The organism is Psychrobacter sp. ASPA161_9, from assembly GCF_051970275.1.
In the GTDB taxonomy this organism is placed as follows: Bacteria; Pseudomonadota; Gammaproteobacteria; order Pseudomonadales; family Moraxellaceae; genus Psychrobacter.
Window position 1 is genome coordinate 1 of record NZ_JBEFNI010000011.1, and the last position, 57,671, is coordinate 57,671.

Below are 57,671 nucleotides of genomic sequence, written 5' to 3' on the forward strand. Positions count from 1 at the left end.
AACAGACCCTTTTTTTGACTATCTAAAATCACTTGATTCTAAGGGATTAATTTAAAGAAATGCTGACGATAATGCTTTAGCTCACGAATAGAATCGCGAATATCGTCTAACGCTAAGTGACTGCCACCTTTTTCAAAGTTCTTTAAGATATCAGGGCGCCAGCGGAAGCATAGCTCTTTAATCGACGAGACATCAAGATTGCGATAATGGAAGAACTTTTCCAGTTCGGGCATTTGACGCGCCATAAAACGGCGATCTTGGCAAATTGAGTTGCCACACATTGGTGATTTGCCACTATCGACCCACTTGTTCAAAAACTTAATAGTTTCAGCTTCGGCCTCTGCCAATGTCACTGTGCTACGGCGTACACGATCAACCAATCCTGACTGGCCATGTTGCTTGGTATTCCAGTCATCCATTTTATTTAAGGTTTGATCCGATACTTTAATCGCAAACACTGGCCCTTCGGCAAGGACATTTAAATCTTCATCAGTAACGACAGTAGCAATCTCGATAATCTCATCGTTTAAAGTATCAAGTCCGGTCATTTCTAGATCAATCCATACCAGCCCTTTTTTGCCTTGGTTTCTGATTCTAATCTTATTGGGATGGTCATCGGTACTCATATTTTGTCCTATGGTCAATAAAGTTTGAAACAACTTTGGAGCAATGTTAACTAAATAAATGACATATAAATGGTCATGCTTAAATAATTTTTTTGCGCTTAGTCATTCATAATGTCTAAAAAAACCAAAACATTACAAAACCACTGTCTGGTACAGGCGCTTTAGGCTGTATGTTAGCAAATTTTCACGCTACACTTAGAGATATTTTTTAATAGGTTCAAAACCCATGGCATTAATCCGGCAACGCAAGCTGACTAAACAACAGATTCGTCGCATTGACAAACAACAGCTGGCAAGTCAAGACAGCATAGATGATAGCTTGATGGATGGCGTGGTCATGGCGCATTATGGCAAGCAATTAGAGGTACAGGTGACCAGCTTGCCAGCCGACATACCAGTGCAGCCTGAAGTCGCACCCGATGACCCTGAGCCATTTTGGCAAACGCTTGCTTTAGGGGATATATGGCGTTGTCATGTGCGCACTAACTTGCCAATGCTATCAACTGGTGATCACGTGCGCTGGAGTGCCGATCCCAATACTGGCTTTGGTCGTATTGAGTCCGTACAACCACGCACTTCTCTTGTCTCGCGTCCAGATCGTTACCATAAGCTTAAGCCTGTTGCAGCCAATGTCGATATTTTGGCCATTGTATTTGCGCCGCTACCTGCTGCTGCGCCGACACTCATCGATCGCTATTTGGTCGTTTGCCATCATGCTGGCGTGAAGCCCTTATTAGTATTGAATAAGGCGGATTTGTTGGTACAAGAGAGTTATGCAGACACCAATGACTTGCTCGTACAGTATGCTGCTCTTGGTTATGAAAGCGTACTTACTTCGGTCGACTGTCCTGAGAATATCGCCGATAGTACTGAGCAGCAAGGGCTTGGCGAGTTAAAGCGTTACATAGATAAAAAACTGGTTATCTTTGCGGGTCAGTCTGGTGTCGGTAAAAGTAGCTTAATTAACGCCCTGCTACCAGAATCGGCACAGAGCGTAAATATTATTTCTGAAAACTCAAAACTTGGTCAGCATACCACGACGACCAGCCGCCTATTGCCATTTAATCCAGATGATCTTACCCAAGGCGGTATTGTCGATACCCCTGGTATTCGTGAATATGGTATTTGGCATTTGACCCCTGATGATGTGATTTCAGGCTTCGTTGAACTTGCGCCACTGGCTGGTGATTGCCAATTCCGTGATTGTCGTCATACTCATAACAGTAAAGGCTGTGCGTTATGGAGAGCCGTTGCTGACGGTGAAGTACTGCAGCGCCGTGTTGAAAACCTCATCACGTTACGAATAGAGGCTGATACCAAGCCTTACTAGGTATTGCTTACTATTAAAACTTAGGTTAGCTATCGCACGTTTACTATGGATGTCCTAATCGGTATAATAGCGCCTTGTTCGGTAATACTGGGCTGTATTCGCAGTTTAGTGGAACACTAATTTTTTGGAGGTTTGGTTTGGATCGTGCGCTTGAATTTGTGGGCAACCACCCGTTTTTATTTGGTATCTTAGCAGTACTTGCCGTACTGTTCTTTGCCATTGAAAATAAACGTAGCGGCAAAAAAGTGTCGCCCAATACCCTCGGCATGATGGTCAACTCTCAAAACGCGCAGCTTATCGATATTCGCGCCAAAAAGAAGTTTACCACCGGCTATATCCAAGGCAGTCGTAACATCCCTTTTACAGAGCTCAAAGATCATTTAGATGAAATTCGTGCAATTGAACAGCCTGTGATTATCATTTGTGATATGGGTGTACAAGCAGGCGCGGCTATTCAGATGATTGGTAAAGACAGTGTTTATCGTCTAGAAGGCGGTGTTGGTGGCTGGCAAGGTGCGGGCATGCCATTAGTAGGATTAAAAGATGCTAAGCCTAAGAACAAGGGCAAAGCGAAACCTAGCTTGCACAAATAGTTCTACATCAACACGCCTTAATAAAATGCATTATTAATAAAAAGACATGACTCTCAGTTGTGTCTTTTTTTATGGACAACCCTCAAGTGATAACAAGTCACTTAAGAACTTATATAACCTTTTGCAGCGAGCTGGCTTGAATTTATCACCCTCATCCCCACTTTATAATGAGCATAATCAAATACACACTAGTCATTAACCTATCTAAATCAGGATAATAGACAAACTACACGACATAAAGTCAATTAAGGATATCTTATGACTGCCTCAGTTAAAGTTTATACTACGCCTATCTGCCCTTACTGCTCAAACGCTAAACAATTACTAAAAAATAAAGGCATTGAGTATGAAGAAATTGGTATGCATGATATGAGTAGCGATGAGCGCCGCGCATTGATGCAAAAAACCAATAACTATCGCACTGTGCCACAAATTTTCGTCGGTGATACTTTCGTTGGTGGTTTTGACGAGCTCAATCAAATGAACCAGCAAGGCAAGCTTGACGAGCTATTAGCCGGTTAATCTGCTACATTAAGCAGCTTACAGAATAGTGGCATTGGCTGGCTCTGGTTAATATAAATATGATATTGACCAAGCGATAGCTGGCTATTGTCATTTCCACACTAGCTTGTAATAATGTAGATTGCAACTTAACATTGCTATCAAGACATTAACGACACATTGCATTACTTATTTGAGGAATTATCATGGCTGAAGAACAAGCACAACCACAATTAGCACTAGAACGTATCTACGTAAAAGACATGTCACTTGAAGTGCCGGGCGCTGGCGTATTCACCAAAGAGTGGAACCCTGAGCTTGATATTAACCTATCAAGCAATGCCGAAAAGCTAGATGACGATCATTATCAAGTAATCTTGACTGTGAGCGTTACCGCTAAAAATGCTGAAGAACCTGCTTTTATTGCTGAAGTTCATCAAGCTGGTATTTTCTTACTAAAAAATATTCCTGAAGATCAAATCGGGCAAATTTTAGGTGCTTATTGCCCTAACGTTTTGTTCCCTTACGCTCGTGAAGTCATCAGCGACATCGTGACTCGTGGTAGCTTCCCGCAATTACTGCTTGCTCCAGTCAACTTTGACCAAGCATATGCACAGAGCCAACAGCAAGCGCAAATTGATGCTGAAGGTAATGCTTAAACTTTAAAATAAAGTTTATATTTTAAAAAAGCCATCTCCTAACTTAGGTAGATGGCTTTTTTATGTATTGCTTTTAATAAATTCCTATCATTTTTCTAATGACATTATTTATTGTAGTTGGATTTTTATAGCTACTATTTATATCTACTACAAGACATTAAAAAACCCTGCCAATAAGCAGGGTCTTCGTTAGTATAATTCAGTATACAGAATATCCGTAAAACGAATTAACCTTTTAACGCTGACAATATCTGCTGCTTAACATCATCAATAGCTTGCGTGCCATCGAACTTGTCATATTTAGGCGCATTCTCGCCCTCTTTGGCTTTATCTTGATAAAAACCAACCAAGGTTGACGTCTGCTGATGATAAGTTGCAAGGCGCTCACGAATAGTAGATTCTTTGTCATCTTCACGTTGGATAAGTGCTTCACCGGTCACATCGTCGATACCATTTTGCTTCGGTGGATTATGATCGACATGATATACACGGCCTGAACCTGGATGCTGGCGACGACCAGATAGGCGCTTTACGATCTCATCATCAGGTACACTGATCTCAACTACATGATCGATGGCAACATCAGCGTCTGCAAGCGCTTGAGCTTGGGGAATGGTACGCGGGAAACCATCAAGAATGCAGCCATTAGCACAATCAGGCTTAGAGATACGCTCTTTTACTAGGTTGATGATAAGATCATCAGAGACCAGTCCACCTGCATTCATAATGCCTTCAGCTTGTTTACCAAGCTCGCTACCTTCTTTAATCGCTGCACGTAGCATATCGCCAGTCGAGATTTGCGGGATATCAAATTCTTTAGAGATAAACTGTGCTTGAGTGCCTTTACCGGCGCCAGGTGGACCTAGCAAAATAATACGCATCATAATACGTCTCTCCTTGATGGATGGGATTTGGGGATTGGTTAATTGCGTGAATGCCGGATATACCTTACCTTGTGGCTTTATAAAGCTCAAGTATTTTTAGTACTAGTGTCGCCTGTAGATATGACTTATCTGTTCATGTAACGCAATTGCACGCTGCAGCAATACGCTACAGCGCTTATGTCATGAGGCTTTTCAAAAGTTACGGTATCTGCTGATTTATTTCAACGTTAACTTGTTTTTGATCGGCACTAATCACGACTGGGTTGCCAGATAAGTCCCCTGACTCTGCACTTGCATTACCACTATGGCTAATACGAGCAATAACAGCCAGTTGAGTTTTTGCCGCACGTGCCGATTGTATCGTCCGCTCAGGCATCATAGCATCAAGATCACTTAAGCTAATACTGGCCTCACCTTGCTGAATCACACTAATAGGCAAACGCTTGGCTGCAAATGGTGGGCCGCCATTAACATCACGAATGGCAACAAATAGTACGTCATCGCCTTTGACTAATGGTAATAAGCTAGAATTGACCTTCACCGTTACATTAACACCCTCAGCCGCTTGTTGCTGCTGTGCTTTCACATTGGCACTTAGCTCATCTAGGCTGGTCAACGCTTTTGTATGATCACCCGGCTTGGCAGCAATACTAGCACGTAATCTCTGAATCCAGCCTTCTGCCTGCTCAAAGTTACTAGCACGTGCTTCACCCATTGCCATCAGCATCTGTGCGCCCTCATGCTGTGGGTTGTTGGCTAATACATCTTGTAGTACGCGACGACTAGTAGCATCTAGCTGGCCTTCGTTCGCAAAAAAGCTAATCTGCGCATAAGTGGTCGCAATCTCTTCATTATCAGGAGATAGACGATATGCCCTAGATAAAGCTTCTAATGCAGAGTCAGTCACTTCAAGCGATAAAAACAGCTCTGACAAGCGCATCCAGCGATTAGGGTCATCAGCATGACGATGGACGTTGGTCTGCATAGCCGCAATCAGCTGACGGCCATCTTCAATAGCCCACTCTGGTGGCTGATCAATCTTACCAGTCAATAAGTCGTCAGCTACTTGGCCAACTTTATCTTCTGCTTGCCATAGCTCAAATACTGGTGTGCGATCGCTAATCAATAAATACGCCATCGCTGCCAATACGGGTACCCAGATAGTAATTATTAAACGGCTTTTGATACCAGGGTTCACCATCGGAGCTGCTTCACGCTGGGCATCTAATAGCTGGCGCTCAAGCTCAAGCTTTTGGTTTTGGTAATGGTTATCATCAATGGTGCCGCTGTCTTTGTCGGTTTTAAGCTCCGCTAAACGTTCACGGAATACTGCCACGTTAATATCTAATAGTTGGTTATCTACGGGCTTATTTTTTATGCGCGTAGCGCGTAGCCATGGTGTAATAACGATGACAGCAAGTATCAATGCGATGAGTAAGCTTAGGGCAATAAATAAGCCAGCAGTAGAAAATACGGTCATTTTTTGTCCTCTGTGCTTGTGATGTCATAATCAGTGCTATTAGTACGTGATAATAGACGATCCAGTTCAGCCTTTTCTGCAGGGGTTAAAGCAGCGACAGTACTATCGACTATCGTACCGCTATCACCACTTGCTACCAGCTGTCGACGTTTACTCTGCCAAAACCAGCCAGTAATCAAAACGATCAATAATAGTGGCGGAAAAAACCATAATATCCATGTTGACGGACGTACAGGTGGCTTATAGGTAATAAAATCACCGTAACGCTCTTGCATATAGCTGCGTATTTCAGCATCACTGCGCCCATCTTTAACAGAATCGTAAACTTTTTGCTTTAAGTCCTGCGCAATAGGTGCATCAGACCCTGCAAGGTTCTGGTTTTGACATTTAGGGCAACGCAGCTCCTCGATGAGACCACGATACTGAGCTTCTTGCTGCACTGAGTCAAAGTCATAAACATCGATTGCCGCATAAGCGGTCATGCTGAGTAGACATGCCAGTACAAAGCTTACTAGCCTTAACACTGTAGCGGTTCTTATCTGAGCAGCCTTCATTTGCATGCCTCCCCAACCTGACTTGGATCTGGACGATTACCATTTTTGTTAGCCTCATTGAGTACTGTCAAACAAGGCTTAATGCGTTCTTGCCAATTGGCTTCATTAACTTCACCAATGATATGCTGACGGATGATGCCGTCCCCATCGACTGTAAAAGTTTCAGGTGCGCCTGTCAGACCTAAGTCTAAAGCAAACTGACCTGACAGATCTTGAATAGACATTGAAAAAGGATCGCCACCTCGGTTCAAATAGCTGAATGCATCACCAATATCATCTTTATAATTAATACCTACCAAATTAACACCACGCTCCTCTAGCTGCATAAGAAACGGATGCTCAATGATACAAGTTGGACACCAAGAGCCCCAAATGTTCATCAAAAACGGCTCATCAGGTAAATTATCATTAGTCATGATACGGCTAGTATCTGCTAATAATGGCAGCTCAAAAGTAGGAACAGGACGCTCAAGAGCCATATTCGCTACAATATCGGTAGGCTTACCTAAACGCATATAAAGCATTACCATCAGTCCTAAGAACACGATAAGTGGAATTAGAAACCATACTTTTAATTGCTTTTTTTTGATAGTTTTATGACGGCGTTCATTGTCATTCTGCTTATTGGGATTAGTGGTATTATCTGATTTATCCATCTTACTTCTCCCCAAGCGTTGCTACAGGTATTGCTGTACTAGCTACAATATCATCAGTAACCTGATGCGGCGCTTTGGTTTTTTTGATGCGATAGCGTTTATCAAACATGCTAATCAGCGCACCTAAAGCCATAATAATTGAACCTAACCATATCCAGCGAATCAAAGGTTTCACGTAGATACGCACGGCCCATTGGTTACTATCTTCGGCGATCGGCTCACCAAGCGCTACATATAAATCGCGCATGAGACTGGCATCAATGGCCGCTTCAGTCATCGGCATCATACTAATGATATAGGTACGTTTTTCAGGATATAAAGTCGTGACAGCACGTCCGTCTTTAGTTATCTCAACCTCGGCTTGAATAGCATCAAAGTTGCTACCTTTGACCTCACGGAAGTCTCTCACGGTAAAATCATAACCTTGGACGTTGACGGTATCATTTGGCCCTAATGCCACATCACGCTCGATACTTAAGCTACTGGTAAAGGCAACCCCAATTACTGCGATTAAAACCCCAATATGAGCAGTTTGCTGGCCCCAATAGCTAAGACGTACTTGACGTAGACCATTCATCATATTTGGTGCGTTTTTAGTCTTATCTCTAAAATCAATAATCATCCATAGTAGTACCCAAAAGCTTACAGCTAGGGTTACGCCGATATTAAGCATAGATGATGGATGGACGAAATAAGCAATAATCGCTGCTAATACTAGGCTGCTGACTGCGATGACCATACCGACGCCCAACAATGGACGCTTGTCTTTTTTCCAGCGAATATTAGAGCCCATACCCATTGCGACTAGTAGCAACCAAGTCAGAGGTACAAATAATGCATTAAAGTAAGGAGGGCCGACTGATACCTGACCTAAATTGAAAGCGTCTGCAATGATCGGATAAAGAGTACCAAGCAGCACGACTAATGTGGCAATTAAAATAATGGCGTTATTGATAACCAAAAACGACTCACGTGAAATCAGCTGATATTGACTCTCAACTGTCAAGCGCCAACCACGTATTGCAAACATTAATAGACCACCACCCACGATAATGCCGAGAATGACCAGAATGACTAAACCACGTGTCGGATCGGCGGCGAATGAATGCACCGACGTGATGACCCCTGACCGTACCAAAAACGTTCCTAGTAAACTCAGCGCAAAAGCGAAAATCGCTAGCATGATCGTCCATGCTTTGAATACACCGCGCTTTTCAGTAACCGCTAACGAATGTAGCAGCGCAGTACCAGCGAGCCACGGCATCAATGATGCGTTCTCTACTGGATCCCAAAACCACCAACCGCCCCAGCCAAGCTCATAATAAGCCCACCATGAGCCTAAGGCGATACCGATGGTTAAAAACCCCCAAGCAGCTAGTGCCCACGGACGTGACCAACGTGTCCACACCGCATCCAAGCGCCCTTCCCACAATGCTGCCATACAAAAGGCAAACGGCACGACCATGCCCACATAGCCCATATACAGCATAGGCGGATGAATAATCAGACCAAAATCTTGCAGCACAGGGTTTAGATCTGCACCATCAACAGGTATGTTCGGTAAGGTACGATTAAATGGTGATGAGGTAAAAATCAACATCGCTAGCATCATCATCTGTACCGCTGCCAAGATGACTAATACTCGTGCTCGCATTGATAACGGCAAACCGCGGCTAAAGTAAGATACTAGCGCGCACCATGTCGCCATGATGGTCATCCACAGCAGTAGAGACCCTTCATGCCCGCCCCAAGTTGCCGATAATTTGTAATACCAAGGCAACAAAGTGTTGGAGTGCTGCGCGACATAGACAAGGCTAAAATCATTGTAATAAAAGCCTGCCATCAACGCTGAAAACGATACTATCATCGCGGCAAACTGCGCCCAAGCCAAACTTGGGGCCAGACGCTGCCAAGCGACTTGGTTGCGCATAACGCCAATAGTTGGTAATACTACCTGTAAAATAGCCAACACAAAGGCGGCCAGTAAGGCAAAATAACCCAATTCTGTGATTAACATACAATCTAACCCTGTTTACCCTAATACGGTCATAGTTTACTGTGGCGGATTGGGCTTTTTATTGGTTTAAAAGCACCTATAGCCTGCCCATTAAAAATCGCTACAACGGTAACCTCGCTAACCACAACAATGTATGGCTTGCGCTCAGCTTCCTTGTAACGACATTATCTTGGATTGACTATATAACTTAATATTGTTTTATAACTTAATGCTGTTTTTTTTCATGTTAGTTCATGTCTTATATTATTCTAAGTCTATAATTGTAAAGCATATTTTCTCTTGATATCTTTTTTATTATTTTTCTCTTTCTCTTTTATTATTATCAAGTTATCTGCTATTGCACCGCTGGAAAGAACACCAAAACAAGGTGTAACCAACCTGCCAAAAATCCAGTCAAGCCGCCTAATACAATTAATGTCATCTCATCTTCACGAAACGCTGGACGTAATAAGTTTTGAAACTCATAAGGTGACAAGGCTCTGATACGATCGCGAAACAGACCGAATATTTTACTGGCACGACTCTCATTAAGTTCAGGATCTCGTAGCGGCACCATGGTAGCAGTAATCGACTTATCAATGATCGTATTCTTTAATTGACCATATTCACGGCGACCCAGCCCCATACGCAAGGTCGTTCTGACCACTGGCGACTCTAACACTTGATAAAGATGCGACTTCATCAGCTCACGCGTTAGCGCAGCACGATCACCATACATCATCTCATTCATAATGTTCTCTAGAGTCACTAAATCAGTAACAACAATCTCAGCGAAAACCTCAGACACTTCTTCTTGACGCTTCATAAAGCCGCCTTGGAAACGGAACTGAGCGATATGTGGCAGCCTTGGCTTAATAAACGGAAAACCAGCACAACGTTCAAAAACCTTTATATAAGGGATAAAATGCGGCTCTACTGGATTAAATACCATCCAAATTGCAATCCAGTTAGTCAGTAAGCCCCAAACAGCCGCGAAAAACGGTACCGTCCAATGCTGCGGTACAACTAAGAAAATAAACATCTGAATAATGCCAAAAATCAACCCGATCAAAGCACTGATATGCCAAATAAAGTTGATCTCACGTTGGCCAACCTTTAAAAACATATTGACCATTAAACGTCGATCGCTTTCCATCTTATTGACGATCATCTGACGCATATCGACCAAATCTTCGACATGGTAAGTCAAATCAGTCACCAACGACTGCATAATCTCTGGTAGCTCTTGATGCGCTTGGGCATAAATACGGCGCTTTAGAGCATAAGGCAGGTTGCCCCATAGCGCCCCTGAATGCTCAAGCATAATTTCGTCAATGAGCGGCTCAATATTTTTATCCACTGTATCAGTAATAAAAACAGCCATTTGCTCAGGTTCCATCGCTTGAACAAACTCGTCTAGTGAGCCAAGCTTTGAGAGCGTCTGATCAACGATAACCCCAGATATCTTGCCAGCTTTACGTGGGACAATACCTTGCCAGCCAATTCCAGGTAACCCAAAAAAAGGGAAATTAGGTATGCGAATACCCCAAAACTTAATGGGGTAAAACAGCATTTTCAATGCCATCCATACATGCAACCATGTGACAAATGCGGTCACTGGTGGAATGGTCAGCATGGCAAAAAATTCTGGATGCTCAGCGAGCGTCTGCCATATTGAGGTTGCGACCATGACTCTTTTTACCTCTGACGTAACGATTATCGTTAATCTGTTGTCTTTTGTTAGAGTTATTAAGAAACGCTTAGGGTCTGTTACACATTCAAGTATTAGGACTGCCAGTACCACATTTGAATGTGCAACAGATCCTGATAAAAATAGCGCTTTAATGACAATTAAACACTATAAAATAAATCGCCTGATTTTAGCATACTTGCCATTTATTAGCACATATCCACCCTAGTCAAGTTGTGACTAGAGATGACAATATCATCTGTCCAATTTGTGTCTGATACCAATTATCGAGTGCATACAATGGCCTATGAGCAATGCTGTCACTAGCATGTAAGAAGCACATAAGAAATAAGTTGGCAAATTCAGCGTAACTTATTTCATTCTGTTATAATTTGTCCCATAGTGACAACGTCAATATATACTCAAACTTATGCTTAATTATTGTCAGACTACCTATACTATGTAATTGAAATTGTTGATTTTATCATTTTTATATGACTAGCACTTGACCTAATGACTGGTAACATTATTCTCTCTATTAGGGTAATTCCTTCTTTATCCACTGCGCTCATTGGTACTAACTTTACATGAATAAATCGCTTATCCCAGATGCCGAAAATGTTAACCGCATTTTTACGCGCCGTATTCTCATTTTTGGTTTGTTAATTTTTTTGGGTATGTGTGTGTTATTACTGCGTTATGGATACCTGCAAGTGTATGCGCATGACAAATACAAGACTCAGGCAGACAATAATCGTATCAAGCTCATATCTGCACCGCCAAGCCGTGGCTATATCTATGATCGTAATGGTATTTTGCTCGCTGACAATCAGCCTGTATTCACTGCCATGCTCAGCCCCGATGAAGTAGAAGACCCAGAGCGTACTTTAAACTTGCTTGCCCCTATTTTTGACTTAACGGATACTGATATTACTGATATTTTGGCGCGGTTGAGTAAAAGCAAAAATGATCCGGTGACCGTCAAGATTGATTTAACAGATAAGCAACTGGCACAGTTTAGTGAGCGTAAACCGTTTTTCCGTGGCGTTACCATTCAGAGTAAACTGACCCGCTCCTACCCCTACGATGAGCTATTCGCACACGTTATCGGCTATGTTGGGCGTATCAACGACAAAGAAACTAAGCGTATCGATAAAGATCGTTATGCTGGCACTGACCTTATCGGCAAAATTGGTATTGAAGACTTTTATGAAGATATTTTGCTTGGCCAACCGGGCTACCAATCGGTAGAAACCGATGTCCATGGTAATATTCTGCGTCAATTAGATACCAAGCCGCCAGTTTCTGGTAACGATATTACCTTGAGCTTAGATTATGGCTTGCAAACGATCGCCCAGCAGCAGCTTGACGGTCGCCGCGGTGCCATTGTAGCGATAGATCCAAAAAACGGTGACGTACTCGCATTTGTGAGTAATCCAAGTTACGACCCTAACCCTTTTATTTCTGGCATTTCCTTTAAAGATTATGGGGCGCTACAAGATGATCTTGATCAGCCCCTCTATAATCGCGCCCTACAAGGTATGTACCCGCCTGCCTCTACCATTAAACCATTTGAAGGTTTAGGTGCGCTACACTATGGATTGCGAGATTGGAATACGACTATCTATGATCCCGGTTATTTTAGCTTACCTGGTGACTCGCATCGTTTTCGTGATTGGAAACGTGGCGGTCATGGCTCGGTAGATTTAAAGAAATCTATCGTCATGTCAGTCGATACTTATTATTATAAACTCGCTTATGAGATGGGTATCCAGCGTTTACATGATTGGATGGTGCGCTTTGGTTTTGGTGAAGAGACGGGAATTGATTTGCCCAATGAGAAGTCTGGCATTATGCCCTCACCGAAGTGGAAAAAAGACACCTACGATAAAGGCTGGCTACCAGGTGAGACTATCTCTGTCAGTATTGGGCAAGGCTACTTCCTAGTCACACCGCTACAGATTGCTAATGCGACTGCTATGACGGCTAACAAGGGCTATCATATAACGCCGCATTTGTTAAAAGACAGTGATGGTGCAGCAGAGGTCAACGTCATTACCAAGCCCGATGGTAAAATTGATTATAATGGCAAGCCCTCTGACTGGACGCGTATGCATGATGCGATGGAAGAGACGGTCAAAGCTGGTACTGCTCGCGGTATTTACACGCCGCGCTACCGTATCGCTGGCAAGACTGGTACGGCACAGGTTAAATCTATCGCTCAAGGTAAACGCTACGATAAATCTGCGATAGACAAGCGCCATTGGGATCATGCTTGGTTTAATGGTTTTGCCCCTGTTGAAGACCCACAAATCGCTCTCGCTGTATTGGTTGAAAATGGTGGCGGCGGTAGCGCAGTAGCGGCTCCCATCGGACGTGCTCTATTCGATTATTGGGTATTACAGCGCAAAAGCGACCCCATCTTGCCACCAACTCCTGATGAGTTAAAAGCTATTAAACGCCAAAAGGCATTGGACAAAGCCGCTCGTGATGCCATCCGCGACCAAGAACAAGCACGGGCAGAAAAATTAAAAGAACAGACAGAAGCGGAAGCAGCAACCACTACAGCGACCGAATAAAGAATAACAATTATGAAAAAAACAACGACAAAAGCATCAGCATCGCGTAGCACCAAGCGTAATGCGACTCATAAAAAACCAGTTTCTGCTGGTAATGTGCGTATTATCGGCGGGCAGTTTAAACGTCGTAGCATAAATTTTATCGATGCTGATGGCTTGCGACCGACCCCAGATCGCTTGCGGGAGACGCTGTTCAACTGGCTACTTTCCGACATGCATGGCGCACGTGTACTAGATAGCTGTGCAGGTAGCGGGGTGTTGGGCTTTGAGGCGTTATCTCGCGGCGCGGCGCATTGCACCTTCATTGAAACCAATCAAGCCCAATACCAAATGCTACTGCAAAGCGCGCAGCAGTTGAACATCGATACTGATAGCTATCAAGTTTTTAACGGTAAAGCTGAGCAAGTCTTATCTCAGAATAGTAATTTCAAGCATCCGTTCGATATCGTTTTTATTGACCCACCCTATGCAAAGGATTTATGGCAACCCATTTTAACTGCCTTAATTGAACAGTTATTAATTACGACAGAAACGCTGATTTATTTAGAAGCTGATAAAGATTTAAATAAACAATTAGCTGAATTGATCGAGTCTCTTAGCTTATTACCTGCAATGCAAGGCTTAAAAAGGTTTGAATGTCTCAAGCAGACCAAAGTCGGACAAGTTGTCGCTGGACTTTATCGTCTATCATCGTCATAATTGTCTGGTTAATAAAAACGATTAACAAATTTTACAAATGTTTAAAACCGCTAAAAAACTGGCCAACGCTGCAGTTTAATGTATATAAGGCGAAAATAAACCCCAATGCAGCTTGCAAGCGTAGGCGCTACTGCTTATAATGTGCAGTCTGTTTTTTGAGAGCCCCGTTCCCAGCTAAACTCTCAACGAATTCTAATTTTAAGGTTTTATCATGAAAACACTTAGTGCAAAACCAGCTGAAGTGACCCATGACTGGTATGTCGTAGATGCTGACGGCAAAACCCTTGGTCGCTTAGCCACTCAAATTGCTACTCGCTTACGTGGCAAGCATAAGACTTCTTATACTCCGCACGTAGATACTGGTGACTTTATTGTTGTCATCAACGCAGAAAAAATCGCGGTAACGGGTAAAAAAGCACAAGATAAAAAGTATTATCGTCACAGTGGCTACCCAGGCGGTATTAAAGAAACCAACTTCACAAAGCTGATTGCACATAAGCCTGAAGATGTTCTACACAAAGCAGTTAAGGGTATGCTTCCAAAAGGTCCTCTTGGCTATGCGATGATTAAGAAGCTAAAGCTATATGCAGGTACTGAACATCCACATACTGCACAGCAACCTAAAGAACTAGACATCTAAGGAGTCACTTATGGAACGCAATTACGGAACTGGTCGCCGCAAGACGTCTACTGCTCGTGTCTTTTTAGCGAAAGGTACTGGTAGCATTGTCGTTAACGGCAAGCCACTTGATGAATATTTTAGCCGTGAAACTTCACGTATGGTTGTTCGTCAGCCATTAGAGCTACTTGATTCTTCTAACGCATATGATTTTTTTATTACTGTTAAAGGTGGTGGTATTAGTGGTCAAGCGGGCGCTATTCGCCACGGTATCACTCGTGCACTAATCGAGCTTGACGATACTAACAAGCCTGCGCTAAAAGCAGCTGGCTTTGTTACTCGTGATTCACGTCAAGTTGAACGTAAGAAATTGGGCCTACGTAAAGCACGTAAACGTCCACAATTCTCAAAACGTTAATCAAAGCTATCTCTTATTTTCTTGCTGTTATTGTCTTTATCTCAGAGTTACAGTAACAGCAGCAAGTAAAAGAATAGATTTGCAAAACCTTATAAGCTGGTCACAGCTTATAAGGTTTTTTTATGCGTATTGGAAAAAGCCGTTAAATATTTGCCTTTCTATAAACACGCTTTGATAAAACTAACTTGCAAACAGGCTACCGCTACCCCATCATCATAATAACTTTTCATCATTAGCCCGATGCTATAAACCTGTGCTGCAAAAGGACACTATGAAAGCGCCCGAACAATACGATCCAAGTAAATCATCCTCAAAGAGTAGCACGCCGCCGCAGAGCATGCAGCAGTCTGCTAAATCGCCAGCAATACCTATCGGTACACCAACAATTACGCAAACTCATAAACGTACTGCGCAAGCAGAAAAAAAGCCGTTTCAGTGGCAGTTTTTATTGCCTAAATACTGGGGGATTTGGCTGTTATTGGTTATTTTTCTACCGATGATATATCTACCGCTACGTTGGCAGTTTTGGTTAGGTCGTAAGCTCGGTATTTTGATTTATAAAGTTGCAGGCTCGCGGCGACGTGATACGCTGATTAACTTAAGGCTGGCTTTTTCAGAGAAGCCGGAAGCCGAGCGTGAATTGATGGCCAAGCAAGTCTTCGTCAATCAAGGTATTGGTGTATTTGAAACCTTATGCGCTTGGTTTCGCCCTAATGTCTTTACCCGCACTGTCTCTATTTCGGGCTTACAGCATTTAGTTAATGCTCAAAATGAAAATCGTCCTGTTATTTTATTAGGCGCACATTATACGATGCTCGACTTAGGTGGCTTGTTTTGTGCCCAATTTTTTCCCTTAGACTGTATGTATCGTACACAAAACAATCCTCTACTCGATTGGTTTATTTATAATGGTCGTACCAATATTTTTGGCAAGCAAATCTCCAGTCGTGATATGCGCAGTTTAGTCAGCTCTATCAAAGCTGGACATGTGATTTGGTACTCTCCCGATCAAGACTACGGTCTTAAGCAAGGCGTGATGGCACCATTTTTTGGCGTGCCAGCAGCCACTATCACGGCTTCGCGGCGTATGGCCAAGTTAGGCGACAAGCAGCATCCACCAGCGCTAATGGCACTGCATACCTATCGGCAAACGCCAGATAATCTACCAAGCGGTAAAAGGCCACATTATCATCTAACGATTACACCAGAACTGGATAACTATCCAAGTAATGATGAGGTCGCTGATGCTACACGCGTCAATGAAGTGCTAGAAGGATTGGTTCGTATTGATCCAACTCAGTGGATGTGGTTTCACCGTCGCTTTAAAAATAGCCCTGAAGGTCGTACCGATATCTATAAGTAGGCTTTTATTCCTAAGAAAATAACTGGGAAAATTTGCTATACTTTGCCCCATTAAATCGAGTCGTTTACTCAAGTGATTGATATCACATTAACGATAATCGAATAAACCAAAAATTAAACCAACAACGGATTTTTCATGAGCAATCAAACTGACGCACCTATAGATACACCTACAAAAGAAACCAAACGTATTCTAACGGGCATTAAACCAACGGGCATTCCACACTTGGGTAATTACGTTGGTGCGATTCGTCCAGCGATTGAATCCATTCAAAATAGTGATCATGAAGCATTTTTCTTTTTGGCAGATTATCATGGCATTATCGGCTGTTATGACCCTGCTATCATTCATGAGTCAACCAAAGCGATTGCTGCGACTTGGATTGCATGTGGCCTTGATCCTGAGCGCGTAACTTTTTATCGTCAGTCAGATGTACCTGAGATTTCTGAGTTAGCTTGGATTTTAAATTGCTCATGTGCCAAAGGGTTAATGAACCGGGCGCATGCTTATAAGGCTGCAGTCGATATCAATACAGAAAAGGCAGACGTCGATCCAGATCAAGGGGTTACGATGGGCCTGTTTGGTTATCCCGTCCTTATGGCAGCAGATATCTTGATGTTTAATGCTACCCATGTGCCAGTAGGTCGCGACCAAGTACAGCATATTGAGATGGCACGTGATATTGCCGGTACCTTTAACCATCGTTATAAAACCCTCTTTACGCTACCCTCAGCGGTCGTTGATGAAGACATCCCGCTACTAACAGGGCTTGATGGTCGCAAAATGAGTAAGAGCTATAGCAATACTATTCCTCTATTTGGTGAACCTAATCCGCAAGTCAGTCCTGAAAAGCAGATGCATAAAGCTATTATGAAAATTGTGACCAACTCACAGCTTCCTTCCGAGCCAAAAGATCCTGATGACTCTGCTATCTTTGAGATTTACAAAGCCTTTGCTACTTCTGAAGAGATTGCTGATATGCGTGCGCAGTATGCCGCAGGTATCGGCTGGGGTGATGCCAAGCAAGTGTTGTTTGACAAAATTAATAACGAGATTGCGCCATTCCGTGCTCGTTATGAAGAACTAATGGCCAATCCAAAAGAGTTGGAAGAAATCTTACAAATGGGCGCAGACAAAGCTCGTCGCCATAGCCGTAAACAACTAGACAAAACTCGCCGTGCCATTGGTATCCGTCCGCTTGCCAAACTTAAATAGTGGCTTAATATAAACAATTGTTTTGTATGAATAGTCATATGGCTCAAACAGCCATTTGATTATCATAACTTGTCGTAATCAGGGCGGATATTAAACGTGCAGACTGAGCTAGAAAACAAACAATCGGCTTTGCCAAAAGCTGTCTTGTCTGCAGCCGTGAATCGAGCCTCTGAGTCACTATCTAATGACAACGAACATGATGGCTCAGTTATCCACGACATGTCTCTGCGCATTTATCAGACACCAGTGCAGCAGCTGCCTGAAGATCTCTATGTGCCACCGCAAGCGTTTGCTATTTGGCTAGAACAGTTTGCTGGGCCATTAGATTTTTTATTATATTTGGTCAAAAAAAACAACGTCGACTTGACACAAATGCCAATATTGCCTATCACAGAGCAGTACTTGGCTTATATTAGTGAGTTGGATACAGAGCATTTTGAGTTAGCGGGTGACTATCTACTGATGGCCTCGACATTAATTGCGATCAAAACGGAGCTGCTACTACCTTCGCCTGAAACGCTTAGCGATGAGTGTGATCCAAAAGCAGAGCTGATTGAGCGTCTTGAAGAGTATGCGCAAATAAAAGCAGCAAGCCAGCGCTTGGACAATCTAGTCCGTCTTGAGCGCGATGTGTTTTTAGCGATGGTGAGTATGCCTAGCCAAGACATTATGAATGCTGAATTACCGAACTACTCACCTACCTTATTAATCGATAGCTTGTTTAAAATGCAGCTACAGCCAGACTATCAAATGCATACCATCAAGATCGATGCGGTACCACTTGCTGACCGTATTGCCAGTATTAGTAGGCAATTAAGCACTGATGGCATGCGCTCCTTTTATGAGCTACTAGATAAAGCGCAAGGTAAGATAGGTGTGGTAGTCAGCTTTGTTGCGGTGTTAGAGTTGATGAAGCGTCAGCTGGTTGGTGTGGTAAATGCTGATTCAAATATAGATACTACTGTAGCAAATACTGCTGATGTTAATCATTCTGCAATAGACAATCAAATCGGGCAGTTAACATTACAGTGGCTAGCTTAATCGTTTTTTACTTATTTATTTACACAGCATAATTAAAAAAGAGCCGTTTTCTAATGACAGATATTGACGATACAAAGCACAGTGCTAAAGGACAAAAACCGGTATCGGCAATGTTACCTTCTTCTGTTGAAGAGCATCATCATTATCTTGAAGATTTGAGCAAACATATTGAAGTACTGTTGCATGCGTCAGAAGCACCACTCACTGCGAACGCCATCAAGAAGCATTTATCTTTATCTAATAAAGAGTTAAAGCAAGCTTTAGAGTTATTACAGCTACGCTTGGACGCTGGTGTTTTAAGATTGCATGAGACTGCCAGCGGTTATCGCCTACAAATAGCGGATAGTTATAGTGCGTTGATACAACGCGTTTTTCCTCAACGTCAAGAACGCCTGAGCCAAGCATTGCTTGAGACTCTGAGCGTCATTGCCTACAAACAACCCGTGACACGCAGTGACATCGAATATGTGCGCGGTGTGACCCTATCTAGCAATATATTGCGTCAGTTGTTTGACAAAGGCTGGATAAAGGAAGATGGCTATAAAGAAACGTTGGGTCGTCCAGCCTTGTTGCATACTACAGCGCAATTCTTAGATGCATTCGGACTGACTAATTTAGAAGAGCTGCCACCAATGCCGGATATATCAGCTATTGGTGGCGAATCTTAAGTTCTAATTAATATAATGGCAAATATTATGCTTGAATTGAGCTGTCTATTTTAGCAAATACCGTATTTATTGCCTGAACCGTTTTTTCGATTTCGACTTCGGTAAGTGTTGGGTGTACTAAGAACATTAAGCTAGTCTCTCCAAGTTCCTTTGCAACAGGCAACCTAGTTTCAGGGCGCAATCCTGTGCCATCGAATGCTTTTTCTAAATAAACCTCAGATGCCGATCCAGAAAAACAAGGCACTTCTAGCTGACTGATTTCCTCGATAATACGGTCCCGTGACCAACCTTCAGGCAGGTTATCAGCATTTACATAAACATATAGCTTATAGTATGCATGCTTAGAATCTGCAAACGCTGGGGTTTCTTCTAGCTTTGGCGCATGTAAATAACCTTTATCTTCCCATTGAGTACACGCCTGCAAGATCGCTTGTGCATTGTCAGTACGCTTAGTAGTCCAATCTGACATTCTCTCAAGCTGAATACGTCCTATTACCGCTTGCATCTCAGTCATTCGCCAGTTAGTACCGAAGCTCTCATGTAACCAACGATAGCCAGGTGGATGCTCTTTTTCATACACAGCAGCGTAGCTCTTACCATGATCTTTGTACGCCCACATCTTACGCCATAGATTTTCGTCATTAGTAGTGACCATCCCGCCTTCGCCACCAGTAGTCATAATCTTATCTTGGCAAAAGCTCCATGCGCCAATGTGACCAATACTACCAACACTACGGCCTTTATAGTGAGCGCCATGCGCTTGTGCACAGTCTTCAATGACGTATAGATTATGCTTATCTGCAAGCGCCATCATGCCATCCATGTCGCATGGCCAGCCTGCTAGATGCACGCACACGATGCCTTTGGTTTTGTCTGTTATAACCGCAGCGATCGTTTCTGGAGTAATGTTACCAGTAGACTCATCAACATCAGCAAATATAGGCGTAGCGCCCGCATTGACCACACTAGAGATACTAGCGATAAAAGTACGCGGAGTAACAATAACTTCATCACCTACGCCGATTTCTAGCGCTTGTAAAGCCACATCCAATGCTAAAGTACCATTGCCCAAGGCTATAGCATACTTACTATCTGACCAATCAGCGAATTCTTGCTCAAATTGACGACACTCTTGGCCTGTCCAGTAGTTTACTTTATTAGACAGTAGCACTTTACTGACAGCATCAGCCTCTTCTTGGGTAAAACTTGGCCAAGGTGAAAAAGGTGAATTTAGCATGTGACTTCCTCATTGTAGTATTGGAAATTAATTATTAATAATTTTTAATTTTATTCTATCTTTGTTATTTTATATGCAGTGTGCGAGAAATAGTAATTGTTAAAAACCCTTCAAGAGTATTGCTAATATCGAAACAACAATAACGACCAGTTAATAACACACCCTATTGTATAACATCATCTAAGAAGCTCGATGGATAAACTATACTATGTTTTAATGACACAAAAGAAAAGCGATCTTCAATATCATCAATCTCACTCTCAAGCTTTGAAAACTGTAAAAACCAATCTTCGAGATAAAAAATATAATTAAATATTTTTTTACTCATAGCCATATCTATATTGTTATTGTTCAACAAAAAATTAAGTTCTTCATAAATTTTTTCATTCGCATGAAAAATGTGCAAAGCCTGATGATAGGTCAAGCCCTGTTGGTAGACCTTATAAGCCGCTTCAGAGCGTTTGATATTATTAATAAGCGCATTGTGTATAAGAATCATGATATTTCCAAGTGTTGATATATAAATAATTTAGTGGGATTTTTCTATATATTCTTTAATCCGAATATAATACAAACTTCTAGCCATATCAAACATTAAATTAACTAAGCTAACTAAAATCAGAGCAAATACATATTAAATGCTCTAACAATGACTATTGAATTATAAAGTATTGAGAAAATTTTCAATACTCAGTCTATCCACACAAAAACTAGATAAGTCAGCCATTTTTGTTAAAGTGCTCTTTACAAAGTTCTATCCAATTTTTAATATAGCAAAAACCTGAAGTAACATTTTTTATAGCAAATTTTTATTTCTTCCGAAATGCGTATATAGATAAATAAATTAAATGATAAATCACAGCGTAACCAATACATAGTATTGCAACATCTTGAAGCAAACTTACCAATACTTTTGCAGCGAAAGTATATGGACTACTAGTTAATGACGGATACCATCTCAAAAAAGTATCCATATTCCATAGTATTGACAAAATGGCAATGGAACTAACTATTAATAGGCTATGCTTTCTTGCTAATACTGGCTTTGTTACACTATCTTCTGCTTGTCTATCTAAGACTTGATTACTACTCTTCAATCCATGATTACTACGCTGCCAAGACTTAAAATGTACTACGGCAAACCAAAACAGTGCCAACAACCCTGCCATCGAACTTAAGTACTGCAGCAGCCGAGAAATAGTTGTTCCTTTAAAGGGATAAAAATATAAAGGATACTGTAACCAATCTATACGCTGTGCAATAAATCCATCGGCATGAGTAATACCATCCCAAACTAGATGGGTAGCTGCACCTAAGATCAACCCAAATACTACGGTTGGCCAAAATGAGCTTAACAAATGGTTAGTACGCTTCTTTAGTCCTGCAAAAGACCAATATCTAGGAGTATAACCAGTAATTTGTCGTTCCCTACTAGATAAATTCGTCCCTAGCTCTTCATATCTTTGCTCATAAGGGTTTTCTCTAAACCCTTTTATAAACGGTTCAATAAGTGCAAAAGCAGCAGGTTTCAATAACCAATACCATAGTGCAAATACCAATAAGCCCCATGGTAAACAATACGTAAGTAAACCTGCCCACTCATGGGATTGACGAGAAAACGAGTCAGGAATATTCAAATAATAATGTAAATCTGGCATCATGGTGCCAATGAGTAATGCCTCAAATTGCAACCAACGTCTAATAGGATAAAACGGCAATGCTGCTGCCATATGAGCTGGTGTAAAAGCCATTTGTAATCTACTCTATTATTTGTGTTAAACGAAAAGTCAAAAATCTTTTACTTAATCGATTAACATTCTAGCTGAATCATATACAACTAGAGATTATACAAACCAAAACTATTACTCTACTTATCGTAATTACTGACCAAAACTTCTGCGTCATAACGTAGCATGAGTAAATCACCTTCCCAATCACTAAAGTCTGTGACTTCTTTATTCAGTAGATATTCTTCAATCACCCATTTCGTATAGTTCGCACCTGACAAATAAGTCAAAGGATAACCACCACCAAATCTTGGATTGATTTCAATACCTTTCATAATATCTTTAGTTTTATGTAGAAATACTTGAATGGTTAAGCATCCTTTAGCGCCTTCTAATTTGGCAAGCTTCTTTGTAAACTCATCTACGATAATATTTTTCTTAGTAACGCCTTTGTTTACCTCGCCTGCCCTCACTAAGATACGCTTACGTGGAACCACACATTTCAAAGTAGAATTTTTATCATAATAACAATCTATGGTAAATTCGTCGTAGTCCTCATCCGAGATGTATTCCATATACATTAGTTTTTTATTATCGATATGCTCATCTTTTATATCGCTCGGTTCAAAAGCTGTAAATATGCCTTCACTTCGACTTCCATCGTATGGTTTTACGAATACAGGAAACTCAAGGTTATCTTGATCAAACTGTGTGGGCGTATCTATTCCATACTTTTCAAACAGCTCATTGGTTTTTCTTTTATCACGGCATTTCTTTATAAAGGAAGCATCACTAACCACTACTTGAATATCATTTTTTTCAAACTCTGAGATATTGGTACTAAGAATATTTAATTCAGTATCGATGGTCGGAATGATTAACTTTATGTCATTGTCTAAGCAATTTTTTAGCAATTGACTAATGTATTCTTCATCAGTCACTTTCGGTACAGAAAAAAACCCATCTGAAATATGGCAAGCTGGTGCTAACATTGGATTAAAATCAGCAGTAAAGACCTTTGCTTTCTCATCGATGTCAGTCAACTCCTTTTGGAAGGATTTAACGAGGGAAACTCTCTGTCCAGCAGAAGTTATCAAAATGTTCATTATCACTCTCCAGTATTGCCCTTAAATTTGCCCATGATCTTCTCACCATCAGCATTAATCCCATCTTTTATCAGTACTTTTTTTACTGTTTTGAATAGAATCTTGATATCTAGCCATAGGGATTGATTATCGACGTACCATGTATCAAGATTGAATTTCTCATCCCAAGAAATTGAATTGCGGCCATTGACTTGGGCAAAACCAGTAACGCCAGGGCGAACTAAGTGGCGACGGGCTTGCTCTTCACTATAAAGTGGCAAGTATTCCATTAGTAGAGGACGAGGGCCAACAAGGCTCATATCACCTTTTACTACGTTCCAGAGTTCAGGCAATTCATCCAAACTACTAGCGCGTAATTTTTTACCGAATGGTGTCAGTCTCTCGTTGCTAGGTAAAAGGTTACCGTCAGCGTCTTTAGCATCCTTCATAGAACGGAACTTAACCATCTCAAAAGGCTCACCATTAATACCGGGACGTATCTGTCGAAACAATACCGGCGAGCCGAGATTCTTCTTAACTTTATATGCTATAACCGCGTATACCGGAGATAAAACCACTAGCGCCGTAGTAGCGGCTGTAATATCAAAGATTCGCTTTATCATGTGTTGTTACTCCAGTTCCATTTCCGAAATCATATGGGCATTTACTTTATGCACATCGTACTTTTCTTCAGCTATTATGCGTGCACGTCGGCCCATCTGTGCAATCAATGCTGGCTGCTCAATAAAGCGTAGCATCGCTTGTGCTAAAGCATCTACGTCTTTGACAGGAACTAAGAAACCATTGTCACCATCTACAACTGTTTCACGACAGCCTGGTGCATCAGTAGTGATAATTGCACGTCCCATTGCCATCGCTTCTAGTACTGTACGTGGTGTACCTTCACGATAAGACGGCAACACATAGACTGAAGATGCTTGAATCGCTGGGCGTACATCGTTTAAGCGACCTAAGAAGTTAACCGTATCCGCTTTAATCCATTCATCTAATTCAGCTTGGGTAATGCTAGTTGGATTAGCATCAAGGCCTCCGACTAAATCAAACTGCACTTCAGGGTATAGCTTTTTAACTTGTTGAGCGGCCTGATTGTATTCTCGCACCCCTTTATCGCCTAATAATCGAGCAATCAATAAAAAGCGTAATGGCTTTTGCGTATCAAAAGGTACAACATCAAATTCCTCTACATCTACACCTGAGCCACTGACTACACATGTACGTGTTTTTGAAGACACAATATTCAACTGACGAAACAAAGCCTCGTCATCGTGATTTTGGAAGAATACCACTTGGCAATGACGCAACGCTGAACGGTATAAACCTTGAGCGACAGCACGTACGCGTTTGCGCTTATTATCATCCTCTCCGGTAAAAGCAAAGCCTAAACCTGTAATTAGAGCAAAACGCTTAGGCACACGAGCCAGCCAAGCTGCAAGCGTTCCGTAAATGACAGGCTTGATAGTGTATCCCATCATATAGTCTGGCTTGATTTTTCTCATCAAAGCATAGAGAGAAATCAAAGCTTGTGTATCTGCTACAGGGTTGATGCCTGTTCGTTGCATCGAAATACTATGAGATATGACGCCCAATCGTGTTAGCTCTGTCATTACCACTTGATTATCTAATAGTTCTGGAGCAGCCACATGAACTTCTAACCCTCTCTCTAATAGCGCAACTATAAGGGGTTTGCGAAAACCAATTAAAGAACTGGCAAAACTAGCTACAAGTAAAAATTTCATAAATAACTCTATTAAAATATATTAGTGTTCGACAGAAAGCTCTTTCTCATTTTCATCTTGTGCTCTATAACCTAAATAAACCAAGATAACTGAATAAATAAACAGGTAATTAAGTACAAAGAAAGTTGAACTATTGGTAGATAAAGAAAATATTGCTGCAAGTGACATTACCGTAACAGCTTTGAATCTAGGATTATGTTTGGATGTCATCCATATTAAAGACAAGCAAAACAGAGCGAAAATAACAGTGCCAATAATTCCAAACTTTATCAAAGTTTCTATCAGTCCGTTGTGTGTGCCAAGCTCACGTCCACCACCTCTATCAAATTTAACACCATCAAAACCCAATCCTATTATAGGTTGACTTTGAAACCTTTCGAGCGCTAACTGCATTAATACATCACGCCCGTTATAACCAGTGTCCAATAGACGTGAATCAGACGAACTTGCTAAACCAGAAACATGACCAGCTACCCAATCTGCAATTTCGACCGAATAAATAGATATACCTAGTACTGTTGCTAGTAATAAAAACAACGTGAAAAAATTACTTCTCGGGAATTTTGTGACAAAGATATAAGACAACAAACTCAATATGAATGCTAACGTTGCACTTCTAGACGCAGTAATAACGGTGATTACAGCTACTAACATTACTGCTAGAAATTTGTATTTCTTACGATCCAAACCCAATAAGATAAAAGGTAATAACATCACTGCAAGATGGCTGGTAATGTTTGGGTTCATAAATAACCCAGGTTGGCGAAAGTCAGACCAACGCGTAAAGCTTACAAGGAAAAAAGGGAGCAATATAAGTAAGATTTTAGATAGTGTTTTATATTGTTCCTTATGATAGAAAGACTTACCTTCAGCTAAAGCTATCTGAGATGTAAAAAATAAAAATAGGACCAAAGCTATAGACTGAACTATGATCAACATACTACCTTGGAAGATAATACTTTGTATAACGACAAAAAATACAAGAGAGAATATAGCAATCAAACTTTTATTCATTATTACTATTTGATGCTTATACATTACAAGAAAATAAAATAAAGCAAAATGTATAACTATCAAAGGTGCTCTCAATGGAGCCAGAGCTGAAAAACTTACAATAAAAATTACAAGTATTGAGGTCAATACAAAGGAATTTAAACTAATGAAATTAGGAGATTTTATATTCATATTATTCGCTACAGTATCGTCTATTAATTTTTATTTTTTAATATAAACTGTGGAACTTATCTATGATCACTTCCATAGAGTATTTAGTAATAATATTGTCTTTGTTCTCATTAGCTTTCTTGAGTAACTTGTCTTTTGGATAGGCAAGGTAGTTTTTTATAGCATTACTGATTCCAAGCGCATCATTACTTAATGAAATTGACTCTTTATCTAATAAAACACCGACATCACCGACATTTACTGCTACACATGTAGTGTCTGATAACACGGCTTCTCCAACTACATTCGGAAACCCTTCCGTTCTGGAGTGTAGACAAAAAATATCCATAGCTTTTAGACATTTAGGCACATCATTCCTCTGACCCAATAATCTAAAATTATCTACAAGGTTGTGCTGTTTGACCCAAGACATTAGCTCTTTGTTTTCTGAGTCATTGTCTCTACCTACTAGCATAAACTTCAAATCTGGGAAATCTTTTATTAACGTAGAGGCAACTTCCACAAAAAGCTTTTGGTTCTTCACTGGATTAAACCTTCCTACCGATCCAATTAAAATATCATCGGGTGACAAGTCAAACTGCCTACGAATATCGAGTCCATCTTCTTCTGTGGAAGAAAGCGCCTCCAAATCGAAACCATTAGGGATAACCATCATCTTGGACTCATCGTAGCCGATACCTACATGATAGTCTTTAGATACATGAGCCGCGCAAACGATAGAATCGGGAATGTAATAAGACAATTTTGCACATAACTTACTAAGATGAACCGTTTGTTTAGAAGCACCTTGCGATACGTCTGTAGTACGGATACCCCAAATAATATTATCAATACCCACACTCTTTGCAGCTAAACCACCTAAAAAATCAGCATGATACATCCAAGTCTGTACTACATCAGGTTTAACTTCTTTAAGTAGTTTCTTGAGTCGTAAAAAAACCTTAGGTACTGATGCTATAGACTTCATGCCCAGACTATATACCTCTATTCCTTGATCCTGTAAATCTGGGCCAATAACCCCTAAATCAGTTAGAGATATAACAGAATGTTCAAATTGACCAGTCTTTTGACTATGAAGTACTAGACGCTTAAGCATTAGCTCAGCACCACCTACATTCAATCCAATAATAACGTGCACTACTCTCTTAGGCATTTTTACGTTCCACATAATTCAACAGACCATAAGACAAAGTTTCTTCATGCAATGACTCTTTTTCTAGAAACTCCCAACCCTCATTGGTTTTACAGTAATAGCCAACAGACCGTCTTATAACAGAAGAACCAAAATTTGTCCCCTGAAACTCAATCAGATATGGCTTACCATCTTTAAGAGCTAAGTCCATCGAAATAAAAGGATTATCTAACTCTTCGAAAATCTCTTTTGCATAGTCTAGTAATTCACTAGGTACTTTATTGTGATGGAATTTCTTGCTACCGCTAGCTCTAAAATCACCTTTTCTCACATCTCTACGCATGGCATAAAAACGCTGTTCTATGACTAACACGCGATAATCGCAATTTAACTTCTCAAGGAAAGGTTGTGCAACAAATCTTTTGAAAGGTTTATAAAAGTAAGAATATAATGAATAACTTTCAGTTGATAATTGTTTTGAACGTATGATTTTCTTCATGGCTCGTTTAAGAGGCAATTGATTAGCGTTTTTCTTGACAGTTGCCAAATCTTTTGCAGTCTTAATTAATTGCACGCCAGAACTGCCTGAGCCATCTACCGTCTTTAATACAAAAGGAACAGGTATCTTTATTTGATCTAAGTCAAAAACATATTGACCAGAGAAATCCACATTATTAAATTGACTTCTCATTACCTCCTGAAATCCTTTATTTTCATGAGCCAACAATATCTCATAACTAGGGATTATTAAACATTGATCTTTTACGTAGTAGAGTATATCTTTTAAATATGACCTTACCTCATTATTATATAAAGAGGTATAAATTAAAGTATCATCTGAATTGAACTCAATTTCAGGTATATCAGTGATACTTATAAAGTTGATATCGTAGACATCTGTAGGAAATGAGCTTGCCAAACGCTCGACGCTTAATGTACCCCAGCTATTCTTTGCACTTCCAAAATAACCGTTTGGTAGTGAAGCTAAATAAACTTTCCTTTTCATAATTTCCCCTTTAAGAAGTAGTTAGAATTATTGAATTTGAGATATCTCTTAAAAACCCCAATAATTTTTAAATAAACTTGTGTCTATTCTTCCATCTACGTTCTTATTAAAACAGGAACTGTTAAGTATAGAAGTCATATCTACCGAAGCTTATCGGTAGATAGTAAATCAATTATAGCTTAAGAATGTATTCAAAGCGTAAGCAAAGTTTTCTTCAAGATCTTTATTATTTTCTTCTTCCACCCATTTATTGTTGAAATAAACATATCTACTAGAACATTTTAATAAAGCAAGTGGACTAAAATTGGTACCCTGAAACTCTATCAAATAGCAGCCATCATCTGATTGAGCAATATCCAAAGAAACATAAGGATTATCTATTTTATCAACTACACTTCTTGCAAAATCCAAAACTTCTTTAGGTGGCTTAACACATTCAAATAAACCGCTACCACTAGCTCTAAATTCATTTTTCCCAACCGTCCTTTTCAATCCATAATACCTATCACCAAATACCAGAACTTTAAAATCATTCGATAAATTGGGTACAAACTCTTGCTCAACGAAAAGACTAAATCCTTTGTGCCTATAACTATAGATTGAAAACTCACTGCTTTTTAACTTAATCCTTCTTTGTAATTTTATTATTTTTCTTTTACTCGAAACTTCAAAATACTTATTTTTTATAGTAGAAATATCGCTTTTATTTTTTGCTAGATATTCACCACTACCTCCTGCACCAGATATAGTCTTTAAAACCTTCGGCATTGTGAGTTTAGAGTCATCAATGTCGAAAAAATAGTTACCACGCAAATTACCAAAACCTAACTCGGTTCTAAACAATTCCTGAAAACCCTTGTTCTCATGAGCTAAAAGCATATTATAGTTAGGGAGTATCCTACATTTCTTGTTTATAAAATGCATAACATCTCTTAGATAAAGTCTAATATTTTCTTCATCACTAGAGGTGTAAATAACAGTATCATCTGGATCAAACTCAATATTCATTAAGTCGTTTATTGTTATTATTTCAACATCGTAATCCAAAAGAGCGGATAGCTTATCAACATCTAAACTTTGCCAACTACAACCAGCGCTGCCGAAAAAACCATTTGGCAATGTAGCGATATATACCTTCATATTAAATTCCTAAAATGATATTCAACACTTATTCTAAAGATAGTTTAGTAAAGCACGAGCAATAGTAAATATCATCTTCATCCAATTATTAATTAGTTACATAACTTTAGAGCAATCGTTTTGAGTCATTATACTCAATGGAACTGATGTACAAGGTATTTCACTACTTTTCATAAATAGATTCAAAGCATGAGCATAATTTGCTTCAAGGTCTTTATCGTTATCCTCTCTGACCCACTCTCCATCTATACATAAATATCTGCTAGGAGCCTTCAGTAAAGTACCTGGTGAAAAATTGGTCCCTTGAAACTCTATTAAGTGACAACCATTAGGTGATTGTGCAATATCCAATGAGGCATAAGGGTTATTTATTTGACTAAATATACTTTTTGCATAATCTAAGACCTCTACTGAAGGTTTAACATGTTCAAAAAGATTGCTTCCACTAGCTCTAAAATCACCCTTTCTTATATTTCTTTTCAGACTGTAATATCTATCACCAAATACCAAAACTTTAAAATCGTAGGTCAAATTAGGTATAAAATCCTGTTCAACAAATCTATTAAATCCCTTATGCCTATAGTTATAGATTGAAAATTTGTTACCTTTTGATCTAATTCTTCTTTGTAGTTTTATTACTTTTCTTCTATTACAGTTACTGAAATGTTTCTGTCTTATGTCTAGTAAATCACCTTCTTCTTTTACTAAGAATACTCCACTACTGCCTGCACCATTGACCGTCTTCAAAACTTTTGGAATTGAAAGCGCTGAATCATCAATATCAAAAAAATAATTACCCTGTAGATTACCGAAGCCTAGTTCAGTTCTCATTAATTCTTGAAAACCCTTGTTCTCATGGCTCATAAGGATATCGTAATTAGGTAAAATTCTGCATTTTTTATTAACAAAATACATAATATCCTGTAAATAAAATCTTATATGCTTTTCATCACTTGAGGTATAAACCACTGTATCTGTTTCTTGAAACTTAATACTCATTAGGTCATTTATTGTTACTATTTCGGTGTCATAATTTAACAGAGCAGCCAATTTATTGACATCTAGGCTTCGCCAGCTTTGGCCTGTACTACCAAAAAAACCATTAGGTAAAGTTGCTATATATATCTTCATATCTTGAACCTTCTGTAATTCATATTTCCATTATATAAATATTAAGAATATCATGTTAATCACAAACGTTCATTAACTATTGTTTGTTCATATAATCGTTAATATCGATAGGTACCTATTATAATAACCGATTAATTTTTTATTATCTTAATTCAAGATATAAGGTATTAATACTCGTACGAATGGTTGTTTTAGTAAAATATATGAATAAATATGAATATATACATTAATTATCTGTTACAAAACAATGGAGTTTTTATATTTAAGCTTTTAAGTTGTTTATGATTTCATCTGTGTATTCGCCTAAAAATGGCTCACCTGCATACTGTGCAAACAACATAGTTTGTCCATTTAAGTTTACTTCTATACAACGCCATTTATCAGTAGAGTCTAAAGCCATATCAAGGCTGATTAGGCGAGCACCTACAATATCTTTTGCCACTTTGAGACTCGTATCAACCATGTCATTGTACAGGGGGAATTTTTTACCTTTAAAGACGAAATTTGAATTAGGATGACTAAAGAATTTTTTGGCATATCTATCATTTGCATAATCGTTTAGCATTCCATCCGATTTAATATTACAAACGATTCCACCATCTGATAAGTTGTCCAAGCTTCCGTCTACTCCCATACGTATATTGGTATTAATGATGTGATATTCACCTGTATCATCTTTATATATACATACACGTACAGTATTGATACTGTCTTCATTAAAAATATTAATTAAATCAGATTGATCTAGCTTTTCTTGCACTACTAGATTTACATATTGATTAATAACATCCTTAATTTCATTTTTGTTATTAACAAAATATATGTCTTTACCACCATAAGAATCTTTATTGGGTTTAATAACCATAGGGAAATCAGTTTCAGTTATATTATCTTCAATAAATTTCTCTATATCTTCAATAATTTTGAAATCATATGTATAGTAGCTATTATCCATCTTATGAAAAAAATCTTTAGGGAAAGTTCCCATACCAAACCATTTGTTATAGATACTTTTATTTTCTAAAAAATGAATTTTTTTATCATAGTTCAATCTAGACTCAATATATAAAGATAAAAACTCTTCAGGAACGATTCTTTTTTCAAAGACTCCTGATACCGACTTGGTTATCTCAACTGTCTTAAGGTTAACGATTGGTGATAACACCTTCCAATAGTCACGATACTCCTTCTTCTCGTCGCTTGTTAACTTCGATCTTTTGAAATGTGGAGAACTGTATATAATTTTATTACGTTTAAAGAACGCTGAGTACACTGAAGAAAACTTCCAAGTTCCCGCGGCTTTGTTTCTGATCAATTTTTTAGTGTCCATATCTTACTCACTAGTTTGCTTTTCTTAAAGAAAATTCAAAGCCAATCATGTCGCTAAAGGTTTAAATCTTGTCAACATCATCATTTTTTTAAATAGCCTAATAGAATATATTAAATATAGCTCTAATAAATGCATTCTTCAATTTAATGAAATACTTACTGACATATCTAGTTATTGATAATTATTGAACATCTCATGATTTCGTCTATACGATTGCCTAAAAATACATTATCTGCATACTAAATTACAGTGCTTATAAAAAACGAATTATATTGATAAAAACTTTCAATTTTCGAAATTTGTATTTCTTATAGTTTTTTTAATTTGCATTTTGCACTTGTTTATCTATTTTCCTGTAAAAGTAGTAAGCGCCAATTGCTAATATAAGCTGAGAGATAAATATATTTGTAGCACCACCTATTAATCCAAAATTATGAATAAGAGGGAAAGATAATGCGAACCCTATTATTGATGTAATTATGGTGATTTTCATTACTACTTTGTCATACCCTCTTGAAATTAGATAATTTGTAGAATGTATATTGTAGATAACGATAGATAACATTCCTAACATAAGAATATAATAAACTTCCGAATCATTAGCATACTCTATACCGATAATATCAAAGATAAATTGATGTATTAATAGAAGGAAAGCTATGATAGAAATAATCAACATCAAGTAATACTTTCTATACATTTTAAATTTTTCTTTGTGTCTAATTAGATATGGGAAAGCCACACCTGACACTACAGAGTTGAAAACTCCCAATATCGTGACTACTTGTCTTGTAGCTCCAAAATATCCTGCAAATGACTTACCCAGCATCAAGCCTACTAAAAAGTTGGTAGTATTATTATAAAGATTTGGAAGGAATTGGTTGACAAATAAAGGAAAACCAAGTTTTAAAGTTTTCTTAACTCTTTTAAATTTTATTGGCACTACTCTTAATTTGAAATCCCTTATTAATATATAATGCGAAATACAGGTTACGATAATATAGCTAATACCTAGTAAAAATGGATATAGCCAGTAATCTTCTGGTTTTCTAATGAATGCGAACACACCTATGGTAAACGACATCTTAACTATTAAATTTAAAATGGCTATATAGCCCATTTTTTCTACACCTCGGAAAAACCATTCTGGAAATAGTGTATGACCTATTAGTATTAAACACATTAATAAATATATTACTAAATCTTCTTTGAACTGTGGTACGATAAAAATTACTGGTATTAATATACTTAAAGAAAGAACCAATAAATAGAATTTGGTTACCATAGTTTTACTGTATATGTAACTTAAACTTTTCTGGCTGCTTCTACTCTTTGCAATCTCCCTAGTGGCTGATAAATTAAAACCATAATCCGTTACTGCTTGAAAATAAGCAATTAAAGCTGTTCCTAATACGATCGCACCATACTGTTCTATTCCCAATACTTTAATTAAATAAGGTAAAGTAACGAAAGGTAAAATTGAATTAATAAGCTTTAATAGAGATAAAGAAAAAAAGTTTTTAAACAGTTGACTTGTATCTTTATTACGTAGCATGGTGCGAAATTTATTAATCATAAACTTAATCACTTGCTTGTTAAGGAATCAAAATACTAAAATATAGCTCTATTGACACATTGATTAATATTGAATTGAATTACATGAGTTGACTCATACCTGTCAGCGAATGGCTATTTTATGATTTCGATTAGATATTTTATTCATAACTTCGTCAGTGTACTCACCCAAGAATGCTTCACCTGCGTTCTGTGGAAATTCTATAGTTTGACCATTTACGTTTAACTCTATACAGCGCCATTTCTCATTAGAATCTAAAGCCATATCGAGACTAATTAAGCGCGCTCCTATTACAGCATTAGCGACGCTTTTGCTCACTTCGACTAAATCCTGATAAAGTGGAAACTCGTGATTTTCAAAGACAAAACCTGAATTAGGATGCTCTAAATATTTTTTTGCTCGTATATCGTTTGCGTACTTATTTAGCATTCCTTTTGAGTTTATACTACAAACAATTCCGCCAGCCGTCATGTTATCTAAACTACCATCTTTTCCCATACGTAGGCTGGCATTCAACATATGCATGACACCATTATCGTCTTTATATAAGCAGGCACGAACCGTGTTCACACTATCCTTATTGAACAAATTAATCGACTCAGACTGCTCTATCTTTTCTTGAACAACTAAATTAGGATGTTGTTTAATAATACTTTTAATCTCTTCTTTATTATTCACGAAGTATATATCTTTGCCACCATAACTACCTTTATTGGGTTTAATTACGATAGGAAAATCAGCTTCACTAATTGTCTTATCAACGAACTCTTCAATATTTTCTATGATACCGAATTCATACGTATAGTAGCTATCATCAAACTTGTGAAAGAAATCCTTTGGAAAAACCCCTTTACCAAACCATTTGTTATAAATACTTTTATTAGTTAAAAAGTTAGTACTCCTATCAGTATTTAATGAGTATTCTACATATAGAGGAAAAAACTCCTCAGGAATAACGTGCTTATTAAATATTCCTGACAATGACTTTGATATCTCTACTGTCTTAAAGCTCATGATCGGTGAGATCGTTTTCCAATAATCTCGATACTCTCTTTTCTCCTCTTTAGTCAGACTTATTTTTTTAAAGTCAGGAGAATTGTATATTTTTTTATGACTCTTATAAAATGCAGAATACACTGATAAAAACTTCCAAGTTTCGGAGGTCTTGTTTCTTATTAATTTTTTAATTTGCATAATTCACCTGTTTACTAACTTTCTTAGAATAGAAGTAAGAACCAAAACCTAAAATAAACTGAGCTATAAATATATTTAAAGCACCACCAAGTAGACCAAATTGGTAAATGAGTGGGAAAGACAATATAAAACCTAGTACAGATGTCACTATAGTAAGCCTCATCACCACCTTATCATGTCCTCTAGAAATGAGGTAGTTAGTAGAATACACACTATAGAAAACTATAGATAGAAACCCCAGTAAGAGAATATAAAAAACTTCTGAGTCATACTGATAATCTATTCCAATGATATCAAAAACGTACGGATGTAACAGAGCCACAAAAACTGAAACGCCACCAATGAACAACAAATAGTATTTACTAAAAATACTAAACTTCTCTTTGTACCTAATCAAATATGGAAAAGCCACGTTCGATACCACAGAATCAAAAACTGATAATATTTGCACCACTTTTCTTGTTGCACTAAAATAACCTGCAGAAGACTTACCTAAGATTATCCCTATAAGAAAGTTGGTTGTATTATTAAAAAGATTCGGCACAAATTGATTAACAAACAATGGGTAGCCTATCTTTAACGTCTTTTTAATTCTAGCTGGATTAATGAAAAATAAATGCACTTTAAAATTTTTCACAATAATGTAGTGTGAAACAATCGATACGATAATGTAGCTTACACCTAACAAAAACGGGTAAAGCCAATAGTCTTCTGGCGCTTTAATTAGGGTAAAGACACCGATAGTGAATGACATTTTGACCACAAAATTTAGACCTGCTATATACCCCATTTTTTCGACTCCTCGAAAGAACCACTCAGGGAATAAGGTTTGGCCTATAAATGTCAAACACATCAATAAGTAAACAACTAAATCTTCTTTAAACTGTGGTACAAACAAAATTATCGGTATCAAAATAGCTAAACAGAACAGCAGTAAGCAGACCTTGGTAATTATTGTCTTACTATAAATAAAGCTCAACTGCTTTGCGTTTGTCCGATGTTTTGCAATTTCTCGCGTGGCTGATAGATTGAAACCATAGTCTGTTATTGCCTGAAAGTAGGCGATCAAAGCTAGCCCTAATACAATCGCACCATACTGCTCTATTCCCAATACCTTGATTAAATAAGGTAGCGTAACAAAAGGCAAAATAGAGTTAACTAATTTTAAGAGAGCTAATGAAAAAAAGTTTTTTAAAAGTTGGCTAGTGTCTTTGTTACTTAGCATGGTGCGAACTTTATTAATCATAAAACTCTACTATTTACTGTTTAATGACGTGACATACCAAGGCATTGCTTTATCGATACCTTGACCAATGTCAAACTGAGGCGCATATCCTAATAAGTTGTTTGCTTTGCTTACGTCTGCTTGAGAATGTCTCACATCGCCTTCTCTAAATTCGCGATACACAGGCTGCTTGTTATAAACAACCTCATTGTCTGCTAGTGCTGATTTAATTGAATTAAACAGCTCATTTAGTGTCGTCCTGTCACCTACTGCCACGTTATAGACTTGATTTCTGGCATCGTTATTGGTAGTTGTCGCTGCCAATATATTTGCCTGTACCGTATTGTCGATATAACAAAAATCACGGCTGGTTTCGCCATCACCATTGATATACACATCATCGTTCTCAATCATGGCAGCTGTCCATTTTGGAATAACTGCTGCATAAGCACCGTCTGGATCTTGACGTCTGCCAAACACATTGAAATAACGAAGACCGATAGATTCAAAACCATAGCTGCGTGCAAATACTTCTGCATACAACTCGTTGACATATTTAGTCACGGCGTATGGAGATAGTGGCTTGCCGATAGCGTCTTCGACTTTAGGTAATGCAGGATGGTCACCATATGTTGAACTACTCGCTGCATAAGTAAAGCTTGATACTTCCGCATCACGCGCAGCCACTAACATATTCAGAAACCCTGAAATATTGGTTTCATTGGTAGCAATAGGATCTGCTAAAGAACGAGGTACAGAGCCTAGTGCAGCTTGATGCAAGACATAATCTGCACCTTTGCATGCTTGATGGCAATCATCTACTTTTCTTATATCGCCTTCGATAAATCTGAAACGTTGCCACTGATCTGCAGATACTAACGACTGTACTTCATCTAAGTTCTTTTGATGACCTGTCGCAAAGTTATCTAAACCTACGACGGTTTGATCGAGCTTCAACAAAGTCTCAAGTAAGTTTGAGCCGATAAAGCCTGCTACTCCAGTAATCAGCCATTGCTTTGGATTGTTTGCTAGTGTCTGCGTTGTCTGTTCATATTGCGTCATGGTATGTCCTTATTAGCTATATATCTTATATTTACAGGCGAATATCAGTTTCTTCTTTTGCAAATACATATTTTAGGTCATAAAGCACGTGTTTCTCTTTACCTAATTCTCTGATATTACTGACACCCATATCTGTAAATTCTGAGTGTGCAACTGCTAAAATAATACCGTCGTATTGCTCTGCTTGAGGTTTACTGATTGGTGTGATGCCATACTCACGATGAGCTTCTTTAGCATCTACCCAAGGATCATAGATATCGACTTCGATGTTATATTCTTGCAATTCGTGAACGATATCGATAACTTTAGTATTACGCACATCAGGACAGTTTTCTTTAAAACTTAGCCCTAGTATGAGCACTTTTGCGCCTTCTACTTGAATACGTTTTTTAATCATGTTCTTAATAAGCTGAGTCGTGACATACTCTCCCATACCATCGTTTAAACGACGACCAGCAAGAATAATCTCAGGGTTATAACCAATGGCTTGTGCCTTATGCGTTAAATAGTAAGGATCGACACCGATACAATGTCCACCTACTAGGCCTGGACGGAATGGTAAAAAGTTCCATTTAGTACCTGCGGCTGTTAGCACCGCTTCAGTATCGATATCCATTTTGTTGAAAATAACGGCCAATTCATTAATTAGAGCAATATTCACATCTCTTTGTGTATTCTCAATAACTTTAGCTGCTTCTGCGACCTTGATACTTGGCGCTTTATGCGTGCCAGCGATAATGATTAGATTGTAAACATCATCGATGAAGTCTGCTATTTCAGGTGTAGAGCCTGCAGTAACTTTCAAGATATTAACTACTCTGTGCTCTTTGTCACCTGGGTTAATACGCTCAGGACTATATCCTGCATAAAAGTCTTGGTTGAAAGTTAGACCAGACACTTCTTCAAGCACAGGAATACATACTTCTTCTGTAGCGCCTGGATAAACGGTAGACTCATAAACAACGATATCGTCTTTTTTGAGAATACCGCCTATAGATTGTGACGCCTTGATTAAAGGAGTTAGATCTGGCTGTTTGAAATCATCAATTGGTGTCGGTACAGTAACGATAAAGAAGTTACAATCTTTAAGCGCTTGAATATCTGAGGTATAGCTCAGATGCGTCGCTTGAGATAACTCCTCATCACTAACTTCTAATGTATGATCCGTACCTGCTTGCAAGTCGGCAATACGAGTAGCATTGATATCAAAGCCCATTACAGAGACTTTTTTACCAAACTCAACAGCTAGAGGTAGACCCACATAACCAAGGCCGATAACTGCTATCTTTATATTATTGATATCTCTCATAACATTCCTTTCTAAATAAAGTGTTTTCGATAACCCAAATTAATGAGCACTATAGTGAAAAAGGTCTACGAAGGTGCTGAACCTTCATGGTAGCCCTCTACAAAGTATTTAAATTCTTCTTTTAGCCATTCAACATCATGTGGCTGGGCTCTACGTGTTAGCTGAGACAGCATGTTTTCGATATCCATTAGTGGGAAGCTTTGTTCCATTGCCTGCCTAATTAATGGATGTTGCGTAGGCTCTACATTATCGTCGCCGATGATAAGCTCTTCATAGAGCTTCTCACCTGGTCTTAATCCACTAACGACAATCTCCATGTCGCCATCAGGATTATTTTTGTCCTTGAGCTTACAACCTGTTAGATAAATCATACGTTTGGCCAGATCTACGATTTTGACTGGCTCTCCCATATCTAAGACAAATACTTCGCCACCTGTTGCCATTGCACCTGCTTGTATGACTAAGCTTGCTGCTTCTGGAATGGTCATAAAATAGCGTGTAACATCTTCGTGCGTTACAGTAATAGGACCACCCTGCTCGATTTGTTTGGTGAATAAAGGAATGACCGAACCTGATGAACCAAGTACATTCCCAAAGCGCACCATGCTAAAGCAAGTTTTACTATTTACTTGGCTCAACCCTTGACATACCAGCTCAGCCAAACGTTTAGAAGCGCCCATAATATTGGTCGGTCTTACCGCTTTATCAGTAGAGATAAGTACAAAAGTTTCAACTTTGGCCTGCAGGGCTGCGTAAGCGCAATGGTAAGTACCTTTAGAATTATTGATAACGCCTTCAAAGGGATTATGTTCAACAATAGGTACATGCTTATATGCAGCTGCGTGATATACCGTATGGATACTATATTTTTTGAATACTCTAATGAGCTTATCTTCATTGGTCACATTACCAATCATGGCAATGATTTGAATATCACTATAATCAGGATTATGAACTTGCTGGTTTTTTAGCTCTTGATGAATGCTATATAAGGCATATTCGGACAACTCATACAGTATCAAGCACTGAGGTTTATTTTTGATTATCTGTCGGCACAGCTCACTACCGATAGATCCACCAGCACCAGTGACTAGAATGTTTTTACCTGCGATATTTTTGCTCAATAACATGGCGTCAGGCTCAACCGTCTGCCGATCTAATACATCTAAAATATCAACAGGACGCATAGTGCTGACTGTAACTTGCCCATCAGCAATCTCATGCAAGCTTGGTAGCTGTTTAATTTTGACTGATACTTCTGCAAACTCTTCAATAATCTGTCTACGACGAGCGCGACTAATCGAAGGCATTGCTAAGAACACTTGGGAGACATCTAACTTGTCTACAAGTTCTACCGTTTCAGCAGCATCATGTATTTTTACACCTAGTAAGTACCCGCCTGCCAATTGCAGATTGTCATCCACAAAAGCGACTGTGCTATATTTATGAGATCGTTCTAATGCATCAAACAACTCTCTACCTGCTGCACCTGCCCCATAAATGATGACATTTTCCTGAGTATCTTCATTTTTAACATGATTCTTTTGGATACCGCTGCTACGCTCTAATATTTCTCGTATACTTAAACGACTGCTCCACAACCAAACAAAGAATAAGAATAGGTACAAAATAGGAACTGAACGCGGTATATCAGTTAATATTTCGAAAAAATTCATGACTTCGTAGGCAATAATGAGTACGATAAATAGCTGTAGTACGTTGCGCATAACCCTATCAGAAAATATACGAGCAACACCTCTATAAAAGCCAATGTAATAAAGACCAATGACAGGAGGCAGCGCATAAAGAAACAGTAACAAAGGACTAATATGGTTATCGATATCACCATATCGCAATGCCAAAGCAAGGAATAAACAAACCATTGACATCAGCATATCTGTGGTCAGAAAGAACCCGCGCTTTGCTACGCGTGGCATCTCTAACAATCGCTGGGCAGTACCATATAACCCGTTACCAGCGTTGTTATTTGCAGAATACGTTTTATTAGGCTCTGGCTTCATAGACATAAGACTCAACTGGTTGTGTTACCGCTATTATTGGGTGTTGCCATAAGTGTAAGTGTGATGATAGCTATTCTTACTCATAATTCCTTGCTGCATATCGTTGATAACAATGCCGTCTACCTGAATGTTCGCTTTGTTCATCTGCTTGACAGCATAAGCTAACTGACCCTCTAATGAATCATTATGGCGAGTCACCATCACTACTTGGTCAGCATATTTAGAAAGTATTACGGCATCTGTCGCTGCTAGCACAGGTGGTGTATCAATAATGATGTAATCATAATGAGCCGCTAGCTCATTCATCAAACCACCAAACTTCTCACCAGCTAGCATTGAAGAAGGGTTACGCGAATTATTACCACGTGGAATAAAGTCAAGGTTACCTATATTAGTAGGATGAGTAATACTGACAGCAGTACTTTGATCTTGCGTAAAGAAGTCTGCAAGACCGTCATCTTGTTCCATGTTAAATATGCTGTGAAGACTACCTAAACGCATATCTGCATCGATAACTAGAACTTTCTTATCTAGCTGGGCAAATACTTCTGCCAAATTTGCGACGATGAAAGACTTGCCAACATTTGGACTTTCGCCAGTGACGACTATTACACGACCGCGTTGATTGGTCTTAGCAATGCTCGGCATACCAAACATTAGATACGTTCTTAAGCTCTTTATCGCCTCATAACTTGGACTATTGTGATCAGCGTAAGATAGCAGTCGATTAGTGGCACGGCTGTTCTTGCTCAGACGTTGCAATGCTTTTGAGCGAGGAACCGTCGCTATAACAGGGACGCCTATTTTAGATTCAAGGTTTTCAGGGTCTCGAACGACGTTTCTCATTGAGCTTCTAAGTAGTACTAATACTGTACCTATTATTGTTCCTAGAATGGTTGCTAACAGAATGATTAGCTTTTCTTTTGGTTCAATAGCGTTGTAAGTACTGACAGGTAAGTCAACGATACGTGCATAACCAATTTGACCTGCTTTAACGATTTTTAATTGCTCATAGTTGGTGAGCATAGTGAGATAAATCTCTCTATTGATGTCAACATCTTCTGATAGTTTCAAAAACTCTCTTTGAATCTCAGGTAAGCCTGCGATAGTATTACTAATCTCTTGCTTTCTGCTGTTCAATACTCTTAACTGATCATTGATTTGAATAACTAATGGATGCTCATTTGTATAGTAAGTAGACAACTCAGCTTGTTGAAGCTTTAGATCATTGAGTTGACCGTCAATTCTAGAGTCCTCTGCCAACAGTAGCTGTGCTTCTTGGGCCACATCAATAGTGCCGTATTTTTTACGGAAATCATTAAACAGTGACTCAGAGCCTTCAAGCTTTTGCTTCAACACAGGAATCTGTGTTTCCATGAAATCCAAAGTTTTAGTTGTCTCTTCAGAACTACGAGATTTATTTTGATTTATATATGACAGAACAATTTCGTTTAAGATTAAAGTGGTTTGTTGTTGGTTAGGTCCAGTCAAAGACAGCTGAATAATACCGGTCAATACACCCACTTCCATTACTGTTAGATTGCCATTTATAGTATCTGTCGTAATTTGTAATGATTGTTTAGTGATATTGATAGGCTGATTATTGTTAGGCAGCTCTTCTACTGTAATCTGGATATCACCATCTACCCCTTTAAACTGATGCGGCTGGTTTAACTGACCTTTAAAACTATCAGTACCATTACTGAGTACAAAACCTGTATCAGATCTTGCTAAAGTGAAGCCGCGATCTAAATAATCTTTTGATACGTCGAACTGACTGACTGTGACTTGTCCGCTGTCAGTCTGTAATGACACTCCCTCTTCGGAATGAATTGGTGTATTGATTCGATCTTTTGTTATTCTCTCAATAACCCCAATTTCAGGGTTGCTCAAGCGAATTTGTAAGTGTAATGAATCTGCGACTGGCCCCAGTATCATGCGCGACTTTATTAGCTCTGCTTCCGCTTGAGCCATACTAGCTTCTGACCCAACCAAATTAGAGATATTTTCACCAAGCGCTGAGACACCTTGAGGACTGGCATCAATTTGCACCACTGCATCTGACTCATAAGTAGGCATTACGTAGCGGCTATACAATATGCCTGCTATCAAGCCTAATAGAGTGAAAAAAAGCAAAGTTTTCCAGCCACGTAACAATGAGCCAAGTAGGCTTGACAGAGTGATGTCGTCATTGTCCCGATCACTGACGGATGTTGATAGATTTTTTGAGTCTGTATTCATATTTATATCCGCTACTTAAGTGATTTTTTCATTCCATTGTTCAAGACTTTTAACAATATTGCTTTTAGCAGCCTCAAACACCGATTTAGGAGACCGATAAGGGTCTGTAATATCTTTATCAATCCAATGGCCAATCCGAAACGTTTTACCTCGGCAATGTGGCCATTTTTCTTCAATCCATTTGGTCTGGCTTGTTGACATGGTCAAAATTAAATCTGCTTTTCCTACTAACTCTTCACTAATTTGCTTAGCGACATGTGTGCTGATATCTATATCGTCAACTGCCATTACTTCAATTGCTTTTGTATCAGCAGGATGGTCTATCAGTGCTGATAGGCCAGCAGAGTCAATATGTTTTTGCGGATAACGCTTAGCTAATATTGCAGCTGCCATCGGACTACGGCATATATTGCCTACGCAAACAACTAAGATGTTATCAAACGCCATAACCTATACTTCTTTCTATATACCTGAAATTAATCTGGCCGCAGAGGTAGATGGTAGCAATGCGCTGATAACACGGTTCCAACGAGTTAGACCAGTTGGGTCGACATAGACGATATCATTGGGCTGCATCTCAAAACGATTGGCCAATGCAAAACTAGTAATGGTCTGCATATCGACATAATAGATATTGGTAAATTGAGCTTCTTTATTATCACGCACGATGTATATCTTGGCAGCATCAGCGGTACTAGCATTCAGGCCTCTTGACTCTCCTAATACGCTAGATAGGCTAAGTCCTTGCTCCAAAATAGGTATAGGCTCAATTCTTCCAAATTCACCTAAAACAAAGACTCTGTTACGACTCTGACTGTTGACGTGTACAGAATCACCGTCTTGCAAATATATCTGATTGGCTGAAGAACCCATTTCGCGCAATGACTGCAAACCTAATGAATAGCTTTGACCTTTACGATTCAATATAATATTGTTTGAATCACCAATTGTGGTTGCTCCGCCTGCCATAGAAATAGCTCCATATAGCGATACTGGCGCATCCTCAATATTAAACTCACCAGGCTGTCTAACTTCACCATCGATAAAGAACTTATTGCCACGGTAATTAACCACTTTGACTTGTGGATCCGAGTATTTAAGATATTTTTGCAATCTTCCGCGTAGGTTGTTCGTAAACTGAGGCACACTTAAACCACTCGCCTTAATACGACCTATCATAGGAAATTGAATAAAGCCTTGTTGATCAACAGGATAACCTGCAGCGTAAGGATTAGAGCTTCCAGCTGATGAGGAAGGGGCGATATCTGGATAACCCACCAATACAATGCTTAAGATATCTCCATCAGCGATACGATAATCTACTGGTCTAGAAGATTGAATCAGACGAGACACATCATTATTACGAACAGCAACTTGTTTAGGCGGTAGAGTAGCCAGATTTAATGGCTGAACATTAAACCGAATACCGTTTTCTGCTACAAAAGTACCGTTAGGAGGCAAATCTCCAGATTGCAGCCCTGCATTAATGGTTGTACAACCAGTTAGAAACACAGCAGCTGATAAATAGAATGCGTTTAGCAACTTTGAGGAGTTATGCATAGGGGTGGAATGCTTATTGACCATGATGTCTACTCAACCTTATATCCTTCAAAACGAGTATATTTGTTACATATATTCGCAAGAACGGATTAAAAAAATACATATATTCGAGAAAGCGGATTAATTATCGCTGAATATACACTCAAATTAAATACAACGCAATATTCTATAAACTTTTGTAATGGAAGAATAATCAATTGCCGTGCAGTATTGTTGAGTATTACCACTCTACAACTTTCTTCTCTTACAACTTAGATAGTAACAACCGACATAACATAAGAGAAATAGAAATATCATTTAATAGTACGAACGGTATTTATATTACTTTTAACGGCCTAAACGGTGGTAAATTTTTTGCCAAACTTGATTAGCAAAGTATGAACGCAACATTATAGGTATGAATGATTGCCAATAAATAATGCATTTATAAATAGTCTTTATGAAATTAAAAAATTGTTAATAAAGCAATTTACGCGCTAAACATTTTAAAATAGCGTAGAATACACGGTGAAACTCACTCAATGATGTTGATACATTGCGAAATGTAACCTAACCGACTCAAGGACACGATTATGAAAGATGAAAAACTACAAAAAGCCCTCGCCCGTATGGGTCTTGGTTCACGCAGACAAATGGAAGAAGTTATTAAAGCAGGTCGAGTATCTGTTAATAATGGACCTGCAACTATTGGTGATCGCGTTGAACAAGGTGATGAGATTCGCGTTGATGGTCGTCAAATTAAATATACTGCCGAAAATGAGAAACGTCGCCGTGTATTGGCTTATTATAAGCCTGAAGGTGAAGTTTGCTCTGCCAAAGATCCAGAAGGTCGTCCAACGGTCTTTGAACGCTTACCAAAGCTAACTCATGACCGCTGGGTAATGGTTGGACGCCTAGATATCAATTCAACTGGGCTATTATTATTTACCAATGATGGCGAGATGGCACATCGCTTGATGCATCCATCGAATGAAGTTACTCGCGAATATGCAGTACGTGTACTGGGTGAAGTCACCCCTGACATTGCCCGCAACCTTACTGCTGGCGTTATGCTAGAAGATGGTATGGCACAGTTTGAAGATATCAAAGAAGGGGGCGGTGAAGGCGTTAACAAGTGGTATCACGTCAGGCTAACAGAAGGCCGTAATCGTGAAGTAAGACGTTTGTTTGAATCGCAAGGTCTTAAGGTTAGCCGTCTACTACGTACTCGCTATGGTACGATTGCACTACCAAAAGAGCTGCGTACTGGTCGCTTTTTAGAGCTAGATAAAAAAGACATCAATACTTTGACCGATTTGGTGAGCTTACGCCCACGTTATGGTACTGGTCTGCATGGTGCTGCTAAAGAAAAGCAAGAACGTATCAAAAATAAACCGCTTAAAGCGCGTCGTACTGATAATCGCACTACCAGCGCAAAACCTAAGAGTAGTGCTAGCCCTGCTAGTCGTGGTTCACGCAATACTCGTGACCGCAACGATAAGCGTTAATGTAACGCCACTTTGAATCTTCTATAGATTCGGAGTAAACCATAAAAAAGCTGCCAATGATGAATAATCATTGGCAGCTTTTTTATGCAGTTTGTATACAGATTGGTCAAAACGTGATTACCAACTTGGATGTTCAGATGTCTAGGTATTTAGCTGTCGTGGCTATCGATATAGTTCTTCATTACTCGTAAATCTTGCAAATGCTGCGCTTCCATTTCATCTAACAATACATCTAAACGCTGCTCAATATTATTTAACACCTGTTGCAATAACTCACTAGCCTCTGCTTTCTTTTCACTATTTATATTTTTAGAGCTTGTACTAATATTCGCTAAGTGATGACTGGCTAGCATTTCAGGCAACCTAACTTGAAGCATCTTATTTAACACAAACTGCTGTTCATTGACTACAGAAGTCATTTTCTGCGCTTGTAACTCTTTTTGGTAGGTTTGATAGTCAAATACCTTTTCATCAATACGTTGCAGTTGGCGTAACTGGTGATCTGACAAACATTTTAGATGATTGTTGTCTAAATTAAGTTGTTGCCAACTTATAGTAGACAATGACAATGGCGCGTTAGAGTCCTGATAAATAAGTACACCTGGCGTGATACCAACTGCGTTATGCAGCGCTTGCCAACCTTTTTTACCTAAGTAGATGGTCGTAATCGTGGTAACTGCTATACCAACTCCCAATACTATACTCATATCCATTCACTCTTTATATATCAGTCAGGCAATTTCCTTTTAGTATATATAACCTATCATTTACAGTTTAATATCTTCAGCTTTAGGGCTTTCGCTACTAGGGTTTTCAATGACTTTGACCGTAGTTTCTTTGTTTTCAAGACTATCAAGTTTATCAAGCTGTTGAGCGTTTGCTGATTCAACCTTTGGATTATCAAAACGCTTCTGTAAATATCGATTGGTCGCTAGCAGCTTTTGACCGTCCTGATGATATGAAGCATTGAGCAAATCATCAAACTGCATATTAATCGTTTCAAGTACCTCAAGCAATGCCTCTTTACCAGTGACATCAGAGTGCTTAATCTTAGTATTTTCAGCAAGTGCACCGTCCAAGTCATGCAAGCGGCGATAGTCAGCTACTGCTAGCGGAACATGTCTATCCATCAAATTTTGAATCATGATGTATGTTTCGTTGACGGTATCTTTGTCATCCATTTTGCCATCATTATTGGTATCACCATAGATAGCACGCAGCTTTTCACCTTTTTGATTAATTTGAGCAAGCGCTGTTTTTACGTCTTGCGGTAAGCTTTTTTCGGGAATATAACCGAGCTGCGGCATCGCTTCATATTCGAGCATTTTAGGCGCAGTGACTTTTTTGATGCCACGATACCCTAGATATAACCCAGCTGCTGGTAGCACACCGTATAAAATAAACATGACTAACATCGCAGTTACTTGGGTCATTGGATTGTCCTCATTGTTTAGCAGAATGATTTAGAAACTTCTTATTATTATAAATAAACATTAAACAAAAAAATAAGGCTGTATTGAAGCCTTATATTGTTATGTATTGAGCTGATTATATTTAATGATGCTAACTCATCTAAATAGATATTAACTTTGCGTACGGCTTTTAACATAACGGTGCGTTGAAGCAAGACGATTCATAACCATTTGATGCAACTCATCTAGTAGCTCATCAAGCTCGTAATCAATCTCTAAGAATAGATCAGTCAGCATGTCACCTGCAGTCATTTTTCCTTGCACCATATTATTCTTAGTGCGATGCGGGCTAAAGCGTTGTAATTGCTCATAATGATGTAGCGCTTCTGGAATACTCTCTGACACGAGCTTATCGATGACAAACTGACGCTCATTATGTTGCTGCTGTTGTTGCTCGTTGAGCTCACTACTCCATTCACGATAGCGCTTAAGCTTACCATTAATTCGGTCTAGTATCGCAACAGCCTCAATAGGCATCGCGTTTAGGGTGGCTTCATCAACCACATCAACAAGCTCAGTCATAATCGGACAGCTTCCATGTTTGAGATACCATAAACTATCTGGATCAAAAGGTGGTCTATTAATCGGGCGCATCTGAGAGCGATTGGACAAATAGCGATCAGTCAATGGCGTTGACGAGCGGATATCATTGACCTGTGCTAACGCAGCACAGATACGGTCTGCACGCTCAGGAGGTGTAAGAACAGAGGGCCTACTATTTCCTTGATCGTTATTATCATTGACCTTTGTACTCTGACTGACAACCATTTGCTGAGCATTTTGAGCAGCTAATGTCGGCAGATCATCTTGAGCTTGCCCAAATGACTGTAGCATTCTTGTCAAACTTACGACCATGACCTAGTTTGCCCCTCACCCATTCATTATTAAACCTTATCCACAAAATAATAACCGCAGCACCAACCTAATTAAAATACGATTTATACATTTGCACTCGGTTTGCTTAAATGACTATTATTATGGTTGACTGTGCTGCATTCAATGACTTATCTTAACAGCTTTTTGTCAGTCTGCCAGTAAGCAAACGTCAACATTTTGGTCATTAAAAATAAGTCAATCATTATGAATGCTCCCGATTATATTTCTGGCTTCTTGCTTGGATTATCACTAATTATAGCCATTGGCTCACAAAATGCCTTTGTGCTAAAACAAGGGCTTAAACGCGAGCACATATTTTTTGTCTGTTTATTTTGTGCAGTCAGCGATGCAATTTTAATATCTGCCGGTGTGGCAGGGTTTGGGGCAGTAACAGCACGCTATCCACAAGTCGTAGACATTGCAAAATTCGCTGGCGTCGTATTCTTACTTGGCTATGGGTTACAAAGCTTATATGCCAGTGTGCGTCTATCGCATGCTCTCAATGTCGACGGACAAGTCGTCACCAGTTTAAAAAAAGCATTATTACTATGTTTTGGTTTTACTTGGCTCAATCCGCATGTCTATCTAGATACATTGGTGCTAGTTGGTATGGTTTCAACCGGTGCGAATAGCAAATTGGTATTTGCAGCTGGTGCAGTAAGCGCCTCGTTCTTTTTCTTCTTTGCACTTGGATATGGCGCACGGCTACTCAGACCACTATTTGCCAAACCAAAAGCATGGAATATACTCGATGCTCTAGTAGGCATACTTATGCTGTACTTAGCTTTGCATCTATATCAGAGTTAAAAATGCTATCAAAATTAAAAAAGCACAGCTACAACAGTGGGCAAATCCAACTATAAAAGAAGGCGGCAAAAACGAAAAAACCAAACACGCTTGTGAAGCATGTTTGGTCAGAATAATTGGCGATTATTTACTATCTATGATGCTTTTTTGCGCTTCTTGGGCTTAACAAAGGTTAAATTCAAAAAGTGCTCTAACGAATCATCAAGAACATCTAACCAAGGCTCTGGCAACTCAGGCGATAACGTACCTGTCAACGTAGAACGATAGGCCTTTTCTCTAAAGGTCATGATATTTTCAGCTTTGTCTTCTTGCCATTGCTTTAAAATCTCACCCTGCTTTTCTACAGCGAACTCTGGGTAATCGGTCGCATTGGTCAAATCACGGATATAAGCGGCTTGAAAGTCGATTGAATCACTGACCGTAGTACATTTATCGTAAGTTGTCAGCCACTTTTGCTCATCTGCTTCACGTGTCACCAAGTCAGGCACTTCGATATCACCCATCATTACGTCGCGAGCATACCACGCTTGGGCATCAAACATGTTGAAGGTAAAATATTGATCCTGCATACCTAGGTATATCAGCTTTGGATTGGGCTGCCAAAAGATACCTTTGTACAGATTGGCTGGATATAAGCAGTTATGCGTTTGCAAACGCAGCTCATCAGGCATGAATGGGAAGTGGAATAAATAACCTGTACACATAATGATGGCATCAAAGCTTTGGCTAGTACCGTCTGCAAAATGTGCCACATCATCTTCGAAGTGAGTCACTAATGGCACTTCTTTAATACCATCCGGCCAGTCATAACCAAGCGCTTGTGTGCGATAGCTGATAGTGACTGATTTGGTACCATACTTATAGCACTGCGTACCAATGTCTTCAGCAGAATAACTACTGCCAATGAGTAAGATATCTTCATCTTTAAATTCTAACGCATCGCGGAAGTCATGGGCGTGTAGGATACGACCAGGGAATGCTTCTAAGCCTTCAAAGTATGGCATGTTTGGTGTGGAGAAATGACCCGTTGCAACCACGACATAATCAAACTCTTCAACTTCTTGCTCATTGGTTTTATGATTCATCACCGTCACGGTGAATTTTTGCGTTTCATCATCAAATGACACCCAACGTACAGGGCACTCGAAGCGGATGTATTTTTGAATATCTTGCTTATCGATACGACCCATGATGTAGTCTTTTAAGACTTCACGTGGCGGATATGATGGGATAGCTTCACCAAAGTGCTCGTCAAACGAATAATCTGCAAACTCTAAGCATTCTTTGGGACCATTTGACCATAAATAGCGATACATACTACCGTGAACGGGTTCACCGTTTCTATCTAGACCTGTGCGCCAACTGTAGTTCCACATACCGCCAATAGCATTTTGCTTCTCATAACAAACTATTTCAGGTAAGTCTGTGGCACCAGCTAAACGAGCTGCTTCAAAAGCACGTAATTGCGCTAAACCGCTTGGACCTGCACCTAAAATAGCAATTTTTATCTTACTCAAGATTAACTCCTGCTAGAAATAGTGGGCAATTACTATAACATATTTTTATGAATGGCGTTTATTAGAGGGGTTCATTGGTTATCAATAGACTAATCAGAGCCTTAAAGTACTTTTGAAAGAGACAAAAAGAACTCATGACTGTACCTGTTCTACAGAAAGTTTTTGGTAAGATTTTTAGTAAAGGTATGGACTTGCAGTACTTAACTGTTTAAATGGCTAATTGGTTTTAAACAGTTAGGGCGTGTTGAACATTCATAATTTTAGCCAGATATAAGCACAAGCAAGAGCGACCGTATTCTCATAACTCTGTCTTAGCTTATCAAATCTGGTGGCAACCGCTCTATACTGTTTTAGCTTAGCGAAAGCATTTTCTACTAAATGTCGTGCTTTGTACAAGTCCCAATCCATATGGTCGTTAGAGGACTTGGTGTTTCGTTTCCGAGGGATATTATTACAAGTTGCTGTTTGTTCAATATACTCTCGTAGTGTGTCAGAGTCATAGCCTTTATCTGCACATACAACGTCTGTCTTGCTCAAATCAACCTTATCTACTAAGTCAGATGCGACTTTAACATCGTGGGTTGTGCCATCTGACAGAATAAAGGTAATCGGATTGCCATGAGCATCGACCGCTAGATGAATTTTAGTGGCACGTCCTGCGACACTCTTACTAATGGCTTGAGCAGCTTCATGACGACCACTACTGTGCTGATGTGCCTTGATATGAGTACCATCTATAAACACCCACTCAAGGTCAGGCTCTCTGATAACTAAAGCAAATAGTCCAATGAGCTTATTACTGCGAAACCAGCGTTGATAAGCCTTGTAGACAGTATTGGGCTTTCCAAAGTAAGCCGGTAAATCGCGCCAAGGACAGCCAGTTCGCATACGATAAAGGATGCCCTCAATGGTCAGTCTCAGATTTCCTTTGTCATAGATATTAAGTTCTAGTAATATAGGTCTTAGTCTTGTCCAGTGTTCATTTTTGAGCATAGTACGAGGCATAGCGAACGAGATCTTTTTTGTGTGAGAACTTAAAGATTACCCGTTCGCTATTTTTTTTGCCAGAAATTTATACTCAATGTTCAACACACCCTAATATTATGGAGCAATAATTGATAGGAAAAACAGCAAATAAGAGAAATAACAGGGATAAAAAGACTATATCAAATCAGGAAACAGGGTGCGCAAGCCACTAACGATAATTTCAATAGAAACCGCTGCAAGTAACATTCCCATGATTCGGCTCATAATATTTAGTCCAGTATCACCCAATAAACGGCTAATACGACCGGCTGCCATCAATGCTAAATAACAAAATAGACTGATTAATAAGCCTGCGATAAGTACCGCTGAGACTCGTAATATACCTGAGATTTGTGAGGAATAAATAATAACTGTTGAGATACCACCCGGCCCAATCATCATTGGTATAGCAAGTGGTACGACAGCTGAGGCAGTGCTGGGTGGTGAACTCTGTACATGATCGACATCAAAGTTTTCTTGATCAGGCTTCACTGGATTACCATCACCATTCATCATATTGAGGGCAATCAAAAATACCAGTATGCCACCTGCCAGCTGAAACGAGCCAATAGAAATTCCAAGCAACTTAAGTAACGTCTCACCTGCTACGGTAAAAAAGCTTATGGTAATAAAAATAGTCAGACAAGCAATTCGTGCAACTTTACGTCGATTGATCATCGAGTAGCCACGTGTCAAATCTAAGAACAGTGTCAACGCACTAAATGGATTAATCAATACCACAAAGGCTAAGATAATCTTGATAATTTCAGTATTCACTGAGCGCTCGCTTGTCTATCGATAAAACTGGGGCAAAAAGATAAGGCTATCGTGCGAGTGCAACGATATCCCAATAGTCGGTTAGCAGCGGCATTGTAGCATAGGCAGATAACCTAATTAAATCATTAACTTTGGTTAATACTTGCACACCCCAGTAACGAGTAAATTATCACTAATCAAGCGGTGGTTAAGCGCTAAAATCAAGCCCGATATCGAGCGCAGTCGTACTGTGAGTCAAATAACCCATCGCAATAAAATCAACGCCTGTTTCTGCTACTGCTTGCACGGTTTCAGGTGTAATACCGCCTGACGCCTCCGTTTTTGCACGACCGTTACACATTGCTACCGCCTGTGACAGTATTTCAGGCGACATATTATCTAAAAGTACTAAAGTTACACCAGCGTCCAAAGCTTGCTTTAACTGGTCTAACGTATCGACTTCAACTTCAATTGGAATCAGATGGCCAGCGAAATCTTGTGCTTGTTGAATCGCTGTTTTTATATCACCTGCAATGGCAATATGATTGTCTTTGATTAAAATTGCATCATCTAATCCTAAGCGATGATTACGCCCGCCACCGCAGCGTACCGCATATTTCTGCACAGTACGTAAGCCTGGAATGGTTTTACGCGTACAAGTAATTTGCGCTGGATAATCTGCCACACTATCAACGATCTGCCGTGTTGCCGTTGCAATACCACTTAGATGAGTCATAAAATTCAATGCGGTGCGCTCTGCAGTCAGTAGATGACGCGCATTACCGCGAACAGTTGCCAATACCGTATTAGCATCAACCATCTCACCATCAATGACCTGAGCAGTAAACTCAATCTGTGCGTCAATTAGAAAAAAAGACAGTCGTGCCAAATCCATCCCGCATATCACACCTGCTTGCCGCGCTTTAATCTGTAATTGCGCTTGCATATCGGCTGGAATAGTTGCTTGAGATGTGACATCGCCACGTCTACCCAAATCTTCAGTCAAAGCAGCTTCCACTAAGGGTTTAAGCAATACCTCATCCAATGCTGGTTCTTTTATGACTGTCATCTTTAGTCCTTTTTATACGCAGTGGTTGATATAACATCAATTTAATTAAACTCAAAATGAGCATAAATATAACTTAAAATTAATAGGCTCGCAAGACAAGGTAGTAACTTTCGTTAGTTCAATGAAACGCTGTAAGTGCTCAACATTAATGCAAAATGAAAAATCAAATCTGCAAGCTATTTACGTTTAGGCAGCTTACTATCCATCAGTAAGCTTTGGAGTTCAATATCATGACGGAAGCGATAGAGCTTGGCAGGGCGACCACGCTGGGCACTACTACTCTGCCCAGTCTCCATTACAAGGTTCTGTGAATCGAGCAAGCGGCGAAAGTTTTGCTTATGTAGCCGTACTCCTGATAAAGCCTCAACACTTTGTTGCAACTGTAGCAATGTGAATACTTCAGGCATCAAACCAAAAATCAACGGGCGATATTCTATTTTGGCTCGCAATCTAGAAATGGCTGTGGCAATCACACGACGATGATCGTAATACATAGGAACGCCCATCATTTGTGTCCAATTGAGAGCTGAATTACTAACCTGATAGCTAGGTGAATAATTAGGTGCTTCAGGAATAAGCCCTGCCTCATAGAGCATCTCATAACGCAAGAGCGCATGCTCTGCTACCCACTCACTACTCTCATCCACTACATCTGCAATTACCTGATTGTCAGTGCTTTTATCAGTAAGTACTTCACGCGCTAAAAACTCCTCACTCAGCCCCCAACATAAGCGAATACGCTGACGTCGACGCTGCTGAGTGACTTCATCTTTCGCAGTATTAGCCCATTCCAATAGCGCAGGCACAATAAAATCCATAATGATGCTTGGCACACCATCTAAGTGATTTTCCCAAGGAAAATAATCATACCAGTCGCGCCACAAAGCTTGGCTCTGTAACTCTTGCGTTTGCGTCTCTTGTACCAACCCTAAATAGCTAACATAAACCAAAGCATGACCGTCGATGTTGCGCCTATTGGTATCTACAAAAGTATATAGCTGCTCTAGATAACCAAGTGGCTGCTGCGTCTGTTCTTCGACCCATTGGCGCACACCAGCTTGCAAGGAACGATGCAGTGGCATGAGCGGACCATTGGGCAATAACTTACCTTGATCAACCGTTAAAACCCGCGCTGTATGGTCGGTAATAGCAATCAATACAGCCACTACTTCTGTAGTGCCACTACCCTGCTGATGCGCATGTGAATAAGACAACGTCATAGTTCTTTATTATTATCCTTAATGGTTAATGATTGATAATTTGCAATTTATGTTGGACAAGGCTCAGTATAGCGTGAATCATGATTTATCGTAGGAAACGGTTGTAATTATTAACTGAGAATACCGCTTAGTTCAAATCAATAAGAGCATTAATACTGTCCAAACTTATTATTTTAATTATAAAACATACAAAAACATCTTGTTTTTATGCTCAAAATGAGCATAATTAATATAGTTTTATTTATTAGCTGTTTTTAATTGATTTATTTTAGCGACATATTGCTTGTCGTTAACGCACCAAAGGCTTGCACTTATGAAAACTTATCCTTATGACGCACCCATCATGAGTACTGATAATCGTATTGCTACTCAAATGAACATTGAATATGCTAAAGCTAAAATTCCAACAGACTTACCGCGTGCAGAACGTCTCGCGGTTGAAGATAATATTAAACAGTTGCTAAAAGAGCATAATGCGGTATTGGTCGCACACTATTATGTTGATCCTTTTATTCAAGATTTGGCATTAGCAACTGGTGGGTGTGTTGGTGATTCGCTTGAGATGGCACGCTTTGGACAGGCCCATAGCGCACAAACTTTGGTGGTCGCTGGCGTGCGCTTTATGGGCGAATCGGCAAAAATACTAAGCATGGAAAAAACGGTACTTATGCCAGACTTGGAGGCTGAGTGTTCGCTTGACTTGGGCTGTCCTGCTGATGAGTTTTCTGCATTTTGTGATGCCCATCCTGAGCGTACGGTGGTGGTCTATGCCAATACCAGCGCTGCGGTTAAAGCGCGAGCTGATTGGGTCGTGACTTCGTCCGTTGGTATCGAGATTATCCGTCATTTGCATGAGCAAGGTGAGAAAATCATTTGGGGGCCTGACCGTCATTTGGGTAAATATATTGCACAAGAGACTGGCGCAGATATGCTGCTCTGGCAAGGGTCGTGCTTGGTACATAATGAGTTTAAAGCGACTGAACTGATGCAATTAAAAGAAGAACACCCAGACGCCAAAGTATTGGTGCATCCTGAATCACCTGATAGTGTAGTTGCGCTTGCCGATGTGGTTGGCTCAACCAGCAAGCTATTACAATCAACTTATGAGATGGATGCCGATACCTTTATCGTTGCTACCGATTTAGGCATCTTGCACGAGATGCAAAAGCGCTCACCAAATAAGCGTTTCTTAGCTGCCCCTACCGCTGGTGAGAGCGCCAGTTGTAAAAGCTGTGCTTTTTGCCCGTGGATGGCGATGAATGGCTTGCAAGGTATTGAACAGTGCTTAACCCAGCGCAGCGGCGAAGTATTGATGACGCCTGAGCTGGCAGCATCTGCAAAAAAACCTTTACAACGTATGCTTGATTTTGCCGAAGCGCAAAATCAACGTGTGGCAGCGAGCGGTGATATTGTCAAAGACCGTGCACTATTTGCTAACGTTGGAGCTGCCTAATATGAGTGAGGCGCGCGTATTGGATAGAGCAAACAATAACGCTATTGCTGATGTTAATGATGTTAGGCAAACAGACGTACTTATCATTGGTGCTGGCTTAGCGGGACTAAGTACTGCTCTCGCTTTGCCAAAATCGTTAACTGTTACAGTATTAAGCAAAGCAGCAATGGATGTTTGCTCAAGCCATTACGCCCAAGGCGGTATCGCGGCTAGTTTGGGTAAAAATGACTGTGTCGCTGATCATATCGCCGATACGCTCATCGCTGGCGCAGGATTATGTGAAGCTAATAATACGACTAACATCCTAAATGCTGGTCAACAAGCCGTACAATGGCTATGCGAACAAGGCGTCCCCTTTACTCAAATTCCCCAGCAAAAATCAAAAAGTCACATAAAAGCGGGTTTCGACCTCTCTCAACTACACCTAACCAAAGAAGGTGGGCATGGCTGTAGACGAGTTGCCCATGCTGATGATGCAACTGGTCGACATATCATGGAAGCCTTGACCTTAAAAGCGCAAGCTGCGTCCAATATCACTATTCTGCCTTACCATGAAGCACTCAGCCTTTTAAAAAATAATGATAATCAATGCCAAGGTGCGCTTGTTTTTGATCACGTCAGTCAACGTAAACTCACTTTTCATAGTCGCGCAGTCGTAATGGCGAGTGGCGGTCTAGGGCAGCTGTTTAAACGTGCCAGCGCACCCAATGTCTGTGTCGGTGATGGAGTTATGATGGCATGGCAAGCGGGCTGTCGCTTAGCAAATCTAGAATTTATCCAATTTCATCCAACCGGATTAGCATTTAGCGATAGTAGTTTTTTGATATCTGAGGCATTACGCGGCGAAGGTGGACGGTTATATTGTCCGCAAACTGGTAAGCGCTTTATGTTAGACGTCGATACTCGTGCAGAGTTAGCACCAAGAGACATCGTCGCCCGTGCCATCGCGGAGCAAATTAGCATGAATGAATTTGGCTACGTCAATCTTGATGTCAGTCACTTGCCAACGGAATTTTTACGCGAGCATTTCCCACAGATTTATCAAACGCTGTTAGACCTCGGTATCGATATTACTACCGACCCTATTCCAGTCGCGCCTACCGCTCATTATAGCTGCGGTGGCATAGTGACGTCTGCCAATGGCCTGACTGACGTGCTAGGGCTTTATGCCGCAGGTGAAGTTGCTTATACAGGTCTGCATGGGGCAAACCGCTTGGCAAGTAATTCACTATTGGAATGTGTGGTGGTTGGGCGTAATATCGCCGCTGACTTACCACACTATCTAAAAGCAACTGAAAAGCTAGATACAACGTCAATTTATACTAATTCAGATCAATCAATCCATGATATTTGGACATTGCCAACGCTTCGAGATTGTCAGCGCATTACTTTACCATTGTCTATTGAGTGTGAAAGCAACTCTAATGACAATCACAACGTCAATACGAATGCTGACATCACTGGAATAACCGCAGAATTAAAAGCTTTGATGACGTCTC

The 57,671-nt window shown here is 39.7% G+C and carries 52 protein-coding genes (1 of these 52 running past the window's edge); 16 read left to right on the forward strand and 36 right to left on the reverse strand.

The genetic code is table 11. From position 1 onward, the window contains the following. Positions 1-38: 38 nt before the first annotated feature. Positions 39-626 carry an oligoribonuclease gene (gene orn, locus ACTQ9S_RS12105; protein WP_068034827.1) on the reverse strand — a complete coding sequence of 196 codons (588 nt, stop codon included), beginning with the start codon at positions 624-626 and terminating at the stop codon, positions 39-41. A gap of 226 nt (positions 627-852) precedes the next feature. On the opposite strand from orn, the gene rsgA reads away from it, so the two are divergent. The 4 genes from rsgA to secB all read left to right on the forward strand — a co-directional run bounded on the left by rsgA (position 853) and on the right by secB (position 3,709). Next, positions 853-1,956: a ribosome small subunit-dependent GTPase A gene (gene rsgA, locus ACTQ9S_RS12110; protein WP_068034826.1), complete on the forward strand. Its 1,104-nt coding sequence runs from the start codon at positions 853-855 to the stop codon at positions 1,954-1,956. 137 nt (positions 1,957-2,093) lie between these two features. Beyond that, complete coding sequence (locus ACTQ9S_RS12115; protein ID WP_068034825.1) at positions 2,094-2,549, forward strand: rhodanese-like domain-containing protein; 456 nt, start codon at positions 2,094-2,096, stop codon at positions 2,547-2,549. 258 nt (positions 2,550-2,807) lie between these two features. Next, entirely contained in the window at positions 2,808-3,071 is a 264-nt protein-coding gene (gene grxC / locus ACTQ9S_RS12120; RefSeq protein WP_068034824.1) for a glutaredoxin 3, read from the forward strand. A gap of 185 nt (positions 3,072-3,256) precedes the next feature. After that, entirely contained in the window at positions 3,257-3,709 is a 453-nt protein-coding gene (secB, locus tag ACTQ9S_RS12125) for a protein-export chaperone SecB (RefSeq protein WP_068034823.1), read from the forward strand. A 227-nt stretch (positions 3,710-3,936) separates the two neighbouring features. On the opposite strand, the gene adk is transcribed toward secB, so the two are convergent. The 6 genes from adk to ACTQ9S_RS12155 form a co-directional block, all read right to left on the reverse strand. Continuing rightward, on the reverse strand, positions 3,937-4,593 hold the full coding sequence (adk, locus tag ACTQ9S_RS12130) for an adenylate kinase (RefSeq protein WP_350655951.1): 657 nt from the start codon (positions 4,591-4,593) through the stop codon (positions 3,937-3,939). Positions 4,594-4,792: 199 nt separating this feature from the next. After that, the gene (gene ccmI, locus ACTQ9S_RS12135; RefSeq protein ID WP_350655952.1) at positions 4,793-6,073 is read right to left on the reverse strand and encodes a c-type cytochrome biogenesis protein CcmI; all 1,281 of its coding nucleotides are present in this window, start codon (positions 6,071-6,073) and stop codon (positions 4,793-4,795) included. Next, positions 6,070-6,555, reverse strand: a complete 486-nt coding sequence (locus ACTQ9S_RS12140) for a cytochrome c-type biogenesis protein (RefSeq protein WP_440455122.1) — start codon at positions 6,553-6,555, stop codon at positions 6,070-6,072. Before ACTQ9S_RS12140 ends, ccmI begins: the two co-directional genes overlap by 4 nt. Before the next feature lie 68 nt (positions 6,556-6,623). Beyond that, positions 6,624-7,283: a DsbE family thiol:disulfide interchange protein gene (locus tag ACTQ9S_RS12145; RefSeq protein WP_440455070.1), complete on the reverse strand. Its 660-nt coding sequence runs from the start codon at positions 7,281-7,283 to the stop codon at positions 6,624-6,626. Between the two features lies 1 nt (position 7,284). Next, positions 7,285-9,300, reverse strand: coding sequence for a heme lyase CcmF/NrfE family subunit (locus tag ACTQ9S_RS12150; RefSeq protein WP_440455071.1), 2,016 nt, complete (start codon positions 9,298-9,300; stop codon positions 7,285-7,287). A 334-nt stretch (positions 9,301-9,634) separates the two neighbouring features. Further along, the gene (locus ACTQ9S_RS12155) at positions 9,635-10,969 is read right to left on the reverse strand and encodes a hypothetical protein (RefSeq protein WP_440455072.1); all 1,335 of its coding nucleotides are present in this window, start codon (positions 10,967-10,969) and stop codon (positions 9,635-9,637) included. Between the two features lie 587 nt (positions 10,970-11,556). On the opposite strand from ACTQ9S_RS12155, the gene mrdA reads away from it, so the two are divergent. From mrdA to scpB, 8 genes are all read left to right on the forward strand, one after another. Next, positions 11,557-13,548, forward strand: a complete 1,992-nt coding sequence (gene mrdA / locus ACTQ9S_RS12160; RefSeq protein WP_068326330.1) for a penicillin-binding protein 2 — start codon at positions 11,557-11,559, stop codon at positions 13,546-13,548. A 12-nt stretch (positions 13,549-13,560) separates the two neighbouring features. Next, positions 13,561-14,247, forward strand: a complete 687-nt coding sequence (gene rsmD / locus ACTQ9S_RS12165) for a 16S rRNA (guanine(966)-N(2))-methyltransferase RsmD (protein WP_440455073.1) — start codon at positions 13,561-13,563, stop codon at positions 14,245-14,247. Between the two features lie 211 nt (positions 14,248-14,458). Further along, entirely contained in the window at positions 14,459-14,887 is a 429-nt protein-coding gene (gene rplM, locus ACTQ9S_RS12170) for a 50S ribosomal protein L13 (protein WP_068034815.1), read from the forward strand. 10 nt (positions 14,888-14,897) lie between these two features. Further along, positions 14,898-15,284 (forward strand): 30S ribosomal protein S9, encoded by a 387-nt coding sequence (rpsI, locus tag ACTQ9S_RS12175; protein ID WP_068034814.1) that lies wholly within the window; start codon positions 14,898-14,900, stop codon positions 15,282-15,284. 271 nt (positions 15,285-15,555) lie between these two features. Then, positions 15,556-16,647, forward strand: coding sequence for an LpxL/LpxP family acyltransferase (locus ACTQ9S_RS12180; RefSeq protein WP_440455074.1), 1,092 nt, complete (start codon positions 15,556-15,558; stop codon positions 16,645-16,647). Positions 16,648-16,782: 135 nt separating this feature from the next. After that, positions 16,783-17,862, forward strand: a complete 1,080-nt coding sequence (locus ACTQ9S_RS12185; protein ID WP_440455075.1) for a tryptophan--tRNA ligase — start codon at positions 16,783-16,785, stop codon at positions 17,860-17,862. 219 nt (positions 17,863-18,081) lie between these two features. Continuing rightward, entirely contained in the window at positions 18,082-18,903 is an 822-nt protein-coding gene (locus tag ACTQ9S_RS12190; protein ID WP_440455123.1) for a segregation and condensation protein A, read from the forward strand. 110 nt (positions 18,904-19,013) lie between these two features. After that, complete coding sequence (gene scpB, locus ACTQ9S_RS12195) at positions 19,014-19,571, forward strand: SMC-Scp complex subunit ScpB (RefSeq protein ID WP_440455124.1); 558 nt, start codon at positions 19,014-19,016, stop codon at positions 19,569-19,571. 25 nt (positions 19,572-19,596) lie between these two features. Here the strand turns inward: scpB and ACTQ9S_RS12200 are convergent, their stop codons facing one another. The 21 genes from ACTQ9S_RS12200 to ACTQ9S_RS12300 all read right to left on the reverse strand — a co-directional run bounded on the left by ACTQ9S_RS12200 (position 19,597) and on the right by ACTQ9S_RS12300 (position 44,489). Next, complete coding sequence (locus ACTQ9S_RS12200) at positions 19,597-20,808, reverse strand: DegT/DnrJ/EryC1/StrS family aminotransferase (protein ID WP_440455076.1); 1,212 nt, start codon at positions 20,806-20,808, stop codon at positions 19,597-19,599. 163 nt (positions 20,809-20,971) lie between these two features. Next, the gene (locus ACTQ9S_RS12205; protein WP_068034810.1) at positions 20,972-21,307 is read right to left on the reverse strand and encodes a hypothetical protein; all 336 of its coding nucleotides are present in this window, start codon (positions 21,305-21,307) and stop codon (positions 20,972-20,974) included. 310 nt (positions 21,308-21,617) lie between these two features. Next, on the reverse strand, positions 21,618-22,559 hold the full coding sequence (locus tag ACTQ9S_RS12210) for a DUF4184 family protein (RefSeq protein ID WP_440455077.1): 942 nt from the start codon (positions 22,557-22,559) through the stop codon (positions 21,618-21,620). A gap of 116 nt (positions 22,560-22,675) precedes the next feature. After that, a complete protein-coding gene (locus ACTQ9S_RS12215; protein WP_068034808.1) occupies positions 22,676-23,641 on the reverse strand; it encodes an ATP-grasp domain-containing protein in 966 nt (321 codons plus the stop codon). A 2-nt stretch (positions 23,642-23,643) separates the two neighbouring features. Beyond that, entirely contained in the window at positions 23,644-24,243 is a 600-nt protein-coding gene (locus ACTQ9S_RS12220; protein WP_350655962.1) for a sugar transferase, read from the reverse strand. A 6-nt stretch (positions 24,244-24,249) separates the two neighbouring features. Further along, positions 24,250-25,377 carry a glycosyltransferase family 4 protein gene (locus tag ACTQ9S_RS12225; protein ID WP_440455078.1) on the reverse strand — a complete coding sequence of 376 codons (1,128 nt, stop codon included), beginning with the start codon at positions 25,375-25,377 and terminating at the stop codon, positions 24,250-24,252. A gap of 21 nt (positions 25,378-25,398) precedes the next feature. Next, positions 25,399-26,562: an O-antigen ligase family protein gene (locus ACTQ9S_RS12230; protein ID WP_440455079.1), complete on the reverse strand. Its 1,164-nt coding sequence runs from the start codon at positions 26,560-26,562 to the stop codon at positions 25,399-25,401. Positions 26,563-26,599: 37 nt separating this feature from the next. After that, positions 26,600-27,730 (reverse strand): glycosyltransferase family 4 protein, encoded by a 1,131-nt coding sequence (locus tag ACTQ9S_RS12235; RefSeq protein ID WP_440455080.1) that lies wholly within the window; start codon positions 27,728-27,730, stop codon positions 26,600-26,602. Further along, the gene (locus tag ACTQ9S_RS12240) at positions 27,708-28,700 is read right to left on the reverse strand and encodes an ATP-grasp domain-containing protein (RefSeq protein WP_440455081.1); all 993 of its coding nucleotides are present in this window, start codon (positions 28,698-28,700) and stop codon (positions 27,708-27,710) included. The genes ACTQ9S_RS12235 and ACTQ9S_RS12240 overlap by 23 nt, the downstream gene beginning before the upstream one ends. A gap of 168 nt (positions 28,701-28,868) precedes the next feature. Next, positions 28,869-29,840, reverse strand: a complete 972-nt coding sequence (locus ACTQ9S_RS12245; RefSeq protein ID WP_440455082.1) for an ATP-grasp domain-containing protein — start codon at positions 29,838-29,840, stop codon at positions 28,869-28,871. Between the two features lie 96 nt (positions 29,841-29,936). Then, positions 29,937-30,971: an ATP-grasp domain-containing protein gene (locus ACTQ9S_RS12250; RefSeq protein ID WP_440455083.1), complete on the reverse strand. Its 1,035-nt coding sequence runs from the start codon at positions 30,969-30,971 to the stop codon at positions 29,937-29,939. Between the two features lie 262 nt (positions 30,972-31,233). Further along, positions 31,234-32,301 carry a sugar-transfer associated ATP-grasp domain-containing protein gene (locus ACTQ9S_RS12255; RefSeq protein WP_082787155.1) on the reverse strand — a complete coding sequence of 356 codons (1,068 nt, stop codon included), beginning with the start codon at positions 32,299-32,301 and terminating at the stop codon, positions 31,234-31,236. Between the two features lie 319 nt (positions 32,302-32,620). Then, positions 32,621-33,877 carry a flippase gene (locus tag ACTQ9S_RS12260; RefSeq protein ID WP_068034799.1) on the reverse strand — a complete coding sequence of 419 codons (1,257 nt, stop codon included), beginning with the start codon at positions 33,875-33,877 and terminating at the stop codon, positions 32,621-32,623. Positions 33,878-33,979: 102 nt separating this feature from the next. Continuing rightward, on the reverse strand, positions 33,980-35,071 hold the full coding sequence (locus ACTQ9S_RS12265) for a sugar-transfer associated ATP-grasp domain-containing protein (RefSeq protein ID WP_068034798.1): 1,092 nt from the start codon (positions 35,069-35,071) through the stop codon (positions 33,980-33,982). After that, positions 35,061-36,317: an oligosaccharide flippase family protein gene (locus tag ACTQ9S_RS12270; protein ID WP_068034797.1), complete on the reverse strand. Its 1,257-nt coding sequence runs from the start codon at positions 36,315-36,317 to the stop codon at positions 35,061-35,063. Before ACTQ9S_RS12270 ends, ACTQ9S_RS12265 begins: the two co-directional genes overlap by 11 nt. A 9-nt stretch (positions 36,318-36,326) precedes the next feature. Further along, on the reverse strand, positions 36,327-37,358 hold the full coding sequence (locus ACTQ9S_RS12275) for an NAD-dependent epimerase/dehydratase family protein (protein ID WP_068034796.1): 1,032 nt from the start codon (positions 37,356-37,358) through the stop codon (positions 36,327-36,329). Between the two features lie 31 nt (positions 37,359-37,389). Beyond that, positions 37,390-38,667 carry a Vi polysaccharide biosynthesis UDP-N-acetylglucosamine C-6 dehydrogenase TviB gene (gene tviB, locus ACTQ9S_RS12280; RefSeq protein WP_068034795.1) on the reverse strand — a complete coding sequence of 426 codons (1,278 nt, stop codon included), beginning with the start codon at positions 38,665-38,667 and terminating at the stop codon, positions 37,390-37,392. A 65-nt stretch (positions 38,668-38,732) separates the two neighbouring features. Next, positions 38,733-40,694, reverse strand: a complete 1,962-nt coding sequence (locus ACTQ9S_RS12285; RefSeq protein ID WP_440455084.1) for a polysaccharide biosynthesis protein — start codon at positions 40,692-40,694, stop codon at positions 38,733-38,735. A 27-nt stretch (positions 40,695-40,721) separates the two neighbouring features. Beyond that, positions 40,722-42,929 carry a polysaccharide biosynthesis tyrosine autokinase gene (locus ACTQ9S_RS12290; RefSeq protein WP_068034793.1) on the reverse strand — a complete coding sequence of 736 codons (2,208 nt, stop codon included), beginning with the start codon at positions 42,927-42,929 and terminating at the stop codon, positions 40,722-40,724. 15 nt (positions 42,930-42,944) lie between these two features. After that, positions 42,945-43,376: a low molecular weight protein-tyrosine-phosphatase gene (locus tag ACTQ9S_RS12295; protein ID WP_068034792.1), complete on the reverse strand. Its 432-nt coding sequence runs from the start codon at positions 43,374-43,376 to the stop codon at positions 42,945-42,947. 15 nt (positions 43,377-43,391) lie between these two features. Next, positions 43,392-44,489 carry a polysaccharide biosynthesis/export family protein gene (locus tag ACTQ9S_RS12300; protein ID WP_068038995.1) on the reverse strand — a complete coding sequence of 366 codons (1,098 nt, stop codon included), beginning with the start codon at positions 44,487-44,489 and terminating at the stop codon, positions 43,392-43,394. A 572-nt stretch (positions 44,490-45,061) separates the two neighbouring features. Between ACTQ9S_RS12300 and rluB the strand changes: the two genes are divergently transcribed. Continuing rightward, a complete protein-coding gene (rluB, locus tag ACTQ9S_RS12305) occupies positions 45,062-45,976 on the forward strand; it encodes a 23S rRNA pseudouridine(2605) synthase RluB (RefSeq protein ID WP_068034791.1) in 915 nt (304 codons plus the stop codon). Positions 45,977-46,125: 149 nt separating this feature from the next. Here rluB and ACTQ9S_RS12310 read toward each other — a convergent pair whose 3' ends face one another. From ACTQ9S_RS12310 to ACTQ9S_RS12320, 3 genes are all read right to left on the reverse strand, one after another. Continuing rightward, positions 46,126-46,683 (reverse strand): hypothetical protein, encoded by a 558-nt coding sequence (locus ACTQ9S_RS12310; RefSeq protein ID WP_440455085.1) that lies wholly within the window; start codon positions 46,681-46,683, stop codon positions 46,126-46,128. Positions 46,684-46,743: 60 nt separating this feature from the next. Next, positions 46,744-47,409, reverse strand: a complete 666-nt coding sequence (locus ACTQ9S_RS12315) for a hypothetical protein (protein WP_440455086.1) — start codon at positions 47,407-47,409, stop codon at positions 46,744-46,746. A gap of 150 nt (positions 47,410-47,559) precedes the next feature. Beyond that, complete coding sequence (locus ACTQ9S_RS12320; RefSeq protein ID WP_068034789.1) at positions 47,560-48,282, reverse strand: hypothetical protein; 723 nt, start codon at positions 48,280-48,282, stop codon at positions 47,560-47,562. 246 nt (positions 48,283-48,528) lie between these two features. Between ACTQ9S_RS12320 and ACTQ9S_RS12325 the strand changes: the two genes are divergently transcribed. Beyond that, the gene (locus ACTQ9S_RS12325; RefSeq protein ID WP_068034788.1) at positions 48,529-49,131 is read left to right on the forward strand and encodes a LysE/ArgO family amino acid transporter; all 603 of its coding nucleotides are present in this window, start codon (positions 48,529-48,531) and stop codon (positions 49,129-49,131) included. Positions 49,132-49,265: 134 nt separating this feature from the next. Here ACTQ9S_RS12325 and ACTQ9S_RS12330 read toward each other — a convergent pair whose 3' ends face one another. The 5 genes from ACTQ9S_RS12330 to ACTQ9S_RS12350 form a co-directional block, all read right to left on the reverse strand. Further along, entirely contained in the window at positions 49,266-50,648 is a 1,383-nt protein-coding gene (locus ACTQ9S_RS12330) for an NAD(P)-binding domain-containing protein (RefSeq protein WP_440455087.1), read from the reverse strand. Positions 50,649-50,900: 252 nt separating this feature from the next. After that, positions 50,901-51,653: an IS5 family transposase gene (locus ACTQ9S_RS12335; RefSeq protein ID WP_440453480.1), complete on the reverse strand. Its 753-nt coding sequence runs from the start codon at positions 51,651-51,653 to the stop codon at positions 50,901-50,903. A 156-nt stretch (positions 51,654-51,809) separates the two neighbouring features. Further along, the gene (locus ACTQ9S_RS12340) at positions 51,810-52,451 is read right to left on the reverse strand and encodes a MarC family protein (protein ID WP_082785626.1); all 642 of its coding nucleotides are present in this window, start codon (positions 52,449-52,451) and stop codon (positions 51,810-51,812) included. A 187-nt stretch (positions 52,452-52,638) separates the two neighbouring features. Next, positions 52,639-53,499 carry a carboxylating nicotinate-nucleotide diphosphorylase gene (gene nadC / locus ACTQ9S_RS12345; RefSeq protein ID WP_068034786.1) on the reverse strand — a complete coding sequence of 287 codons (861 nt, stop codon included), beginning with the start codon at positions 53,497-53,499 and terminating at the stop codon, positions 52,639-52,641. A gap of 176 nt (positions 53,500-53,675) precedes the next feature. Further along, positions 53,676-54,719: an NUDIX hydrolase gene (locus tag ACTQ9S_RS12350; RefSeq protein WP_068326264.1), complete on the reverse strand. Its 1,044-nt coding sequence runs from the start codon at positions 54,717-54,719 to the stop codon at positions 53,676-53,678. A gap of 313 nt (positions 54,720-55,032) precedes the next feature. Here ACTQ9S_RS12350 and nadA point away from each other — a divergent pair, with 313 nt between their 5' ends. Then, a complete protein-coding gene (gene nadA / locus ACTQ9S_RS12355; protein WP_068034784.1) occupies positions 55,033-56,172 on the forward strand; it encodes a quinolinate synthase NadA in 1,140 nt (379 codons plus the stop codon). A 1-nt stretch (position 56,173) separates the two neighbouring features. Then, positions 56,174-57,671, forward strand: the 5' portion of a protein-coding gene (gene nadB, locus ACTQ9S_RS12360; RefSeq protein ID WP_440455088.1) for an L-aspartate oxidase. It continues 395 nt past the right edge of the window; only the first 1,498 of its 1,893 coding nucleotides appear in the window; its start codon is at positions 56,174-56,176; its stop codon lies off the right edge, out of view.

Excerpts from the sequence above, each read along its gene's own strand:
- ACTQ9S_RS12250 (WP_440455083.1), bottom strand. The coding sequence starts at position 30,971 with ATGAAGATATATATAGCAACTTTACCTAATGGTTTTTTTGGTAGTACA.
- ACTQ9S_RS12205 (WP_068034810.1), bottom strand. The coding sequence starts at position 21,307 with ATGATTCTTATACACAATGCGCTTATTAATAATATCAAACGCTCTGAA.
- ACTQ9S_RS12335 (WP_440453480.1), bottom strand. The coding sequence starts at position 51,653 with ATGCCTCGTACTATGCTCAAAAATGAACACTGGACAAGACTAAGACCT.
- ACTQ9S_RS12285 (WP_440455084.1), bottom strand. The coding sequence starts at position 40,694 with ATGTCTATGAAGCCAGAGCCTAATAAAACGTATTCTGCAAATAACAAC.
- mrdA (WP_068326330.1), top strand. The coding sequence starts at position 11,557 with ATGAATAAATCGCTTATCCCAGATGCCGAAAATGTTAACCGCATTTTT.
- ACTQ9S_RS12230 (WP_440455079.1), bottom strand. The coding sequence starts at position 26,562 with ATGAATATAAAATCTCCTAATTTCATTAGTTTAAATTCCTTTGTATTG.
- secB (WP_068034823.1), top strand. The coding sequence starts at position 3,257 with ATGGCTGAAGAACAAGCACAACCACAATTAGCACTAGAACGTATCTAC.
- ACTQ9S_RS12295 (WP_068034792.1), bottom strand. The coding sequence starts at position 43,376 with ATGGCGTTTGATAACATCTTAGTTGTTTGCGTAGGCAATATATGCCGT.
- ACTQ9S_RS12225 (WP_440455078.1), bottom strand. The coding sequence starts at position 25,377 with ATGAAATTTTTACTTGTAGCTAGTTTTGCCAGTTCTTTAATTGGTTTT.
- ACTQ9S_RS12270 (WP_068034797.1), bottom strand. The coding sequence starts at position 36,317 with ATGATTAATAAAGTTCGCACCATGCTAAGTAACAAAGACACTAGCCAA.
- nadA (WP_068034784.1), top strand. The coding sequence starts at position 55,033 with ATGAAAACTTATCCTTATGACGCACCCATCATGAGTACTGATAATCGT.
- ACTQ9S_RS12220 (WP_350655962.1), bottom strand. The coding sequence starts at position 24,243 with ATGATAAAGCGAATCTTTGATATTACAGCCGCTACTACGGCGCTAGTG.
- ACTQ9S_RS12320 (WP_068034789.1), bottom strand. The coding sequence starts at position 48,282 with ATGCTACAGTCATTTGGGCAAGCTCAAGATGATCTGCCGACATTAGCT.
- ACTQ9S_RS12260 (WP_068034799.1), bottom strand. The coding sequence starts at position 33,877 with ATGATTAATAAATTTCGCACCATGCTACGTAATAAAGATACAAGTCAA.
- ACTQ9S_RS12350 (WP_068326264.1), bottom strand. The coding sequence starts at position 54,719 with ATGACGTTGTCTTATTCACATGCGCATCAGCAGGGTAGTGGCACTACA.
- ACTQ9S_RS12200 (WP_440455076.1), bottom strand. The coding sequence starts at position 20,808 with ATGCTAAATTCACCTTTTTCACCTTGGCCAAGTTTTACCCAAGAAGAG.
- ACTQ9S_RS12315 (WP_440455086.1), bottom strand. The coding sequence starts at position 47,409 with ATGACCCAAGTAACTGCGATGTTAGTCATGTTTATTTTATACGGTGTG.
- ACTQ9S_RS12300 (WP_068038995.1), bottom strand. The coding sequence starts at position 44,489 with ATGCATAACTCCTCAAAGTTGCTAAACGCATTCTATTTATCAGCTGCT.
- ACTQ9S_RS12275 (WP_068034796.1), bottom strand. The coding sequence starts at position 37,358 with ATGACGCAATATGAACAGACAACGCAGACACTAGCAAACAATCCAAAG.
- rsmD (WP_440455073.1), top strand. The coding sequence starts at position 13,561 with ATGAAAAAAACAACGACAAAAGCATCAGCATCGCGTAGCACCAAGCGT.
- ACTQ9S_RS12290 (WP_068034793.1), bottom strand. The coding sequence starts at position 42,929 with ATGAATACAGACTCAAAAAATCTATCAACATCCGTCAGTGATCGGGAC.
- rluB (WP_068034791.1), top strand. The coding sequence starts at position 45,062 with ATGAAAGATGAAAAACTACAAAAAGCCCTCGCCCGTATGGGTCTTGGT.
- ACTQ9S_RS12145 (WP_440455070.1), bottom strand. The coding sequence starts at position 7,283 with ATGGATAAATCAGATAATACCACTAATCCCAATAAGCAGAATGACAAT.
- ccmI (WP_350655952.1), bottom strand. The coding sequence starts at position 6,073 with ATGACCGTATTTTCTACTGCTGGCTTATTTATTGCCCTAAGCTTACTC.
- rpsI (WP_068034814.1), top strand. The coding sequence starts at position 14,898 with ATGGAACGCAATTACGGAACTGGTCGCCGCAAGACGTCTACTGCTCGT.
- ACTQ9S_RS12190 (WP_440455123.1), top strand. The coding sequence starts at position 18,082 with ATGTCTCTGCGCATTTATCAGACACCAGTGCAGCAGCTGCCTGAAGAT.
- nadC (WP_068034786.1), bottom strand. The coding sequence starts at position 53,499 with ATGACAGTCATAAAAGAACCAGCATTGGATGAGGTATTGCTTAAACCC.
- adk (WP_350655951.1), bottom strand. The coding sequence starts at position 4,593 with ATGATGCGTATTATTTTGCTAGGTCCACCTGGCGCCGGTAAAGGCACT.
- rsgA (WP_068034826.1), top strand. The coding sequence starts at position 853 with ATGGCATTAATCCGGCAACGCAAGCTGACTAAACAACAGATTCGTCGC.
- ACTQ9S_RS12155 (WP_440455072.1), bottom strand. The coding sequence starts at position 10,969 with ATGGTCGCAACCTCAATATGGCAGACGCTCGCTGAGCATCCAGAATTT.
- ACTQ9S_RS12180 (WP_440455074.1), top strand. The coding sequence starts at position 15,556 with ATGAAAGCGCCCGAACAATACGATCCAAGTAAATCATCCTCAAAGAGT.
- tviB (WP_068034795.1), bottom strand. The coding sequence starts at position 38,667 with ATGAGAGATATCAATAATATAAAGATAGCAGTTATCGGCCTTGGTTAT.
- ACTQ9S_RS12210 (WP_440455077.1), bottom strand. The coding sequence starts at position 22,559 with ATGGCTTTTACACCAGCTCATATGGCAGCAGCATTGCCGTTTTATCCT.
- ACTQ9S_RS12265 (WP_068034798.1), bottom strand. The coding sequence starts at position 35,071 with ATGCAAATTAAAAAATTAATAAGAAACAAGACCTCCGAAACTTGGAAG.
- ACTQ9S_RS12255 (WP_082787155.1), bottom strand. The coding sequence starts at position 32,301 with ATGGACACTAAAAAATTGATCAGAAACAAAGCCGCGGGAACTTGGAAG.
- ACTQ9S_RS12240 (WP_440455081.1), bottom strand. The coding sequence starts at position 28,700 with ATGAAAAGGAAAGTTTATTTAGCTTCACTACCAAACGGTTATTTTGGA.
- ACTQ9S_RS12245 (WP_440455082.1), bottom strand. The coding sequence starts at position 29,840 with ATGAAGGTATATATCGCTACATTGCCAAATGGTTTTTTCGGCAGCGCT.
- scpB (WP_440455124.1), top strand. The coding sequence starts at position 19,014 with ATGTTACCTTCTTCTGTTGAAGAGCATCATCATTATCTTGAAGATTTG.
- grxC (WP_068034824.1), top strand. The coding sequence starts at position 2,808 with ATGACTGCCTCAGTTAAAGTTTATACTACGCCTATCTGCCCTTACTGC.
- ACTQ9S_RS12235 (WP_440455080.1), bottom strand. The coding sequence starts at position 27,730 with ATGTGGAACGTAAAAATGCCTAAGAGAGTAGTGCACGTTATTATTGGA.
- ACTQ9S_RS12310 (WP_440455085.1), bottom strand. The coding sequence starts at position 46,683 with ATGAGTATAGTATTGGGAGTTGGTATAGCAGTTACCACGATTACGACC.
- ACTQ9S_RS12185 (WP_440455075.1), top strand. The coding sequence starts at position 16,783 with ATGAGCAATCAAACTGACGCACCTATAGATACACCTACAAAAGAAACC.
- ACTQ9S_RS12325 (WP_068034788.1), top strand. The coding sequence starts at position 48,529 with ATGAATGCTCCCGATTATATTTCTGGCTTCTTGCTTGGATTATCACTA.
- ACTQ9S_RS12215 (WP_068034808.1), bottom strand. The coding sequence starts at position 23,641 with ATGAACATTTTGATAACTTCTGCTGGACAGAGAGTTTCCCTCGTTAAA.
- ACTQ9S_RS12150 (WP_440455071.1), bottom strand. The coding sequence starts at position 9,300 with ATGTTAATCACAGAATTGGGTTATTTTGCCTTACTGGCCGCCTTTGTG.
- ACTQ9S_RS12140 (WP_440455122.1), bottom strand. The coding sequence starts at position 6,555 with ATGACCGCTTATGCGGCAATCGATGTTTATGACTTTGACTCAGTGCAG.
- orn (WP_068034827.1), bottom strand. The coding sequence starts at position 626 with ATGAGTACCGATGACCATCCCAATAAGATTAGAATCAGAAACCAAGGC.
- rplM (WP_068034815.1), top strand. The coding sequence starts at position 14,459 with ATGAAAACACTTAGTGCAAAACCAGCTGAAGTGACCCATGACTGGTAT.